The following is a 57,671-nucleotide window of genomic DNA, read 5'->3' on the forward strand; positions in this document are numbered from 1 at the left end:
CCCTTTTTTATGTTCAAAAACCTTTGTCTAGCAAGGGCTCTGGTTTATGCAAAATGCTCATTTAAAAAGGTAAGTTATATCGTCTTTTGCAAAACGATATAACTTACATTTCTAAAAGCGGGCATCAAACCCTTCCTCACGTCACACCCTTGACGATTAACGTCTAAGGTTAAAATCAACCCACAGCATGACCGAGTGCCTACAGTGATATAGGTACAGTAGACATTACCTGTTCAGTGATATTCCATTCTAAAGGTTGTAGTTATTCAAGACGGCCCCTAAAATACGAGCTTTGGCATGAGTTAATGTAGCGATCGCTTTTTGACCTTCCGCTCTTTTCACTTTGCCGCTGTTAACGAGCACCACCACACCGTCGCAAATAGCCGATAGCACTTGCGCATCAACCGCTTCTAGAATGGGCTGGCAATCAATCAGAACGACATCGTACTTTGCCTTCGCTTCGTTCAGAAGCGAGTTCATCGCTTTCGATGACAACATTTCCGAAGGGTTAAACGGCAATGCTCCTGCCGTAATCAGCGAAACATTCTCGATTTTCGTTTTTGCAACAGCTCCGTCAAAGCTTTGCTGACCGGATAAGATGTCTGTTAGACCGATACGATGTTCCGTTTGAAAGTAACGATGAAGTTCCGGCTTGCGAAGATTCGCATCAATGAGAAGTACATTTCTTTTCTCGAGGGCATACGTTACTGCAAGATTTGCGATCATCTCAGATTTGCTCGGGTCCTGCTTAACCGATGCTACCAACACTAACTTTACCGGTTCGTCCAGAGCGGCAAACCGAATGTTCGCTCCTAAGGACCTATACAATTCGGAAGCGGAAGAATCCGGGTTAACTTCAGTAATCAATGAATAATTACTACTGATTTGCGCTGGCATATGTATGCTCACCTACCGTTCGTGCAGCTGTTCTGCGATTTTTCACCTTATAGTCGCTTTCCTTCAGTTTCGGAAACACGTTCAATGTCGGAATCCCCAAATGTCTGGATACATCTTTCTCCGTCTTAATCGAATCGTCCAGGAATTCCAGCAGGAAAATGATACCTATGGAGAGCAGTACTCCTACAACAAGTGCAATAACTAGGTTCAAGCTTGGGTTTACATTGACAGGAGTCGGGTTAATCGGCATTCTCGCCTCACTGAGGATGGATACATTATCGACCTTCATAATAGTGGGGATCTGCTCTTTAAACACTGTAGCCACCGCATTTACTATTTTCGCAGCCCGCTCCGGGGAACTATCGCTTGCGACCAGCGTCATAACCTGTGAATCGGTTGAAGCAGTTACTGCAATTCTACCGCTCAGCTGCTCGGCGCTTAGCTTAAGATCGGGGAATTTCTCCACCACTTTATCCATGATTGCAGGTGTTCGGATCAGTTCTTTATAGGTACTTACGAGTCTTAAGCTTGTTTGCAAAGAGTTAATATCGATACTCGATACATTCTGTGACTCATTGGTTTTATTCACAATCAGCTTTATATTCGCTTGGTAAATTGGCGTTACCAGAATAAAGCTGTATATCCCTGCCGCCAATATCACTGTTAACGTTGCAGCAAAGACAATCCAGATCCGTCTCTTGATAATTTGGAGATAATCTTTTAACTCGAGTTCCATATCCAACCTCCGTAAAGTTGTGTAAACTTTTCCGACAACCAGTATTCATACTGCTCAATTCTACAATTGTCCGGTTATGTCGACTCCTTTCCCGATTAAGAAACATCACTTACCAATTTGATACACATTGTAACATCTATATCCTAAATTTAGGATACATTCTGTATTGTGTCAAGAGAAATTTTGAAAATCGCTTAATTCGTTTTCATTAGCGCTAGAAGAAAAAGGAACTTACCTTCCCGTTCGAGTTTGGCTCGTTCCTTTATTAAAATCGAATCTTCACCTTATATGTTAGATTTCGTTTGGTCATCGGTGTCAAATAGACATTTCAATAGTGTGTACTTATCCTGATTCGCAAGAGTGGTCAGGATGGTATCCGGTCGAAGCTCAAGCTCTAACAGCACCTTTTTTACATCAATTTCTATATTTTCCCTCTCCATGCGACACCTACCCTTTGTCTTATGCTACTACTTTATGATACATTTTGTATCTAGTCAAGATACGACCGGATGATTTACGAACTGACGCCTATATATCTTAGTGTCACAGAAGGTGCCGAATGATTAAAAATATCTTTCAGTTTGCCGACATCTTTAGTACGCAAATAATAATGATAACCAAACGTTTTGCGTAACGTATGGGTTCCAATGTCTTCCAAACCCGCTTGTTTGGCAGCCTGATTGAGAATTCTGTATACCCGAATTCGTTTGATCGGCTTTCCTGTTCTTTGGGAACGAAACAAGAAATCCTCATCCTGCATCCCTTGTATATATTCTGCAATGGCTTCGCGCAATTCCTCACTCAAGGGAAAACTTTTTTCTTTGCCTGTCTTCTCTTCCTGAAGAACAACGGTGGTTTTATTCTTAACGTGTTTAACTTGCAGCATTAATAAATCGTTCAAGTGCAGACCTGAAGTAATTCCGAATGTAAATAGAAGCCAATCTCTCATCGATTGGTTCATAAGAATAGCTTGAATTTCGTCTATTTTCTCCTTCTCCTTAATAGGCTGCACGATCTGCATTCCTTGCACCTCTTCATCATATTGAGAATTAAATTTCGGGTCGAACTTATTGATATCTCAGCATTTTGCTGAATGCCCCATTTGATTCATTGGTCAATTGTTGATATCCGCCTTGCTGGATAACCCTTCCATTCTCTAACACGATAACTTGATCTGCATTCCTAATCGTAGACAGTCGGTGTGCAATCACTATGATTGTCATCTTACCCTTTAACCGTTCAAGAGCATCTTGAACGATCGCTTCGTTCTCATGATCTAACGCGCTTGTCGCTTCGTCCAGAATCAGTATAGCCGGTTTTTTCAGCAGAGCTCTTGCAAGAACGATACGCTGCCTTTCACCGCCCGATAACCGAATTCCACGATCCCCAACAATCGTATCAAGTCCGTTAGGCAGTTTTTTAACGAATCCTTCCGATGCAGATGCTTTCAAGGCTTCCCACATTTGCTCGTCACTTGCATCCGGCTTCACAAGCTGCATATTCTCTCGAATACTGGTATGAAACAGAAATGGATCCTGGGATACAAAACCAATCATATTGCGGTAATCGGACATATTCATCTCGAATAGCGGAACTCCATTAATTAGGATCTGTCCTCGTTCCGGTTTAAGCAGTCCAATGAGAAGATCTATCAGCGTGCTCTTGCCTGCGCCTGAACTCCCGACAATAGCGGTCATTTGGTTCCCTAGAATACGCAAATTAATATTTTCAAGAGCGTAGGAAGTTAGGGTGCTGTCGTACTTATAGTACACTTGACGGCATTCCAGACTCTCTAGTTCCAAGCCGGAATTTACCGTATTCGGACTACTATCCCTACTTCCAAGCACCCAGTCTTTCGAATTTTCGCATTCCTTCAGCATTTCAAGTACGTTCTTGAAAGCTGGAATGGTCGTTTGGATTTGTTCCCAGCTTGCTTGGAAACCTGAAAAACTAGGCCACACTCTTGAAAAAATGATAACGATAATTGCAATTTGCCCAACTTCAGCGTGAAATAACGTAAGCGATACATACCCAAACACAGCGATCAGCATTGCGGATATGACCTTGTAAAACATTTGTGAAGTAGACTGTAATGTAACGAAATCTATATAATTGTGTTCCATTCTACGGCAAAGTTTCTGAAACCAATCCAGATGCTGATCTTCCAGCCGATTGCTCTTAATATCCTTCATGCCATTAAAGTGCTCTGTGATTCCACCCAAATATTCTTGCGATAACTTATTCGTTTTGCTGCCAAGTTTTTTCGCATCTTTAAGAAACCTCCGGGAGAAGAAAGCCAGCAATATCCCGCAGATCATAACAAATAATGTAAGCTTTATTGAAAGCCACATGGCAAAACAAATTTGAATTATTGAAAAAACAAGCGAGGTTCCAAGTCGGAGGGCTTGAGATGTGCCAATGCTTACATTAGCCAACTCGGTGGTCATCATGTGGTTGATGTCCGATTTCCTTTTTCTCACATACAAGCTCCAATTTGCATACAATAATGCTTCATAAGTTTCTATTCGTAATGTCCGGAAAAATGCTTGTTGAATGGTATTATTAATAATAATTTGATATCGTTGCAGCAATGCTTGACCCAAAACCAGAACCACATACGAAACTAGCAGGACTATCAATTGCCATGAAGCAGGAATGGTTGAAACGATTCCAGTCAGCCATGAAATCACAGGGATATCGCTGTTGTCCATATCAAACACTCCGGTAACGGACAGCATGGGCATGATCAAGTAAATGGAAATCCCCTCAAACATGGCGACTATAATCATCAATATGAAATTTAAGTATAGTTTAAAGCCGGAGATCGCATGGAACTTCTTAATATAGGGAAACAACAATGCCATCTTATAGCTCCTCTGCTTGGACGTGCCGCTTCCTTTTTCGCCAAACAATCAAAAACGGGCGCAATAAAAAATACAAAAAATGGAGACTTCGAGGCAAAGGTAATGTTGCGGCATCCCAAGAAGTCGGATGTAACCGGCTTAACCAAAATATCCATTTTTGTCTGGAGCTTTGAATGGCCGACAAATATTTCTGGTGCCGACGAATTTGGGAAGGCGTATGGTTCTCAGCTGCGAAGTTCACTTTATCTTGGATAAAACTTATTGCATCGTTTGCAAGTTGATTTGCCCGTTTGCTCATCAGCGTGCATAGCTCCGAAGGAATAGGCGTATGAAATAATCGGTTACATAAAATCAGCGACTGACCGACTAGTTTCGATTGTTCGTATTTGTTGCAGTTATGGACAATCTTCTCCCAATCCAACTGCTTTCGCAGAAGCTGTTCGATATCGGACAGCCACCGAAGACGAAACCATCCATGTCTTGCCCCATGGCACACCAAATATTGGAACAGGTCTTCCATTTGCGGATGATATAATGGAGTAGAGGTCAAAGAACTGGCAGCTCTCCGTTCCCAGAGTTCATCAAAACCCGGTTCATTACCCCAATCGGAACTAAGTCTCCAATGAAGTTCAATTTCAATTCGCTTTTCTTTATTAAAGTAGGAAATATGATGGTCTCTCCATTTCCTGCCGTAAAGAAGACGCATTTCCTGAGCTACCTGATAATTTTCCTTTAACAATAAATCCTCGACTTTTTCCAAGTCGCGAAACGGAACCCAGATATCCAAATCCTTAGAAGTTCTAAGCGACACATCACCATAAATGGAAGCCGCCAGAACCGGCCCCTTTAAGATCATGGACCGAATTCCATTGAGTTCCAGCATTTGATGAATTCGTTCCAATTCATTTGTTAAACGCAGCATATCAAAAGTATTTTTTACATACTCGCCTTTAAGTTTCCCGATAATTTCCTGCGGCGCCAAATCCTCTTTTTGTTTACTTAACAGTGAATAAACCAAGGGGCGAACACGATGGTGGCCGGCTAAATCAAAAAAAAGCCGCCAATCCAGGTTTGTGTAACGACTCAAAATTTGTCTGGGGAGATCTGGAGCGTTTGCGATGCCGAGAATTGACAGCAGCAGCTGCAACTCCGCCGAGAACGATACAGCATGTTTGCTATACGGATTGTCCATCCTTCGAACCCCTTGCATTCTTATATCCTTCTATTACCTTACCGAATATTGCTATAACGGTGAAACGATGCATTTCCTCCGCACCCGTGAGCGTAAACTCTCCACTGCGAAGCCAAGCATGTGCTATCATTTTTCCGGCCTCATCCTTGCCCGTACCTAAGTAAAGCGTACTCTCAATCCGACGCCGCTCCAGCATCTTCATTGCCGCCATAGCCATAACCAGACATTTGCTCTCCCACAATGTGTATCTGCTCATCAGCCGAACCGCCTGCGAGATCTGGATAATGGTTCGAACCTGGCTCGGATCCGCCGTCTGGGAGGTTTCCAACATCGATTCCCCAAGTGAAGGAGCAATTCGTGAGAACGGCATAGCTTTTCGAATTCGTGCCCAGCCCAAAGCTACAAACGCTTCAAACAGAAGCAGCTTCGTTCCCGGCTTCAGCTTCCAAAAACCGCTGATATGTCTCCATATGGCAACTGGCAGAGGCCGCTTACGAATTGACTGCGACTTCATCTCCAACATGAATGAGCTGCTCCTCTTGCAAATTGTTCAAAAATTTGAGTACTTGTTCACGGCATTCGACTTCCCCGATCTCGTACTCTTCCATGAGCGTAGAAATAAGCTGCCTTACGGAAACCGGGTTTTCAATCAAACTCCAGATTCTTCCTCCGACCCGGCCCAAATTGTAGTATTTACCACTTTGGACACTCATCATAACGATGCCGCCATCCATATTGCTGATCAAATTCCCTTTCGTTTGAACGACAGTCTGGTCTTTTACGTCTTCCCAAGTCTTCATCTGCTATCTGCCCCCCTATTGGACGACTTCTAAAGTGTTGGATACAAGCTGGTGCGCAGTAAATCCTTCAGATGGTCTCCGCAGCTGATAAAGGTTAATTTTGCTCAATATTTGAGCTGTCACTGTGAAGTGCCATTGGTTTGCACCCAAAAGAGGAATTAAAAAATTACGGTAGGTATGGTTCTGAAGCACCGGAAATCGTTCCAATCCAACCAGATGCTTTCGTTCAAGCTCGCCGTCTCCACGAATGAGTTCAAATATACCCGCCAATGGGACGCTGGAAAATTGAAAAGATGACGGCACCGGCACGGCGAACTTGGCGCCCTCTTCATACAACGGAACAAACCGTTCCGCTTCCATGCCGAGCCCTTCCAGACTCGAATGCCACAATTTCTGCTGAGGATACGAAGGAGTTACCATCGGTGTACCTTCGGATGACCACGATACAGGAATGATATCATCACTGATTAATGAATAGCCTTGACTTACAAATGCGGCAGCAAGCGTAGATTTGCCTGCCCCGGATTCTCCGACGAAAGCATACGCCTTCCCATTTATGACAACGGCGCTACCATGCAGCGGAAGAACTTTCCTTTGCAGCAATAACGCCCCCATACAGCTTCCAAGCACGTAGAGCCGTACTTGGGCGATATCGGATTTCGGCATAGGAGTCACGATGATCTGCTTCCCGCCCCGAACGCAATAAAGGGCAACGCGGGGAACGTGGAAATAGACGTCGCCATCAATCACCTTTACAAAGCCTTCTACATGATCTTGAATGCCGGTCAAGTCACCATATGTAATGTTTACGTCCGCTTGTAGATCCGGGGCATCGCTCACCAGCAGTTCAGGCAAAGCGATCTCGCTTGACAGCAGCAGTCCGAAACCTGCATAGACTGTTTTATTTATAGTGGAAATAATAAGCATCGCCTTCTATCCGATTAGCGTTCTGTTTCTGTTTTTTAAAAGCAGCCCTTAAACAATTTGTTCAATTGCATAAGGGCTGCTTCTTAAAGCCGATTTGGTTCCCATCAGATGATGGGGATTAGGAAGGAAATAAATTCTAGGAGTCGTAGATGTCGAGGTCGACAAGCTTACCGTTTACGTAAGTAAAGTCCACTTTCGATACACCTGTGCCAGCCATTGTTTGGCTAACTTCGAGAACTTCCAGAGCTGGTGCTTCCCATACTTTCTTTTCCATGCGCATTCACCTCCTTTCAAGCGTGTTTCTTGACAAACCGATATACGATGATGCTGCGCATCAAAAGACGTATATCGGGATCAAAAGCATGTTCAGGGCGGGGTACTCCGCCGATTCTAGCCATAGCTTCACGAATCGCCTTGATATCCAGCAACCCCATCACCGCCGAGTCGGCACACAAACGCTGAAGCTCGTCGACAAACTCGCCCCATGCAGGGAGCATGCGGTGGAGCCAATCCACCCCTTGTACCCCCCGCACCCGGGAATTAAGGCGCACGCGATCGGGCAAGTACCCTTTTGTCGCTCTCCGGACTAACGAGCGTCCGATACCGTTTTGAACATATTGTTCAATAGGGATCGACAGGCAGAAGCGCACGACACGCGGATCGCAGGTAGGGTCCCGCTCCCACAATGAATACCTCTGCGAAAGCTTGGTGCTGGACGTCCCTTGCATACTGATAACGGATAAACCAAGAAAGTGCCTTTCCCGTTCATCCAGAATACTCGTTGAACTTTCCGTTAACCCGACATCATAATCTCGGAGCCTATCGAACACCTTCGTCCTCTCGGCAAAATCCGGGTGAATCAGCGGCACGATATCCGCTTGGGAATCGGAGCGAGCCGTTGGACGCAGGACCGGAAACGCGTGCTTCAACACACGAGGAAGTAACCGCGAGCGCCGAACCCCCATATTGCGGCTGAACAAGGTAATTCCCTGGTAAAACTGTACCCAATGCATTCTTTTCAACAAAAACGCATAGTAATCAATCGCCGAGCCCCAAGAGATGGTATAGTTCCCCCTGGCCCCCGTCAACATAACGCCGATTTGCTGTTGTGCGGCTTGTTCGTGGAAGCCTTTGATCCAATAAGAATTCTCATAAAATTTGTAGGGCATCTCGAGAATATCAAGCCAATCATCAACTTCAGTTAGAGGATTCTTGCCGGCAAAACTCAAATATTGATCGCGTATATTGCCGACGTGCTCTACCGTCGACCGGATGTAAGGAGATTCATCCGCCACTTCCTTCTTGCCGGTCCAATCCTCAAAATCGGGGACAGGCACGAAGCTGAACGTATGAAGCTGCTTACCTTCATTTCTTAACGCCTGCGCCGCAAAACTTACAACAGCACCCGAATCCAGCCCGCCACTAAGCGTAGCACCTACTTCACGATGAGTGCGCAGCTTCGACTTTACAGCAATATCAAACACGTCTCGAAACGCCTCTTCGTACTCTTCGTTGCTATTCAGCCACAGCTTCTCCTCCGGCACCAGCGTACCATAGGATGAAACCGTCAACTTACCGTTTCGATATGTTAAGGAATGACCCGGCGGTAGCTGCTGGATACCTCGGTAGACGGTCGATGAAGTGTCGGTGCAATCGAGCATAGCGGGAATAGCAAGAAATTCCGCTAACCATGCATCGTTTAACCCTTTATTCACAGCGGGCAAGGCAAATAACGGCGTTATTGTCGTGCAGAAGGCCAGCCGCTGCCGGTCCCTATTGTAATAAAGTGTCCTATTGCCAACCAAGTCGCGAGCTCCGAAGAGCATACCGCGCTTCTGGTCCCAAATCATGAATGCAAAGTCCCCGACTAAAAACCTTGGCGCTCTCACTCCCCACTTCAAGTAAGCGCCCAGGATCAGCTCGCTGTCAGTAATCCGATCTCGCATCGAAGATTCAATCTGCAGCAGCTGAACCAGCTCCGCTCGATTGTCGATAATCGCATCGGCAGTAATCGCTACTTGATGGCGTTCTTCATAGAACGGCAATCGTTCGTTTACGGATTCCGGCGTAATCCACCGGGCATGGCATCCAAAGAATACCCGACCTAAGGACCACATTTGCGAATCGTCTGCCGGCTGTTGCCGAATAACATTCATGATCGATCGGCTTTCTTCTTCTATTCGAAGAAGTTCTTCGCTCTCGTATACCATGCCGACAATCGTACTCATCTGTCCCCCCCGAAGCTTGGCGAATTCGTCCATTTGCTTCGACAAAATCATCCTTGAATCCATATTAGGATACAATATGTATATTGTCAATACGTTTTGATACTATTTGTATCAATCAAATTGCTGACTATTGTATGCCTTCCGTTTCATAATCATTCCAACGGTTCGACAACAGCTTTCGTGAACAATTTCAAATCGGTTGTGTTAAACTTTAATTGATTTATTAGGGAGGAGATCAATAGATGGAGATCGAGCGTCCGAAGCTCATCATCACTATTCTAAGCGGAGTGATTGTCCTGGGCATCCTTGCGTTCAGCTTCGTCGCCCTCGCCATACAGCGGGACATAGATGAAAAGAACCGGATCATTGAACTGCAGCAAGTGAAAGTTGAGAAACTGTCGGAACAAGTGAATCTGCTAACCAAAGTGTCCTGGATCGGCATTCTTCAGCATCAAATCGAAAATAGCGTCAGATCGAATCATTTTGTAGTCCGCAAAATTACATTCGGGGGAGATACGTTCACCGGCAAGCTCTCCGCCACTTTGGAACTTGATTCAGGCAACTCGATGCCAGGCAAGTTAAGAGCCACGAACAATTTCGATATGACCGACCAAGAGCTGCTGCAGGAACTCAACCATATATTAGTCGCCACTTCAGAGCTATATGACAATTTCAAAGCGGAAAACACCGATTTTCCCTTATGGCCCACAGGAAATTATACGATCAAGATCGATGATGCCGTGATCGCTTCTTACGTTAACGGTGAGCTGACACTCGTTCGAGGGTAAGAAGCGACATTGATATTATTCGGCGCCTCATGGTATGATACATTTTGTATCTACAAAATGTATCTATACGAGGTGGTTCCTTTGACTTTCCGCATCGCTCTTGCCTTGATCTGGTGCGCTGTCATCGCTGTATTTACAAGCACATTCAATCTGGAGCTGCTGCTGCAGCACCGAATCGTACTATTTATATTTAACCCCCATCCGAATTTGGGGGATTTTTTCGTCATGTCCGACTTACGGAAGATTCATCCGGATTGGGTAACCGTCAAGATCGGGCACTTCATCGCTTTTGGAATTATGAATCTTCTTCTATATAATGTATTTAGGAAGAACGCTTACGCAATCGCCGGCTCTCTTCTGTTTGCGTTTGCTACGGAATGGATCCAGCTCTATTTTAACCGGGACGGTCGTTTCTATGACATTATCATTGATTTGTGCGGTATCGTTACTGCTTATGTCATTATCGGCATGTATCAGTTCGTTAGATCACGCACCGCATCCGGATTGTCCAGTTAAGGAGAAATGCTCATGAGCCCTGCAGCGGAACTGTTTGTGGTCTTGGCAGGATTACTCGCCGCAGGTCTGCTAGCCTACTTGCTGCTTATCTTACCCACCAAATGGCTGAAGGTCGAACGCGTTCGGTTACCGCTCGGCCTGCAAGTGAAGATTCTTCAGCTCAGCGATCTCCACATCGAAAAATTACGCATCCGCCCTGAGCGTATCGCTGCACTCATTCAATCGGAACACCCCGACATGGTCGTTGTGACCGGCGATTTTACACAGAAGAGCATCTACTTACCGAAGCTCCGGCCATATCTGCAAGTCCTTCAAGAAAGCAATGTGCCCGTTTATGCCGTGCTCGGCAATCACGACCATCACATGCGTAAGCTGCAGCCCTTGCTGCAGATGCTCCAGAAGCACGGTATCCGGGTGCTGCGCAACGAGAATGTCCGGTTGGACCGGTTTCAACTCATCGGAATAGATGATTTCGGCAGCGGAAAGAGCAGAATCGCTCCTTCGTTTGCCGGTGTAACCGATGACCTGACCCGCATTGTCATTACGCACGATCCTAACATTGCACCGAAAATAAGCAATCGCTACGACTATGTAATGGCCGGGCATCTCCATGGCAAACAATTCAATATTCCTTACTTTTTCAAGCTCCGTCCCATGGGCAAGCTTCCCGCAATGGGCATCTATAAAGGACTGCATCGAACGCCCTGGGGGACCATCTATATCTCCAAAGGACTTGGGCAAACCGGTATTAATATCCGTCTCTTCGTTCGCAGCGAAGCTACCGTTCATGAGCTGTAAAGTGACATGGAATACTTTTTATTTTCGTAAACGGCAGGATTTTGTCGGGGGATGGCCAAATAGATGGAAGATAACGTTTGCAGTCGAATTTTGAAGGAGGACATTCCATCCGATGAGCCCGAAGCTGAACGAACCGGACGCGGTCCTGAAGCCTGCCCCCCGCAGTCCTATGGCTTTGTTTCTGTCCCTGCCGATTATGTCATGGGCGTTGTATGACTTCGCCAATACAATCTTCACATCGAATATTGTTACAATCTTCTTTCCTTTCTATCTGCAGGATGTCATCGGCAAGAACGAGATTATGAACCAAATAGCCAGTACCTTCGTAACATACACAAACTCCATTTCGAGCTTCTTCCTCGTTCTTCTCGCCCCCCTGTTCGGCGCCTGGATCGACCGAACCGGCAAGAAAAAAGCGTATCTGATTCCGTTCACCTTACTGAGTATTATCAGCACCCTGCTCATGGGCGCCGCGGCGAACTGGTCGACAAGCATCGAATGGTTCGGGCTCAACGCCGGGTTGGCACTCGTCTTAATCGCTTTTATGTTCGCCAAATTTTTCTACAACTCCGGACTTATATTTTATGACGCTATGATTTCGGATATTGCCCGCGGCAAAGAAGTGGCTGTTGTGTCGGGCTTCGGCGTTGCTGTAGGCTATGTGGGGACATTAGTGGGGCTGTCGGTATATCCACTTGTTGGCGAAGGAGCTTACCACAATGCTTTCATTCCGACTGCATTACTTTTCCTGCTCTTCTTCCTCCCGATTTGGTTCTTCTACAAGGAGCGGCCGCAGCCCCAAGCACCGGCTCGTTCTGCCGTCCGCAAGCCGGCCTGGTGGAGCGGCTACGCCGATATTGTACAAACGTTCAAAGAGGCGCGGCGTTATAAGCAGATTTTCCTGTTCATGATCGCCTACTTCATGTTTAACGATGTCGTTGCAACGGCTATCGCTGTCATGTCCATTTATGCCAAGGCTATCGTCGGTTTCACTACAGGCCAGTTCATCCTGCTCTATTTGGCCTCGACCGTATCCAGCATCATCGGCTCGTTCGTGTTCGGCTATGTAGCCCGCACGCTCGGGGCGAAGCGTGCCGTCACCCTGGTCGCTTTCCTGCTGATCGTTGCTGTAACCCTTGCATCCTTAGCCTACCATCAGGCAATGTTCTGGGTGGCCGGCTCGTTATACGGCGTTGCCATGGGCGCTATGTGGGTAACGTCCCGCACGCTGATCGTCAACTTGACACCGCCGGAGAAACGCGGACAATTTTTCGGTCTGTTCGCCTTCTCGGGCAAAGTATCGTCAATCGTCGGTCCGACGATATACGGTACGATTACACTGCTGCTGGCTGAAACCGGCAACCTGGCTTCGCGCATCGCGCTCGGTTCGCTGGTTATCCTTGTGATCATCGGATTGCTGTTCCATGTCCGGGTCAAGGTTGAGCAGGATTATGCGTAGAGCAGAACCATAGTCCCCATTGATCGACTTTATTCCGAAAAAAAGCAGGCACCTCAAGCCCCGGACTTCCGGCCGGCCAAAGGTGCCTGTTCGTTCATAAATCTTCAGATCCGGCAACAGCGATAATCAACAAAGCGATGACTATAATATGAAGGAAGCTCAAAGCCAGCTGGAAACCAAGCCTGCAGCGCGGCCAGTCCGCCGTACGTGAAGCCATCAGCTTGTGTATAGGGGAAACGATCAGCCATGCAACCGCCATTCCTTCCAATAACCATAGGGATATGGTTATAAAGGCCGGTCTATTGTTAACTGGCGGGATGAGAACCCACGAGAACGCTTCTCCGAACATCGTCAGGATGATCAGCATCCAGGCCAGCAAATGGACGAAACCCGCTAATGCAATATTGTACCCCCAATGTCCGCTATTCATAGAGCGCCTTATCTATTATTGCCCTGCCGCCCGACCAAATCACCTTGTTCGTCCAAGGCGCTTCCGGACCGCTCCAGAACGGATCCTCCGGGGGGAGTCCAAGCGGGAGGAACACAGTCATGCATAAATACAAGCTGCCTGTCGAGATGTACGTTTCGCCGAGCTCCGGCTGCTCGCCGTACAAGCCGATCGTCAGCCAGCCGTCTTCATCAAAGGTGCCCGGCGCGCCAAGCGTCCGTTCGATCACGGCCGTTAACGCACACCGGACCGCTCCGGGCTCCAGGCCATCCGGCAGCTCGCAGCGCAGCGCCATCTGCGCCAGCGCCTGAAACGCACCGCAGCGGTAAGCGAGCGAGCGTCCGATGGCCGGGAACGACCCGTCCGGCGCGATCATCCGTTCCTGCACCGCCGCATACCGCCGCGCTCTTCTGCGGACGGGCTCCCGCATCCGTTCCCATTCCGGATACCGGTCGCCGAGCGCCTCTACGATATCGAGAAGCATTGGGTGGATGACAAAGCTATTATAATAGTCCCAATGAAAATCCGGCCCATCTCCGTACGCCCCATCGCCGGCGTACCACTGCTCGTGCTGGCGAAGCGCGTAATGACCCGCATCGGATCAAAGTGCTCTCCGAGAGCATCCAGAGCGGTTTCCACCATAGCCGAAAACAACAGCCAGTTGTTAAAGACCGGCCGAATCTGTCTCGTTGCTTTCAAGGCGGCTGCGACATTCGCTTGAACCCGCGGCTCCAGCTTGCGCGCCAATACTCCCGGCGCCCGCAGCAGCGCGTGAGCCAGGAATGCCGCATCCACAACCGGCTGTCCGCCGTGCCGGAAATTCATATAATCCGGCGATTCCGGATTCGTCCCCGCTTCGATCGCTTGTCTTGCCAGCTCCGCCAGACGCTCCCTTAGCTCGCCTTCGTGACCGCTCCTTGCGCCATACTCCAGCCACGGGGCAAGTCCAGCCAGCGTTCGCCCCAGCGCCTCCAGGTGTGTATACAAATGACGATCTTCCGTCACTCCGCGCACCGGCATTCGCTTCTTCAGCTCACCTGCCGCAAGCGCTTGCAAAACGGGCTCAGCGACACGTCTCACATAATCCAACCATAAGGCTCGATCGTTCACCTGCTGCACCTCCGCGTTTGGGTTTCCTGGGTTCCATCCACTCCATTACCAACTTAACACGCTAGCTCTGCTTGACACAATAACAAGTCTACCGCTTTCCATAGAAATATGTTTCCCATCATTTCAAATGGAATAGAAAAAAGCCTTGAATGTAAATCACATTCAAAGCTTTCCTTGGAATGCGGTCGGTGGGATTTGAACCCACACGGGTATACACCCGCCACCCCCTCAAGATGGTGTGTCTGCCGTTCCACCACGACCGCGTATGCAATTAGAGTGAGCCATGTAGGACTCGAACCTACGACACCCTGATTAAAAGTCAGGTGCTCTACCGACTGAGCTAATGGCTCGAACTTGATAAGAAAATGGTGACCCGTAGGGGATTCGAACCCCTGTTACCTCCGTGAAAGGGAGGTGTCTTAACCCCTTGACCAACGGGCCGTATTAAGTTGTCCCTTAAGGCGACAAATGTTATTATAGCGGATTATGTCGATGATAGCAAGCACTTTTTTCATCCTAGTGCTTTTGTCGCTCTCGCGGCAGCAATCAGCCTAATAACAAGCAAAAGCTGCACGCCGGGAGTACCCGGAGGGCAGCTTCCTTCAAAGTCATCGTACGGAGAGAGAGGGATTCGAACCCTCGCACCGCTTACGCAGTCTAACCCCTTAGCAGAGGGTCCCCTTGAGCCACTTGGGTATCTCTCCATGGTGTGAATGGCTCCCCGAACAGGACTCGAACCTGTGACAACTCGATTAACAGTCGAGTGCTCTACCGACTGAGCTATCGGGGAACGGTAACCTTATTCTATTCAGTTTTGGCGGTCAAGTCAAGAGTATACGTTTGTAATCTGCCCCTGCATTTGCCACACGAATATTTCCGTACATCGAGCTTCTTCTTGCGCATATATTCCGTACCGCAGCGCGTACAAACGAGCTTATACCGGTATGGCAGCCGTCTCGGCCCGCGGCCGTCCGCGTGAGGAATCGACTGACAGTAACGCGAACCGCCGACCTGTTGGAGCAGCTGCTTAAAGTCCGCGTCCCGGTGCCGGTATCCTCGTTTTAGAATGTGCAGATGATAATGACATAATTCGTGTTTGATAATCTTCTCGACTTCCTCGGGACCGAACGTCTCCAGCTGGGCAGGACTGATCTCGATATCATGCGACCCGGTAAAATACCGCCCTCCGGTCGTCCGCAGCCGCCGGTTGAATCTCGCCTTGTGACGGAAAGGAAGTCCAAACGACGACAGCGATACGCGCTCCACCCAGTCTTGCAGCTGCTGATCATCCATGGCTCGGGTCTTGCGCCTCCTTTTTGCTAAGCTTCTACTTGAATTATGCCATCCCTATGGGCTACACTGTCAAGTAATAAAGCAATGAAGCAGAGGAGTGCGCCCTACATGTCCAAATTTCATTATGCCATTCTTAAGCACGGTGCATCCGTCGAAGCGGTGGAGTTCCCTTCAACTCACCTGTATCAGCTCACGGCTTTGAATCAGCGTTTGCACAAGGAGCTTGCCAAGCTGACCGCCGAGAGCGTTCCGCAGCTGCCTGACGTCATTGCCGAATGCGAGAAGCTGGAGCCGGTCGGTACGCTGCTGCGGGTCATCCCCGGTCTCGAGTATGTGAACGAACTGGAGCGGACATTCGCCGCAGTGGAGGAAAAGTCGTACCCCCTCATCTCGCTCCTGACGGAAATTCGCGCACTGCAGGCTCAGCTGGAACAGTGGTACGAGGAAGAGCTCGAGGACGCATAATTTCGCCCGGCCAAGCACACGGAACTGGGCCTCCCCATATGCTGTTAGTAGTCAAGCAAAGAAGGGGATGGCCGCCATGCCGCAATGGCTGTGCAATCAGCTCATGCGGGCGTTCTACAACAAGAACCGCCGGCAAATACAGCTCTTGAACGACAGCTGGTTCTTCTACAGAACCCGGCTGACGTCCGATGAAAGCGATATGAACCCGAATCCGAACTCGAATTAAAGCGAACATACGCAGGAAAATCAATCGCAAAAAGCCCCAAACGCAAATGACGTTTAGGGCTTTTTGATTTAATCGGCTGACACGTTCCGTTCTCATATTACACAGCCCCGCGCTTTGCAGCCGTCCGGTAACCGAACCCGTCCCGTCAAACGAAGCTCAAGCGAATGTCCGAGGGTCTGCCTTACGCTCCGTCTACTTTGGCTTCTTCATCGTCAGACTAACCCGGCCCTTCTTCTCATCGACCCCGAGCACCCACACCGTGACCGTGTCGCCGACCGAAACGACATCCATCGGATGCTTGACGAACTTATCGCTCAGCTGCGAAATATGGACGAGACCGTCGTTCTTGATCCCGATGTCAACGAACGCGCCGAAGTCGATCACATTGCGCACCGTCCCCTTCAGCTCCATTCCCGGCTTCAGATCTTCCAGCTGCAGAACGTCCGAGCGGAAGATCGGCGCCTCCAGCTCCTCGCGCGGGTCCCGGCCGGGCCGCTGCAGGCTGTCGAGAATGTCTCGCAGCGTCGGTACCCCGACATTCAGCTTCACGGCCAGCTCCTCCGGCTCCAGCCTTCCCAGCTTCTCCTTCAGCTCCGCAGATCCGAGCTGGCTTAGCTCTAGCCGCAGCTCGCGGAACAGCTTGTCCACAACATCGTAAGACTCCGGATGAATCGGCGTATTATCCAGCGGATTTCGTCCGCCCGGGATGCGCAGGAAGCCGACGCACTGCTCGAATGTTTTCGCGCCGAGGCGCGGCACCTTCTGCAGCTGCTTGCGGTCGACGAATTCCCCATTTTCCTCGCGGTATTTAACAATGTTCTTCGCCGTCGTCGCGTTGACACCGGACACATACGACAATAACGACGGCGACGCCGTATTAAGGTCAACCCCTACATGGTTAACCGCCGACTCTACGACGACCTTCAGGCTCTCCTCCAGGCGCTTCTGCGCGACATCGTGCTGATACTGCCCGACTCCGACCGCCTTCGGCTCGATCTTGACAAGCTCCGCCAGCGGGTCCTGCAGACGCCGGGCGATCGAGATCGCACTCCGCTCGGCTACATCGAGTTCGGGAAACTCCTGCTGCGCCAGCTTCGAGGCCGAATAGACGGACGCCCCCGCCTCGCTGACGATCAAATACTGCAAAGAACGCTGTCCCTTGAGCTCAGCAATCAGCGCCGCCACGAACTGCTCCGTCTCCCGCGACGCCGTTCCGTTGCCGATAACGATCAGCTCGACGCCGTATTTGGCAATCAGCGCCTTGAACTTCGCTTTCGCTTCTTCCACCTTGTTGTTCGGCGGCGTCGGGTATGTTACTGCGATCTCCAGCATTTTCCCCGTCGGGTCGATCACCGCCAGCTTGCAGCCCGTCCGATACGCCGGGTCGACGCCGAGCACAACCTTGCCCTTCACAGGCGGCTGCAGCAGCAGATTCCGCAAATTTTCCGCGAAAATCTGAATCGCATGCTCCTCCGCCTTCTCCGTCAGCTCCCCGCGCACCTCCCGTTCAATGGAAGGCGCGATCAGCCGCTTGTACGAATCCTCGACGACAGCCAGCAGTTCACCGCGTACCACCGACTCCGGACGCACATACTGCTTCGCGATATACTCGTGAATCCGGGCCGGATCGACCTCCAGGCTTACCTTCAGCACCTCTTCCCGCTCCCCGCGGTTGATCGCCAGCACGCGATGAGGCGGCAGCCGCTTCACCGGCTCCTGATACGCATAATACATCTCATACACAGACTCGACCGACGCATCCTTCGCTGCGGTATGCAGCACCCCATGATCGTGCGTATGCCGGCGAACCCAGGCCCGCACCTTCGCATCGTCCGCAATTTGCTCGGCGATGATGTCCATGGCGCCTTGCACCGCTTCCTCTGCGCTCCCAACGCCCTTCTCAGCATTGATATACTTCGCCGCTTCGTCCTGCAGCGATCCGCGCCGGGGCTGCGACAGCATCCACTCCGCGAGCGGTTCCAGCCCCTTCTCCTTGGCAACGCTGGCGCGCGTCTTGCGCTTCTGCCGATACGGCCGGTACAGATCCTCGACCTCCTGCAGCTTCGTGGACAGCTCAATCGCACCCCGCAGCTCCTCCGACAGCTTGCCCTGCTCGTCGATCAGCCGAATAACCTCCAGCTTGCGGTCCTCCAGATTGCGCAAATACTGCAGCCTCTCTTCAATATCGCGAAGCTGCGTCTCATCCAGCTCTCCGGTCATCTCCTTGCGGTAGCGGGCGATGAATGGAACCGTATTGCCTTCATCCAGCAGCCCGACCGCTGTCTTCACCCGGCCGTGGGCAATGCCGAGCTCCCCGGCCAGCTGCTTCAGAATGCGCTCCCGAATACCCGCCGTCTGCTCCTCCGACAGCTCCATTCGTGCGGCCTTCAGCTCTTCCTTCGTTAAATTTTCCATATGTACGCGCAGCCTCCCAACAAATAACCCCTATAAAAAACTAAAAACGAGGATCTGCGACCCTCGCCCGTACACGATCTCTATTCAGAATTCTATCAAACCCACACTAATTTGCAAAGCCTCGTCGACCTTGCCCATCGTCTCTTCATCGAGATGGGTAATTTTGTCGGTCAGCCGCTGCTTATCGATCGTGCGGATCTGTTCGAGCAAAATGACGGAATCCCGGTCGAAGCCGTGAGTTTCCGCATCGATCTCGACATGCGTCGGCAGTTTCGCCTTCTGGATCTGGGCCGTAATGGCCGCAACGATCACGGTCGGACTAAAGCGGTTGCCGATGTCATTCTGGATGATTAGAACCGGACGGACGCCGCCCTGTTCAGACCCGACCACCGGGGACAGGTCTGCAAAAAATACATCGCCACGTTTGACAATCAACGATCACACCCCGCTCACTAAGCGATCCAGCGCCCGGTCAGCCTCCACCTCCGCGATGAAAGCTTCGGAAGCCATGTGCAGGTTGATTTTTGCCATCTCCATATAACCCCGCTGCATTGACTCCCGCAGGCTGCGCTTCTTGCGCTCCATCAGGTATAGCTTCATCGCTTGGCGGATAAACTCGCTCCGGTTGGAGTTTTCCTTCTCCACGATTCCGTCTACTTCCTGGAGCAAATGGTCCGGTAAACTAATCATGATCCTCTTCGTATTATGCACATTGCTCACCGCTTCTCGCACCCCCGTAAAACATGCAAACCGGTATTACCAGTATGACGCCTATCAAGCAATATTATACAGAAGCATATATATGCAGCTGATATATCGCTTATGTAACCGACTTGTGCAGATCTTCTGTATTTACTACTATTCGCCGCAGCGCCGTATATTCCTTCCCGAAAGGTTGCAAACTCTACATGGTAAATGTATGAAACACATGCCGCAGAAGCGGATTGATCCGTTGTACGACACGGCCCTCGCGGGTATACACGCGCGGCACGCGGTGCGAAATCATGCAAATAATCTCATAATTAATCGTCCCCAGCTGATCAGCTACTTCTTCTACCGTAATCGTGTGCCCGCCCTGCGTACCGATCAGCGTCACCTCGTCCCCCTGCGACACGTCCGGCACCTCACTGACATTCGCCATGCATTGATCCATACAGATCCGTCCGACGATCGGCACCTTGTGCCCCCGAATGAGCGCCTGCGCTTTACCGGAAAGCATCCGGGAAAACCCGTCGGCGTAGCCGATCGGCAGCGTCGCGATTTTCTCATCCGTCGTAGTGTAGTATTTCGTGCCGTAGCTGACACCCGAACCCGGCGGCAGCGTCTTCAGGTGCACAATCCCCGTCTTCAAGCTGAGCACCGGCTTCAGCTCAATCTTGCTGCGCGCCACCTCGTCCGACGGATACAGCCCATACATCGAGATACCGAGCCGAGCCATGTTGTACGTAAGCTCCGGCGTATCGATCGCCGCGGCGCTGTTGCCCGCATGAATATAACGAAAATGCACACCCTTGCTTTGAAAATGATTCACCACCCGCGTAAACTTCCGGTGCTGCTCGAGCGTATACGTTTTGTCGAGCTCATCGGCGTTGGCGTAGTGCGTAAACAAACCTTCCACTTCAATCCCCGGCATATGAAGCAGACGGTCGATATAGGCGATCGCCTCGTCTTCACGGTGCAAACCGAGCCGCCCCATCCCGCTGTCTATTTTCACATGCACCTTCAAGGCGGAGGCCTCTCCGGGCTGGGCCGGATGCAGCAGAGCCATCGCCTCCAGCACCTCGGGGCTGTAGACGTTGATCGTGATACCATGCCGGCGGGCGAGCTCTAGGCCCTCCGGCGGCGTGTAGCCCAGCGCAAGGATCGGCGCATCGATACCGGCCTGTCTGAGCTCCAGCGCCTCGTCGAGGAACGCTACGGCTAGATAATCGGCGCCCGAGCGGATCGCCTGCTTCGAAATTTCCACCGCACCGTGGCCGTAAGCGTCCGCTTTGACAACGGCGACAATCGCGATGTCTTCCGCAAGCGATTGACGGAACGCCTTGATGTTATGATCGAGAGCATCTAATGAAACCTCTATATATGTGGGTCGATAATAAGAATCCACGTGTCTTCACCATCCTGAGCCTGACTGAGCGACGTGCGGAAAACCGGCCGCGGAAACATGTTTATTTTCAGTAAAAAAGTGCACTTTCTCATGGTAACGGCGTCTCGTCGCCCTGTCAATGCATCGATTTTACCAGCTGTTGGGGTAAGCGGCGTATATCTCTGCGGAACATGGCGTCTCCAGCCCTTGTTGGCAGGAGTGCCCGTTTGGAAGCGAACAAGCCCGCATCTCCGGGAGACGCGGGCTTGCTCGCTTGAAAGCAGGTTACTTACCTAATTGACCTTGCACGGATTGAGCGATCTTGAACATTTCGTCATCCGGCAGATCCGCCGACGACAAGCGGTACTCCACGCCGTCATGCGTCCAGATCAGCGTCTTCTTCTGTTCGCCGGACAGTACCGCGATCGTATAGCCAAGGTCGACGATATCTCCAGGCACGAGATACGTCTCACGCGCCTCCGGCTTCAGCTCCATCAGCGTGTAGTTGTACTTGCCCGAGTAACGGAGCAGAAGCGCCTTCTCTTGACCGACCGTAATTTGCGAAATTTGCTGCTGCTTCACGCCAGCCGGCGTATGGGTCGGCGTAATGATGCCGAAGTCCAGCTCTTTAGCCTCCGCTGCCTGCTGCTGGCCGTTTGCGGCTGCTGTGCCGGAGCCCGTGCCTGCAGCTGTGCCGCTTGCACCTGCTGCAGTACCTGTCACAGTGCCCTTGTCTGCCGCCCCTGCGCCGGCCGCCGGCGTCGTACCCTGCGCCGTGCCCTGTGCCGCTGTACCGGTAGTACTTTGCGTCACTGTCGTCCCAGTGCTCGTTCCCGTAGCTGTGCCGCCTTTGTCCGTTGCACCTGGGGCAGCCGTCTGGCTCGCACCTGCCGCAGTACTGCTCGCGCTGCCCGACTTACCCGTGGCCGCCGTGTCATGTGAACCTGCCGCAGACTTCCCGGCATCCGCCGCACCGCCACCTGTACCTGCGGCTGTTTGGCTGTCACCGGCCTTCGCCGCGCCCTGCGTCTCCTGCTTCGCCGTCGGCATCGTGCCCGGCAGCGTCATGCTCGTCATATTGCGCTGCATGTCGAACGAATCACTGTCAAACTTCTTACTGAACTCAAAGTTCGAGAACTCCACTTCGACCAGCACATTCGCATTCGCATCCGATACCTTGACCTGCTTCGGAGCGAGATTTTTCTGGTCCAGCCAAATCTTCTGCCGCACCAGCGCACTGTTCTGATAGTTCGCGGCGACGTCAAACACATAAGCCCCGTTATCCTCCGTGAACTGCCGTTCCTTGTCTGCCAGTATGCTGTCGGCCAGCGACTGGTACAAATACACCTGACCTTGGTTTTCCGGCCAGTTGCTCTGGAAGCGGAAGCTCTTATTCAAATGCGGCGTCAGCACGAACACCCCGTCATTGTTACGAAGCACAATTTGCGTAATGTCCTGCTTCTCATTCGTCAGCTTAATGCGGTAAAAGCTCGGCTGCTGATACCACACCTCCACCGCGTACTCCTGCGGCTGCTGACCCGTGTGGAGCGTCATACGGCCTGTCCCTTGATAGCTGTCCAATTTTCCGACGACCTGATCCAATTCCTTGACCACCGCAGCGGCGTCCTTCTTGCCTCCGCACGCGGCCAGCACTAACGTTACCACCATGATTGCCGCAAGCACCAAGCTGATCCGGCGCATTTCCTCATCCCCTCACCAAAATGATATCAACTGATACCATACCTATGAGGGGACTTGGCCGATTATGCAGACTAGCCCCGGGTTGTACGACAAAACAACGAGGTCCCCCATTTTTCCTTCGCCTAATTTCCGGCAAAGAAAAAAGAAGCGTATGGATCTCTATGCACCACCGCTTCTTTCCAAGTCCCAATTCATTATTTCAAAAAGAACGCAACTGCCGCAATAATGATCCCCCACAGCACCGTACCGAAAATCACACCGAACACAACGCCGCGTCCTACCGCCATTTGGTCGTCACCGTAAGCGTCTTCATTTTCACGCATGGGCCAAACCTCCTCGCATTATCTGCTAGTTCCAGTATGGGTCCGAGTAATGAGAATTATTCAACGACTCTTCAGGAACTTTTCAGGAGTTTTTCAGACTCGCTTCAGCTTCAAGTCAGGAGATTTTCATATTCGTATGCGATGATAAGGCCGATTATGCTCGATTATACCATGAAAGAGGAGCGATAACCCTTGTCTCGCAACAATCAAATAATGCTGCAAGCTTCCCGTGGCGCAGCCGCTTGCGTCGTCCTTCTGTTCCACCTGTCCTCCATGTCTTACAAATACTTTCACTATAATTTATTCGGCTTGAACGGGTTGGATCGCTCGGGTGGAGTGGATTATTTTTTCGTCCTGACCGGATTTCTCATGTATTGGATTTATGGCGATCGCATCGGCAGCCGAATGGATATTCGATCCTACACCGCCAATCGTTTGCTTCGAATTTATCCTTTGCATGGACTGCTCACCTTGCTCGTCATACCGGTCTACTTCTTGATACCCGGATATGAGCTGGGCTTCGAAACGCAGCCGGATGCGATCTTCAAATCATTGCTGCTTATTCCTCAAGAGCACGGTCCGATTCTGGGCGTCGCTTGGTCGCTCAGTTACTTTGTCTTATTCTATGGCGTATTTGCTTTGCTAATGGCCATTAATCGCCGTTCAGCCACACTGCTCCTTTCCATCTGGGTATGTGTTATTGTCGCGAACGCGCTGCAGCTTCCGGTGATTGGACCCGTGATCCGGCAGCATTTCTACTTGAACTTTCTGTTCGACAGTACCAATCTGGAACTGCTTGCTGGCTGTGCCGCCGCCTATTGGCTAAAGCGCTCCCAACGAAGGGGCGATGCAATGAATAGTCCCTCATCACTTCTATGGTCCGGACTGATCGGCTTCCCGCTCCTCTGGATTTTAAAGCACTTTGGTATCATTTCGGTGTCCCAATATTTATGGTATTTGCCGCCGTCTCTCTGTGTGCTGATCGGCCTCGCGACCGGATCCTTTGCCTCAGGCCCGTTGCCACGCTGGACTATCCTGTTGAGCCGACTAGGGGATGCTTCCTACACGATCCTGCTTACCCACCTGCTCAGTATCTCCGTGCTCATGAAGCTGGCTCATGGTTTGAACCTGACTCAGGGGGTTTCGCCTCTCTGGGTTAACCTTATAATCCTAATTGCTGCCTTGTTCATCAGCTACCAGCTGCACCTGTGGGTGGAGAAGCCCTTGATGACTAGTCTCCGAACACTCCTGCCCACACCCCGCAAAGCCCATTCCCATTAATGCAAAAACCCTGGCCGCCATTTCGCTGGCAGTCAGGGTCTTAGTACGCATTCCGATTCCCAAATCCGTTCACAATTGTTTTCCAAATAATCTTAATATCGAACAAGAAGCTCCAATTTTCAATATAAAATAAATCATACCGAATCCGTTCCTCGATGGAGGTATCCCCGCGAAGTCCGTTGCTTTGCGCCCAACCGGTAATCCCCGGCCGGATATGATGCTTCACCATGTACTTCGGAATTTCTTCTTTAAACTGCTCGACGAAATACGGACGCTCCGGCCTCGGCCCAACTACGCTCATATGTCCGAACAGTACATTGAAAAATTGCGGCAGCTCATCGAGACTCGTCTTGCGCAGGAATGCCCCGAGCTTCGTGCGCCGCGGGTCGTTCTCGACCGTCCACTGCGTATCCGACATTCCCGCCGGCATCACCTTCATCGTCCGGAACTTATACATCATGAAGGTTCTTCGGTTAAGCCCCACGCGCTCCTGTTTAAAAATGACCGGCCCTTCCGGAGATGTCACCTTAATCGCGATCGCTGTCGCCACCATCACCGGTAACGTCACGAAAATCGCGGCAAGAGAAAATGTAATGTCGAACAGTCGTTTGAAGAAGCGGTTCCGGAATTCATCGAGCGGAATGTCCCGTACATTAATTAACGGCATTCCGGCAAAATTATCGAAGTAGGGGCGGGAGGGCAAGTAGTCGAAGAAATCGGGAATGATGAGCGTCTTCACACCGGCCTTCTCACACACGTTAATGATTTGACCGTATTTGCGATGAGCATCCAGGGGCAGCGCAATGATGACCTCGTCGACGATATGACGCTCCAGGATATTGTCTAAGTCGTCTATCTTCCCCAAGATCGTTTTCTCTTCGCCGCTCTGTAGCCCTACGACCTGCCGCGAGTCTTCGTCGTCCAGAAAACCGACAATCTCAAAGCCAAGCTCCGGATGGTGCAGCAAGTTATTCGCAAACCGCTGACCAAGCGTACCCGCTCCGAGAATGAGCACGAATTGTTTGTTGTAGCCCTTCTGACGAATCCGCCGCAAAGACGACTTCATTAGAAAACGGTAAAAGGTCGTGAACAGCAAGCTATTGACCAAAAACAAAATCAAATACGAACGAGAAACGTCAAGCTCTTTAAACACATACAGAACGCTAATAAGCAGCAGCAAAGATACGATATGGATTTGTACCAGGCGCAGTACTTCAAAAGCAAAGGACTTCTTCCGCTTACCCTGATAGAAGTTAACCGAGAAGCCTAGAAAAATACTTATCCCGCCATAAATAACACTCCAAAGCAAGTAATGCTTGAAGGGAAGAGGTGTTTCATAGTAGATCAGGCCGCTATCAAACTTCAACCACCATGACAGCAGGAAAGCAAGCTCGATACAGATGAAATCGATAAATGCGTACAATTGCGATAAAAAGCTTTGGCTTTGCCGGATCAAACTGATCTCCCCCCTCAGTGATCCTATATTATTAAAGCAGTCTTGCCTTTAGCCACTCAAACGAGAATTTAACGGCGATCCCCGCCACGACTGCCCAATTGACGATAGTTGGGTATTTTTTCCAGTAATGTTTTTTATGGAACATATACATCGCTCGATGAAACTCGTAAATCATCTTCGTTGGTTTGCTGCGCCAGCTGGCGCGTTTGTGATGCAGAATCGTCGTACGCGGGTAGTAATAAACCTCCCAGCCCGCTCTCTTAAAGCGGTAACACCAGTCGATATCGTCACCATACATCCAGAAGTCCTCGTCCATCATGCCGACCTGCCGAATCGTCTCCGCCCGAACGAGCATGAAAGCACCGACCAGCACATCTACAGGATATTCTTCGTCAGGACTCAAATACCCAAGCTGATATTGATTAAACTTCGGAACCTTCGGAAAAAGTTTGGAGAAGCCGAACGCATAGTAAAATGAAGCCGACGGCGTAGGAAATCCACGCTTGCACGCCTTATCCAACGAACCATCAGGCAAAATCACCTTACAACCGCTTGCGCCAACCTTCGGATGGTTCTCCATAAAATCCAGCATAATCTGCAGCGTATCCGTTTGTATTTCCGTGTCGGAGTTCAGAAGGAGCACATACCGCCCCTTCGCAATCCGCATGCCCTGATTGTTCGCCCGAGCGAAGCCGACATTCTCGGTATTGGCGATGAGTACGACTTGAGGGAACTCCGCGGCGATTTTCTCGACGGAATCGTCACGAGAGGCGTTATCTATTAATATGACCTCATAAGAATAAGATGTCTTTGAGGCATATACAGATCTCAACGCCTGCAGTGTCAGTTCCCGAGTATTGTAGTTTACGACAAGAATGCTCAAATCCACTTCCGCCACCACCGAATCTATAGCTTGAGCTTGCCGAAGCCTTCTCCAAAGTACAAATCTTTTGCCAGTTCGTTAGCCCGAAGGAAAGAGGCGTGTGTACCCGCATCCGTCCACCAGCTCTTCAAACGGTCAAAGCTAAGCTCACCGCGCTCAATATAAGTGTTGTTAACGTCTGTAATCTCCAATTCGCCTCGAGCCGAGGGTCTAAGTGTCTTGATGATATCGAACACTTGGGAGTCAAACATGTAAATACCCGTAACCGCATAAGTACTCTTAGGCTGCTTCGGCTTTTCCTCGATCGATACGATGCGGTCGCCAGCCAGCTCCGGAACACCGTATCTCTCCGGATCATGTACGTCCTTAATTAAAATTTTGGCGCCGCGGCCCTGCTCCTTAAAGTTGCTTACGTAGGGCGAGATATCATCTTCAAACACGTTGTCTCCAAGAATAACCACACAAGAATCGTCACCGACAAAATGTTCGGCAAGCCCCAGCGCCTGAGCAATCCCCCCGGCTTGATCCTGAACCTTATAGGTGAATGTAACGCCAAACTCGTGCCCGCTTCCCAGCAAATTAACGACATCTCCCATGTGCTCCTTGCCGGTGACGATCAGAATATCCTGAATATCCGCTTGCAGCATCTTATAGATGGCGTGAAAAATCATCGGATACTTTCCGACCGGGAGCAAATGCTTATTCGTTACCTTCGTCAACGGATACAGTCTGGAACCGGTACCGCCTGATAATATGATCCCTTTCACGCTGCATACCCCTTTATCGCAAGTACTCCTTACGGGTTAAATATTCCGTGAGAGCCGTTTTCCACTTAGGCATTTTGAATACCGCTTGCAGCTTCTCGTTATTCAGTACACTGTAAGCAGGCCGTTTTGCTTTCGTTACATAATTGGCGGCTGGTACGGGAGAGACCTCCGCGGGAATGCCGGCTTGACGCAAAATCTCTACCGCGAACTCATACCAACTGCAGGAGCCTGTCGAGCAGCAATGATATGTTCCATAGGCCTGTACGTCTTGATCGAGAAACGCCTTCATAGCCCGGGCAATATCCAGTGTATGCGTCGGGCTCATGATTTGGTCCGCAACTACACTGATCGGCTTCCCCTCTTGAGCGATGCGGATCATCGTTTCAACAAAATTGCCGCCTTTTCCGCTTGCTCCCGCCTTGCCAAACAAAGAAGACACCCGGAATATGAAATATTTGTCGTGATATGCTGCAACAGCTTGCTCTCCCGCAGCTTTCGATATGCCGTAGATGTTCAAGGCGCCGGTAGCGTCCGCCTCAAGATACGGTTCATCCTTTTGGCCAGAGAAAACATAGTCCGTACTTACATGGAACAAGAGCCTTCCTTGCCTATTGCATGCTTTTGCAAGCTCAGCTACGGCAATGGAATTCACCGTGAACGACTTGAGCGGATAATCTTCACATTCATCGGTACGGTGGTACGAACTGCAGTTGATCAGCACATCGAATGACTGCTGCTTCAGGAAATGCCCCACCATCTCGGGCCGTTCCATATCAAGCTCCTCCCGCCCTACGGGTACGACTTCATATCCCAAGTCGGTCAGAAACACTTCCTGCAAATCCTGGCCCAATTGGCCGCCCGCACCTAACAATAAGATTCGCTTCAAAGGAATCATCCTTTTAAATTTCTATAATACCGCCGTACTTCTCAACCTCTTTAATTATGCGATGCCATTTGATAAGGTCATTGTACCACTTCAAGGTAATCGTCTGTTCCAGAGAATCCAGCTGACCAGAGACTAGAGCATCGTAAATCTCAAGCGCTCCGTCCGCGGCCGTCCACTTGGCCTTCCAGCCTAACGCCCGCTCAATCTTGTCAAAACTGACGCGATAGGAACGATGATCGGGATCTCCATACCATTCGATCTTGACATCGATCGGGAGTGCTGCGGCGATCTCATCTGCGAGTGGCCCTAGCTGGTAATTATTTTTGTCCGAGCCGACGTTAAATATCTGACCGTTAATCACATCATGATCGGCCGTCAGCAGCTTCAGCATTACATCCGTTGTGTCTTGCACATGCAGCATAGGCCGCCACTGCGTTCCGTCGCGCATCAGTGGAATAACGCCATTCTTCCAAGCACCGAGCGTCATCCCATTGATCGCCAAATCGAACCGCATCCGCGGCGAATAACCATAAATCGTTGCTTGCCGCATAACGACAACCGTGAAGTTGTTATCTACAAGAGGAAGAATACCCTGTTCTGCTTTCTCGTTTGCTTTCGCATACGTCGTCAGCGGATTCGTAGGCGACTCTTCATCAACCGTCACACTTTTGTCTACGAAGCCGTAGATGCTGCAGGAGGAAGGCAAAATGTATCGGCGTACACCGCACTTCTTCGCCATATGAGCCGTTGTGACACGAGCAATATGATTGATCTGGTACGTTGCTTCCTGGAACAGCTCCCCGCTTGGATCGTTGGAAATTGCAACCAAGTCGATCACTGCATCGACACCCGCGAACAGTTCTTCCCGAATGCGCCGTGAATCTTCTTTGATAATCGTAAGATTTTCGTGCGACTCAAGCTTATCTTCACCGAAAAAGAATCGATCTAGCGCCTTAACTTTATAGCCTTGCTGAAGCAACTTGGGAACAAGCACACTGCCAATATAGCCCCCTGCACCGGTTACAAGCACAGTTTGTGTCATATTGATATCCCGCCTCTACTCAAAATTAATTTCCGCATCCTTCAGACGAGGCTGCTTCATATCTTTATCGGACAAAATCGGTTTGGCGGTCGGCCATTCAATGCCAAGGTCCGGGTCATTCCATAATATTCCTCTATCATTCTCAGGAGAATAATACTCGTCAACCTTATATAAAATTTGCGTATTAGGCACAAGAGTACAAACTCCGTGAGCAAACCCCTTAGGCACAAGAAGCTGTCGTTTGTTATCTTCACTCAATATAACGCCGATCCATTGTCCGAAAGTTGCGGAGCTCCTGCGAATATCAACGACTACGTCGTAAATCGCACCGGTAAGCACCCGTACCACTTTAGTTTGCGCCTTCGGATTCAGCTGGTAATGCAGCCCTCTGATCGTGCCTGGTTCAACCGAAAGAGACTGGTTGTCCTGCACAAAGTCATAATGCAATCCCAGTGCTGCAAATTTCTCTTTGTTATAGCTCTCCATGAAAAATCCGCGGTGATCACCGAATGCCTGCGGTTCAATGATAAAGACATCCTTTAGTTTCGTCTCAGTCAGCTTCAATTCGGTAAACCCCGTTTCTCTTCAATGTGATCGACGACATATTTCGCGAACGGTATCGAACAAGTAAACGCCGGAGATACCGCGTTCAGCACGTGCATCGATCTATTATCGCCTTCCAGCACGAAATCCTGCACCAGTTCAAGCGTTTCTTTATTCAGCAGTTGTGCGCGTATACCCGGCCGCAAAAATTGTCCAAATCCATCCTTATCGAGTTGTTTCACCATTTTTAATGATAACCCAATAAACACGGACTTGCTATACTTTTTCATTTCCTCGAAGGCCAAGCTGCGGAAATTAAACGAGTTGCGCAAGAATAGCTTGGATTCGTAATACAAGATTTGGACAAACTCGTTAAGTTTAAAGCGCTGGAAGCCCTGGTAATTCTCCCTCCAGAATGCAGGAATCGCTGTCGGACCGATCTTGATGCTGTTATCGACGGTTTTGGTAAAATGAACGCCGAGGAATGGATTTTTCAAATTCGGCACAGGATAAATATTAGTTATTATATCGGTCTTATTCTTTGCATATTTAAGATAAATTCCTTTGAACGGAATGATGGTATATTTCTTGCCATAACCGAATTGGTGTGCAATTTGATCGGCATAAAGGCCAGCAGCGTTGATGAAATAGTCACAGGTGAACGTGCCATTATTCGTATGAATTTCGTTTCCGTTATGTTTCAAATATTGAGTATTGTAAAAAATCTTGACGCCCTGCTGGGCAATCTCATCGCGAAAAGCCTTGCAAACCTCCACAGGGTCCACCGATGCTGTATTAGGGGAATACAGCGCTTTCTCGTATGTCTTCACGTTAGGATCAATTATGGCGAGTTCATCTTCCGTTTTCCAATGCAGCTCAACACCATTGCGATCGCCGCGGCGCTTCAGCTCCTCTAAACCTTGAAGCTCCTGTTCGTCAGTGGCCACAATCACTTTGCCACAGTAATTGATCCTAATGCCATGCTCTTCACAATATTTGCGCATGGCAAAATTACCGTCCCGAGTAAACTTTGCCTTCAAGCTATCCGCCGTGTAATAAAAACCAGCGTGCAGAACACCGCTGTTCCGTCCGCTGGAATGTTGCGCTATGTCGGATTCTTTTTCGAGAATGGCAATTTTACAGAAATGCTTCCTACTGATTAATTCTCGCGCAATTGTCAGAGAAATAACCCCAGCTCCAACAATTAAATAATCGTATTTATTTTCATTCATCATGTTATCACCGAAGGGGTCTAATTTTTGGAGACAGCATCATAATACAATAAAAGCCTAAAGTTCTGATGAGACCATGTTTAGAGAGCTTTTGTTTTATCATGCCTTTCAATCTGTTCATTCTGTTCATTTCAAATAATGAAGAGACGCAATTAAGTAATTCCTTCTGCTCATTGGTTAAACAATCTTCATAATCGCTAATAAATGCCTTTCCTTGATTAACAATTTTTTTGTTTGAAGCTATAGATTTGTTGATATTACGCATTTGTTTAAAAAAATAAAATAGGCTATATTTTTTTGCCCCTGTATCATTCTTACCATGCTGTCTATATAGAATTGTACTTTTATTGATAAATTTGATTTCCCCAAAGGCGGCAGCCATTAAACCTATCCACCAATCGTGCATAATCATATTTTCATTATAAGTACGAACAAGCTCCAATAATTTGCGGTTGATGAGTGCGGTACAACCTGTAATATTATTTTGAATAAGCAGCTGATTCAATGATTTTTTTTGAGGGTGGATATTTTGATATTGCCAAAATGATTCATTGATTATATTTAATTTTTCGTCAACAACTGTCAAATCTGTATGAACAAGAGTAGGCAAATCTGGATCCGAAACTTTCATTTCTTCTATTGTGGACTCAATTTTTTGAGGTAACCACACATCATCTTGATCACAGAACATAACATATTCAGCTTCAACATACTTCAGTAAAAAAAAGAAGCTTTTGGCAGGCTTCATATTGCATCCTGATTGTTCTTCAATAAATAAAACCTTTTCAGGATATTTGCTTTTAAAATTTTTTATCACTAAGCATGAAGCATCATTTGATCCGTCATCCCTTACCACAAGTCTCCAATTTGTGAAAGTTTGGGCTTCTAATGAATTTAACAATTCAGGAAGATATTTTTCACCATTATATATTGATAATAAAATATCAACTCTCATATTTTATCCTTTATTCGAATTTTTCTTAGCTTTATACTTACGTACTAAATTACCTAAATTCACATAAAAATTTGGAAGTCTTCTCTCAAATCCTTCTCTCCAGAAAGCATTTTTATAAGATTGAATGTATTTTTTAGGAGATAAAATTGTCAGCGGACTTGGCGGCTTTGCTATATATCTTCGTGAATAAACATCCCCAAAGCCTTCAGCATGGACGATATCCCCTAACTTAATAGCTTCTTCTTTAGTTGGAGACTGCAAAAGATTGTTCAATTGAGCCAAAGAGACTTCAGGTGTCACATTTGTGCTTATTGACAATTTTGTTTTTAAATTCACAAAATCTTGAACAAAATCGAGAGCTGCTTGTTGAATTTCATTAACTATCATTATTTTATTTTCATCTTTTTCTTGCTTATCCAGTACTGGCTCAATCGTACCATTATTGCTTTTTGTAAATTTAATCACACTACCATGCGGAGCTGAATACAACAATTCAAATATTTCAACGCACGTTTTAATTGCTTTTTCATTTTCTACCGGCTTTCCCAAATGACACAAATACGACTCAATTTTAATACCTTTATCCGAAATATTTTTCGCTTTTTCAAAAGTACCTAAATAAAAACCGGTTATTTTATTTTTATTGCTTATTATATTCAATAAATTTTGTAACGAAAGCTGCAGACTACCATGCCACCCAATGTCGACAATGGCAATATGTTCGTCTTCTTTTCCTACAAAATCGATTTGTTCCAAATATTTCAGAAGCAAATCTCTTTCTTCTTTTGCTACTTTTTTAATTTTTTGGTTAATATAATAAAACAGCTGTTCTAATTTATAATAATCAGTTCCGGTAATAATGAAATCATGGATGTCATTGAAACCAACCTCACGGATCTCATTTATAACATCTTGAGGATTGACTCCAATCCTTTTCACAAAGTCAGCAACTTTTAATCTGCTTGTTCCGCTTTTAAGAAAATCCATTGTATTTTGGTCAAGCTTAGTTATTGCTGCAATATTTAAAGCTCTTCTTGAAGCATACATATAATGTGATTTAATTGTTGTTTGATTTGCTACAAGGTCAAAAGCTTTTTTCATAATATATCCATCACGAGATAAAAAGTAAACCTTATTAAACTTATTATTTACATGATTAAATAGCCATTCAGTAAAACCATAATAAAGAATACCTACATACTGATATCCGAAACGATACCAAAAACTCGCCGCTTGATTTGAACGATTAGCATAAAGCTTTTTATTTATAAGGCCTAACATCATGCTAAATTCCAAATTATTGCTGAGATCTTTAGGTATTGTTCGATTATTTGCTGAAAAATATTCGGATGTTTTTTGATAATAGATCGAATCAATTCCACAATTTTTTGCCATCTCTACATCAGAATGATAGTTATCACCGATATGTAGTACTTCATTGGCTGAAACGCCGGTAGAGCTAATCATATGCTTAAAAAGTTCACTTGTTGATTTCGTTTTTTTCAATTCTGAGGATAAATAAATCTCCTCATAACTTGTATATCCATTTGATTCCAAGATATTCTTAATAACCTCTAATGATAAATACATGTCAGAAGTAAATACAACCCTTACATTTTGCTGCAGGCACTTTTGATAAAATGAATAAATATATTCATTTCTTGTACAAGTATGTATTTCAAAATCAATTTCCATTTGTTTCAGTAGTTGTACTTCTTCATCATCAATTTTTAATGTAAGTTTCAACTCATCATATATTTCGTCTAACGTTACTTCAGTTAATTTTTTGGAGTTCCAAACTTTATTTCTTGCAGAGGACTCCGCTTGAATTCTTACATCCTTAAAGTTCCCAACGATCTTCAATACTTCATCTTTCCTAGACAATGCTTCAAATACATCACTTGGTTCAGCAAAGTAACGTAAGATAACAGTATCAAATATATCAAATGAAACAATTTTGTATTTGTTTAAGTTGATATTTCGAAACTCATTCATATCGAATACAATTCCCCTTTAGGGTTTTAATATTTTTCTTACAAGTTTATTATTTTTAATTTTTTCGACAGCTTTTTCCAATGGTGAAATTTGTGCATGAACAACTTCAAAGCTCTTTGCAATATTCACCAAAAACCCTAAGCCAACTTTATTTTGTTCTAAATCTTTTCTTAAATAATCGTTTCTGAGGAAAGTATCATAATATAGGTGCTTATTATTTCCGCCAAAAACTGAATTGCTATAATCGCCATGTTGAAGTGTTACCCTGTGATGATAGTATGCCAATTGCTCATGTATCACGTCTATATTGTATTTTTCGATGAATCTTAGATGGAAATCCCAGTCACCTAATACAGGTAAATCTTCACGGTAAAGCCCAATTTCATCTATAACTTCTCTCTTAAACACAAACGATATAGGAGGAAATACGTTCCCCGCTGCCATTCTGTATAATGTCACTGAATTTATCCAAGTGTTATAAGGCTCTTTGAAATCGATTATGACAGTATCATTTTCGATTCTTTCGATAATTCTTGTACTATGTGTTATTACTCCTTTAACATTTTTACTTTTCTCTACATTGGTCAAGTGGTTGACAGTTCTTTCAAGAAATGTGGGATGCCATGAATCATCATCGTCATGGATGACAATATAGTCACTTTCAACTTTCTTAATCCCAATATTGGATGCTGCCTCCATTCCAACCGACTCAGGATTGTGAATGGTAATGATTTTCCCTTCAGTATTGTATTTATTTACTAATTCGTTTACCGCATTAGGTTCACCGCCATCGTTGACAATGACCATTACCCAATTTTCATGAGTTTGTCTCGTTACACTTTCTAATGCTCTCTTTAATAAGATATTTCTGTTTTTTGTTCTTGTAATTACAGCAACTTTATTACTCATTTTTTATTTTCCTTTCTTTTTGTCCATATTTTTTCAAATACCTTTTTCAATAATGGTGTATTGATACTTTCTTGATACTTTTTCCACCATATACTTGTTTGCTCTGTTTGCCATTCCAAATCTCGTGCTGCCTCTTGATATTTTGACCACCAATAATCCGTTTGCTCTTTTTGCCAATCTCTATCCATACTATTACTTTGAGCAATTGTCCACCAATGATCTGTTTGTTCTCTTTGCCACGCAATGTCTTTTTTATGTTCTTCGGCAATATTCCACCAGTAATCCGTTTGTTCCTGTTGCCATTGAAGATCAGCTAAAGATTTTTGCGCTATTTGCCACCAATGATCCGTTTGTTCTTTTTGCCATTGAAGATCAACTAATGATTTTTGCGCTATTTGCCACCAATGATCCGTTTGTTCTTTTTGCCATTGAAAATCAGCTAATGATTTTTGCGCTATTTCCCACCAATAATGAGTTTGTTGTTTTTGCCATTCTAAATCATGTTTATTTTTTTCAGCAGAAACCCACCATAAATCAGTTTGTTCTTTTTGCCAGCGGTTGTTTAACAATATTTCTTTATTTATATAATCATCTTTATATGAAAATGTTGTTTTAGATTTGTTGTTACGGCCTATCATGACTTTATCCTGAGTTTCGGATTTGTAGAATAATACACTAATTTTATTAATCCATGCTTTACGCTCTTCAATTGCCTTGCTGTAGTCTGTTATAGTTGGTTGAATAATAAATTCATCTAAAGATAAAGGGTTGCCAAGCCCCGCTTTTTTCTGAACATAATAAGGATTTAATGATACGAGGTAACATGGAATACGTAGAAAGTTTAAAAATAATGTTGTGTGATAGGAAGAGCTTAATCCAAGGACCCCTCTTATTGTGTTAAAAGCTTGCTTTGAGGGGTTGGAATTCTCATTATATTCCAATGCCAATTTTGCTATATCGACCACCACATATTCGTGAAACGGGAAATCATCTTCCATTTCAGCAATGGACTCTAAAGTGTCTTTCACTGAAAATCGTTGATCCTCGTATGCATGGAGCACTTTGATGGTATGTGTCGGATATTTCTCGATCACTCTTCCAATATTATCGAGCAATGTTTGTTTGGCCGCTTTAAATTCGGAACCAACAGTATAAGAAGATGTGTTCATATGAAGAAAAATAGTATTAGGTTTTTCATCCGAACTATTGTTATGGTAAGACGCGATATCGAGAAAAACCTCTGTTGTATCGTCAAAACTGTATTGTAAATCTACACTATTTATTTTACTTTTTAATAGCTCAAGTGAGTTTTGGTCCCTGGTTCCTACTATTGTAGGTTGGTATATATGGAAATGGTCAACAAGCTTATCAATAAATTTATTATCTAACTGCTGCCCTGAAATCACATAGCTTTTTATGTCGAAATAACCAAACAAACCTGATACAATATCCAGATATAATTGCCCCCAGTTTTGGTTAAGAATACCGCCACCGTATAGATGCAAATTATTAATGTTATCCGATTCAATAACTTCCGTTAGACCTGGTAAAGACGCTTCTTCATAATTGTTTTTGGAAATGAAAACAATTCCATTCACACCAAACCAACGTTTGATCTTTTCGACGTAACTTTCATCATAGATACATTCTAATTCACAAATAATAATCGGTTCTAGACCCGTCTTTTCTTTATGAAACTTGATAGCGCCTTTTAATTGTAAAATATCGCCAAAGTTACTATAACCTAAATAACCTCCAAGTAACAAAACCTTTGAGTTTCCATTGTTGAGAATTCGGTTAGATTCTTCATCTGAGAATAGTAATATCTCATGTCGCATTAACCTCAACCTCAAATTCTTGTTGAAATTTAAACCACATAGGTCTTTCGATGTCTGCAATCACTTTAAATACCGCGGCAGTTTCATCTGTATACAGAAGAATATGGTCGCTTCGATCCCATTGCGATACTTGATCCATTCTTAGTGTTACAGAATAGGATTGTCCGCCTCTTAATATCATTCTGCTGCGGAAAGATACATGGACACTTTGCCCCTTGTTTACTTTCATACTCTTCCTGAACTTGTTAAATATACTTTCGCCAGTTAGCTCGATTCCATATTGATCTGTAATGAGGAACCCGATACTGAAATTATCTATCGAAGTCAATGCCGTAACTTTAATATCAATTGTAAATTCCTCACTTTGTTCAAGTGACTCGACAGGTAAACCTTCAGAATTTCGAATAATAACATGCTCAACACGAACGGCCTCATTACTCTTAATATCATTGGTGGCATGTTCCAAAGTTTGCATCTGCTCAGTTGTCGTTTCGATTTCCTCGTTATTAGTTTGCTTTATATCATCAAAAATCAACCTATTGTGTTCCAAATAAATTTCATTCAAGTAGGCATTCGATACTTTGGACGCATCATCAATAAGGCGAACTTTCCCATTTTCTAACCATATTCCCGTCTTACAGAGACTTCTAATTGCTTCAGGAGAATGGCTCACAAAAAACAAGGTTACCCCTGATTTAACCATGTTCTTGATTTTGACAATGCATTTGTGTTGAAAAAGCGCATCGCCAACGGATAAAGCTTCGTCGACAATTAGAATGTCCGGGTCTGAATGAACCGCAACAGAAAATGCCAGTCTGACGAACATTCCACTGGAATATGTCTTTACTGGCTGATCAATAAATTCTCCTATGTCTGCAAAGTTTAATATTTCGCCCATACGTTCGTCGATTTTTTTCTTAGATAAGCCGAGAATGCTTCCGTTTAGATAAACATTCTCTCTGCCAGTAAACTCAGGATTAAAACCGCTGCCTAGTTCAAGTAATGCAGCGATCCTTCCATTGACCACTACTTCGCCAGATGTTGGCCTTAAGATGCCGGCAATAATCTGTAGTATTGTACTCTTACCAGATCCATTTCGACCAATTAATCCGATAGTTTCTCCTTTTTTCACATCAAAAGAAACATTATCGAGAGCCCAATAATCTTTATGATAATTATTTTTATTAAGGAAAGTTTGTTTTAACCGATCAATAGGCTTTTCAAACATATGAAACGATTTTGACAAGTTTCTTACTGAAATCGCCAATTCAGAGGACATCTGCGAACCCCTTCCTTGTTTTTTTGAACCACATCAAGCCCCCGAGGCATATGACGAGACTAATGAATAGACCAATAATGAAAAAATTCCAGTCTGGAAGCTGACCCCAAACCATTATTTTTCTCATATCTTCAACAACATAACTTATAGGATTTAAATAATACAGTGTTTGAATTCCTTTATTAGGGATGCTGCTAATAGAATAAAATATTGGGCTCAAAAACATAAGTGCTTGTAATGCTAAACCAATAATGTGGTTGATATCCCTTATATAAACACCGAGGGCGGAAAAAAACCAACTTAATCCCAAAGATAGCAGAATCAATGGCAAAATGACTAAAGGTAAAAAAACCACTGTAACGTGCAAGCTATGCTGAATCAACATTAGACTCAATAATAAAATGACAGCATTTATTAAAAAATGAAATAAAGCAGACAAAACTGAAACTATTGAAATAATTTCCAAAGGGAACACTACTTTTTTTACATAATTTGAATTGTTTAATATTAACGTAGGTGCCCTACTTACAATTTCGGAAAAAATGTTATATGCGATAATACCACTAAATAGTAGTAAAGCAAATTCTAATTGTCCAGTGGTTTGATTTTCCCACTTAGCTTTGAAGATTACACTAAAAACAAATGTATAAATCACCATCATGACGATTGGTATTATAAATGACCATACGATGCCTAGATATGACCCCCTGTATCTACTTGAAATCTCTCGTTTAGTCAATTGAGCGATTAATTCTCGATTATTCCAAAAAAGAGCTATGTTTCGTTTTATCATTTCCATATTCCTCACATAGTTTTTTTAGCTAGCATGTATTTATCAATAACCGCCGCTTGCCATTAACATGAATAGCCTTCCCCTCGCCCATATGATAGAATATTGTCGAATCGATACGAGAGGGAGAACAAGAAACAATGAGTACAAAAACTAATGTCTACGCGGCGGGACGAAAGAGCGAGATGTCCGCAACTGTCGAGAAAAGCTCGATCATTTTCTGGATATTGAATGTTTTCGTAGTTGCATTTCTATTTTGGGCGCCGTTCCAGAGAGGACTGTTTAACGGCGGGAACTATGAGTTCGAACGGCCGATTTATAGCAGCTTGGTATGGACGGCAATTATTTTATTCCTGTCGGCTCTACTTTCCTTCTTCATCTATCGCATTCGCGATCAGAAGGATGTTTTAACAGCTCTTGTGCTTTTCATGCCGCTTTCATACACCGTCTCTCTGACTACAGCGGCTTCTAGCTTACTTGCTGCGAACATGGTGCTCATACAACTGTTGTATGCCACCTTCTTCATCTTAGGCGTTTTTCTTACAAAAAACAAGCTTGGCACGTCGATTGTTGTCGGGAGCATACTAGCGTCCGGCTATATCGTAGTATTGTTCGGTTTGCTCTATTGGCTCGGAAATAAGGAGTTTATCGATGCGATCGTCGGCTGGTTTGCGTATATGGATCCGGCGACAAATGATTACCGCGACGCAGTTATGACCGACTCAAACGGTCTTCGTCTGACCGCTGTGTTTCAATATGCAAACTCTTACGCCGCATTCCTAATTGCCTTTATGCTAGCTGCTCTGTTTTATATTGTGAAAGCCCGCAAATGGCACACAGCACTTCCCCATGCTCTGATGGTGGTGCCGATTATTGTTTCATTCTGGCTTACTCTGTCCCGCGGCGCTTTGGTCATTGTACCGGCAGTGTTCTTGGTCATGCTGTTCTTTATGTCGATTAAGCGTCAAATCATTTCCATCCTGAATCTTGTTCTTGGCTTCGGAGCCTCTCTCTTGATTCTAAGTAAAGTGACCGAGGTTGGTACACAGTTGCAAAAACAGCCTAGCGGCGCTTTATCCTGGGAAGGCTGGTCGGCTTTGTTAATCGCTTCCATAGTGTTCGCTGCGTTTGCCATCGCTATACAGCTGTTCCTAGAACCGCTCCTTGAACGGTCTACCGGGCGTTTCAACGCTCGCAAGTCGGCACCGTTCATTCTGCCGGTAATTGCAGTCGTAGCTGCTGCTCTAGGCGCTGTTCTGCTTTTAGGCGATACTCCTGTTCGTAATATGCTCCCGGAGAACATTAAGTTCCGTTTGGCGAATATCAACTTCGAACAGAACTCCGTATTGGAACGGGTGACATTTTATAACGATGCGATGAAGCTGTTTAAGGACTATCCGATTATTGGCGCCGGCGGCGGCGGCTGGGCCGCACTTTACGAGAAATATCAAAACAACCCATACACGAGCCGGCAGGCGCACAACTTCCTTCTGCAATATTTGGTTGAAACAGGTTTACTCGGTTTACTGTCGTTTGTCGGATTTGTGGCTGCCATCTTCTGGTTCTATATCCGCAGCTTCATCCGCAGCACGGCTGAACAGCGGGATCAATATTTCTTGTTCTTTATTGTCGCTGTTGCTCTGCTTGCACACAGCTTAATCGACTTTGATATGAGCTATGTATATTTGGGCGCACTTGTGTTCTTAAGTCTCGGCGGTATTCTAGGCGGTACGGATTCGCAGCCGATTCGTATCCGTACCGACTCGCTCGTTCTGCACAAAGCGTTCCCAAGCTTGCTGCTACTTCTTTCTGTCGTCATGTTTATTTTCTCGGCTCGACTTCTTGGTGCGGATTCTGATTATCGCCAGTCGCTTGAGATTATTAAGACAAACAAGAATTACAACGATATCGTCCGCCCGCTTGATTCTGCGATCAATCAACATCCGAATCATCCAGATTACGTACTGACAGGTCAGCTCAGCAAGATCGGTTTGCTCGTACAGGTATATAATCAAACGAAAGACGAGAAATTCATGACGGAGGCGCAGACGCTTCTGGACAATTTGGCGAAGGCTGAGCCGCATAACCGGTCAGTCGTTCTACAACGGATCAACTTCTTGCAGATGCAAAATAAGCTCCCGGAAGCATTGGATCTGATGACGAAAGAACTGCCGAACTTCCCGTGGTATATCGACATGTACGAGAATCAGATGGCCATGAGCGTTGATTTGGCTAATCAGAGCCGTGCGCAAAATAATTTGCAAGCCGCGGACAAATATTTGAGTCTGGCTCTCGATTCCTATAGTACGGTTCTCAAGCAAATTGAACACTTGAAGACATTGCCGAAAGGTCAGCTTCAAGGTCGTCCGTTTGACGTAACGCCTACTATCGCTATGCTGATCGGTCAGGTTCACTATGCAAGAGGCGATTTTGCGGCGGCAGCTGCTTTGATGAAGCCTTACGTAACCGATAATATGGATGATGAAGTAAACCGTACCCTCGTTCGATGGTTTGTGGCCTCCCTTCAGAAGCAAGGCCAAAACGACCAAAGTCTATATGACAAGTTAATAGCGAAGGACCCGAACGAGAAGAACGTCATCGCTTCGATCCTCGTGTCCAATACTCAGATAAAGTAATCAACGGGTTGCAAAATAATCAATGGCACCACAGGGAGTGTGGTGCCATTTTCGCGTTTGGGACGAAATCGGCGATGGTTTAATCGATCAGGCATTCGAACCGAAGCGGCCGCTCAGCAAGGCTGCTTTTGGGAATTAAGATGGACCAGGAGTCCGGCACATTGAGGTGTCGGACACTTTTACGTAGAATTCGTCTTACTTGTCAGGTCTCTGACTAGTGTAATTGCGTACCCTTTTATCGCTTGAGCTAAATACCGAACCCACGCATAAGCGGAAAAATAAACTGTACAACACTAAGTCCAATACGGAACCAGCTGCCCAATCCGCCGAACAAGCTCCCGCCTCCGGCTGCTTGCGCTGCTGTACCCCCGCCCTGGCCGCCTCCGTTTCGGAGCCCTCCTAATCCACCGAGTAATGCCCCTAATCCACCGAGTGCGGCAATTTGCGCTTTAGCTTCGTGAGGACGTGGTGACACTTTGCGCTCGCCGCGCTGTCCATGCAGGACGAGCTCGTTATTTTCGATGGCAGAGACGTAACCTCCAATAACACTCCCATCCTTGAGCACAATACATACCGGCATTCCGATGTAGCGGCGGTATTCTTCTGAATTTGGTTTGTGATGTTCCAAAAATTCACGTCCTCTCATCAAATCAAGCGTATATCCAGCATATGAACAAGCTAGTTCCATGGCTTGTGCTGCTGTACTGCAGATCCAAACTTTGATATTTCTTTATCTCCAAGAACGCTTGACACCTCTCCCAAACGCTGGTAGTATAGGGAACAATAGTTCTTATCCGACTTGCTTACGAGGAAGCACCCGTAAGAAATGGCTGAAAGTCAGCCTTTTCTTGCCGGGTGTTTTTTTGCGTTTCAATCGGGTCGGATAAGAGCATAAATCAAGGAGGTTTGAAGAGTATGTGGAATCGATTGGTGAGCAAGGTACTGTTGGTGGTGACGGTTTTCGTTTTAACGGCAGCTTCGTCCGTGAGTGCGGCATCGGTGGAGATGAGCAAGACGACGCAAGCTGGATTTGACAAGATGGTGGCATCTGCAGATTCTTCGTTAGCCTCGAGAATATCTCAGCAGTATCAGGATTTGCTTATGCTGCAGCAGCAAAATGATCAATGGGATGAGAAGTTGACTGTTATCAACAAGGAAAATGCGGCTCAGCTCTCTCAGTTTAGCAAAGATTTGAAGCAGCTGGATGCCGATAAACAGGCACGACTCGAAAATGAATACAAACAAGCAAAGGAGCGCTACCAGCCTTTGTTTGATTCGTACACTGCTGTAAACAAACAGATTACTTTCGCTCGATGGCTCAAAGGGAAAGAGGCTGTTGAGCTGCTTCGCGCTCAAGCGGCTGCATTGAAAATTCCGGTTCAATTAGCTCGGCAAGACATTAAGAACAAGTTGGACGCATGGAACGCTGCCAAGAAGGCAACATCTCAAGTGGCCGCAAAAGTCAAACAGACGATCGCAGAGACGAAGCCGCTGCAGGATCAGATCAAAGCAAAGAAGAAGTCGATTACAAGTTTGAATAGCCAGGTTAAGACAGCATGGAAGCCCTTTTCACCGGCAGTCAAGAAAGGGGATACGACTGCGACTTTAAGTTCTTTGTCGGGGGTTGTTTCGTTAACCCGGCAAAAAAATGTACAAAAAGAAGGTATTTATGCTTTGGAAATTGGGATTCGGGATATTTTGCAGCGGGCGAAGGCGCAGATGAAATAAACAGAAACCTTTGCAAGCGAAATATTTCGCAATAATAAATTATATTGTTTACAATCTCGATGCATGTTATGATGAATTCACCATCTTCAAGTGGCGTAAGGAGCTGACTAAATGAATGACCGTCAGTTGTTAGAATTAGTGTTGGAAAAAGTTTCAGGTATAGATGCCAAAGTAGACAGGCTGGAGACGCGGTTCGATGTGCTGGAGACACGGTTTGATGGGCTTGAGGAGCGATTCGATCGCCTAGAAGTTAGGGTAGAACGAATTGAGACGGATGTCTCACACCTCAAACAAGCGGTAGCCGAACTGGACTCCGATGTTAAAGAGTTAAAGACGGATGTGGCCGAGATTAAATCGGACGTAGCTGTTATGAAGACGGATATCGCGGGGCTTAAGTCGGATGTGGCTGTTATGAAGACGGATGTGGCTGAGCTTAAATCGGACGTGGCTGTTTTGAAAACGGACGTAGCGGACCTCAAAGGTAACGAGAAAATCTTCCTGCAAATGTGGAGCGAGCATGAATTTGCGATTCGCGATCTAAAGCAAGGCTCTCTATAACTTTCATAACATATATGAAAAAACACCCCGCGAAATCGCGGGGTGTTCGTTTTATACCGGGATCCGGCTTATTAGAAGCCGCCCATACCGCCCATGCCGCCCATATCAGGCATTGCAGGACCTTTTTCCTTCTCTGGCTTGTCGGCGATAACTGCTTCTGTTGTCAGGAACATAGCAGCTACGGATGCAGCGTTCTGCAGCGCAGTACGCGTTACCTTCGCAGGGTCAACGATGCCGGCTTCGAACATGTTTACCCACTCGCCGGTTGCAGCGTTGTAGCCTGTGCCAACGGATTCTTTCTTCAGGCGCTCAACGATTACGGAGCCTTCTTGACCTGCGTTGGAAGCGATGATGCGGATCGGCTCTTCCAGGGAGCGAAGAACGATGTTCACACCAGTCTTCTCGTCGCCTTCAGCTTGAACAGCTGCTACAGCGTTGTATACGTTCACGAGTGCCGTACCGCCACCGGAAACGATACCTTCTTCTACCGCAGCGCGAGTAGCGTTCAGGGCGTCTTCGATGCGCAGCTTGCGCTCTTTCAGTTCGGTTTCGGTTGCAGCGCCTACTTTGATAACGGCTACGCCGCCAGCAAGCTTGGCAAGACGCTCTTGAAGCTTCTCTTTGTCGAAGTCGGAAGTTGTTTCTTCCAGCTGCGAACGGATTTGAGCGATGCGAACGCCGATGTCGGCTTTGTCGCCAGCGCCGTCAACGATGATCGTGTTTTCTTTGGATACGCGAACTTGGCGAGCGGAGCCGAGCTGCTCGATGCGAGTCGACTTGAGCTCAAGACCGAGTTCCTCCGTAATCACTTGGCCGCCTGTCAGGGCAGCAATATCGCCCAGCATAGCTTTGCGGCGGTCGCCGAAGCCAGGAGCTTTAACAGCTACGCAAGTGAATGTGCCGCGCAGACGGTTAACGATCAGGGTTGCTTGTGCTTCGCCTTCTACGTCTTCTGCGATGATCAGCAGCTGCTTGCCGGATTGTACGACTTTCTCCAGGACAGGCAGGATCTCTTGGATGTTGGAGATTTTCTTGTCCGTGATCAGGATGTACGGGTTGTCCAGAACAGCGATCATTTTGTCGGTGTCAGTGATCATATACGGCGAGATGTAGCCGCGGTCGAACTGCATACCTTCAACGACTTCGAGGTCCGTTGTGAAGCCTTTGGACTCTTCTACGGTAATAACGCCGTCGTTGCCGACCTTCTCCATTGCTTCGGCGATCAGCTGGCCGACTTCTTCGTCAGCAGCAGAGATAGCCGCAACTTGAGCGATCGATTGCTTGCCTTCGATAGGCTTCGCGATGTTTTTCAGCTCGTCAACTGCAGCTTTAACCGCTTTGTCGATACCTTTGCGAACGACCATCGGGTTTGCGCCTGCAGTAACGTTCTTCAGGCCTTCGCGGATCATAGCTTGTGCCAGTACAGTTGCAGTTGTCGTACCGTCGCCTGCTACGTCGTTGGTCTTCGTTGCAACTTCTTTAACGAGCTGAGCGCCCATGTTCTCGAATGCGTCTTCGAGCTCGATTTCCTTCGCGATTGTAACACCGTCGTTTGTGATCAGCGGGGAGCCGAATTTTTTCTCCAGAACGACGTTGCGGCCTTTAGGACCGAGGGTTACTTTCACAGCGTTAGCCAGGGCGTCAACACCACGCAGCATCGAGCGGCGTGCGTCTTCGCTGAACTTGATTTCTTTTGCCATGTTCAAGAACCTCCTAATAGAAAATGGTTACGTATTCTTGGTTGAGCTTTAAGTAAATGCGATGTATGTGCACCGCTAAATTAGGCTAATACGGCGAGGATATCGCTCTCACGCAGGATGAGCAGCTCGCGTCCTTCGTACTTCACTTCAGTCCCTGCATATTTGGAGAAAATGATCCGGTCGCCTTCCTTCACTTCCAGCGGAACGCGGACTCCGTCCTTCAGCGCGCCGGCGCCGACAGCTACGACTTTGCCTTCTTGCGGCTTCTCTTTCGCCGTATCCGGCAGCACGATGCCGCTTGCTGTTGTCTCCTCTTTTGCAATGGCTTCAATGACTACGCGATCACCCAACGGTTTGATCATGAGAAAATTAGCCTCCTTTAGATTGGTGGGATGTAGTGGTTTAGATTTATTAGCACTCGTAAGTGGTTAGTGCTAACAACACTTTTTATGATACTCAGATTTGGGCGCGAATGCAAGGGGGTTTACATATTTTTTAGGTTGACTGGGGATATAGGCCCTTGCTTGCCACACCTTCAACAGTGTATCCATGCGCAGGGGAATTATTCCAGTTATTTGGAGTCTATTTCATGAAGGTATTCGGCTATCTATGGAGTAAACGGTAAGCACGATGTCTTTGGGTTCATACGGGGTTAGTTTATTGGGCAGCGACTTTCTTCCGAGTACGGCACCAAGAAGCTGTTGCAGCTGCTGCTGACACATACGTGGTCAGTTCTCCACATCGTCGTAGGCAAATCATAATATTCTCCACCCCTCGATGATTAGGTGGTTCTGTCTGAACAGATTGCTTGCGAACTGCCTGCGGCTCGCGTCGCGGCATGCAAGTTGTCCCCGTCGATTTCTATGTCAATAATTAACGGTGGCAAAATATATGCGAAGTCCAAATAGCGTGTCGAATTGAGGGATCAGCTTGTCGAAGCTGCCGAGTGCCGGGATCATGTACTTGCCTTAAGTAGAGCGGCTCTGCATGACCATGCCCCTCCTTAACTGCCTCAAACTTTCCCCGGTTCTTTAGCGGCAATGACTTTGAAACCAGTTTGTATAGTCGATCTTGAAGTTCATAGTTGACACACTCCCGTCAGAATGCAGAAAAACAAAAAGCCGCCAGCCCTAAAGTAAGGGTAAGCGGCGTGTGCCTCACGACTTAGTCGATATTCTACATCGGAATGGGTATTATTTAAGTGTTTCATTTGGATGGAGCTTTCGTTTGCCTTTTCATGGTTCGCATTGCGTCAGTAGACCGGCTTACGCGAGCTGTAAAGGCCATTTGGGACGTTGCAGGCCGCAAAGTAACAACGGCTGTTTGCAACCGCCGTCGTGGCCGCTATAGTTCGTACCGTTCAAGCGGACAATGAATTTGTGGCAGTTTGACGGCAATAAAAAAAACCGACACCCAGCCAGAAGCTGCATGCCGGTCGAACATTTCCTTATTTCTCCCCATACTCCGCTTCCCAGGCCAAATCCTGCTCCAGCTGCTTGCGATACACCCTGCGCGACAGCAGAACGGAAAATTCGTAGAGCAGTATCGTCGGAATGAACACGATGATGGCCGATAACAGGTCCGGTGGGGTAATAATGGCGGCGATAATGACGAGAAGCATGTACGCCCAACGGCGCAGCTTGACGAGCCGATCCGGGTTGAGGATACGGATTTTCGTCAAGAACATGACGATGATCGGCAGCTCGAAAATGAGCGAGACGGGCAGGATGATGTTAAACATGAAGCCGAAATATTGCGCCATACCGTACGTCTCGGTGATGCCTACACTGGTCGAGATACCACTCCCGAAGAAGAAGGCCATCGGAAAAACGACGAAGTAAGCAAAGGCAATGCCGACGAGAAACAAGACGACAGCGCCAGGGATGTACATGAGCGTCGCGCGCTGCTCGATCGGCCGCAGTCCCGGCTTCACGAAGGCCCACAGGTGGTACAATGCGACCGGCAGCACGAGCAGCAGGCCGATGAGAAGGCCGAAATTCATATAGATGCGTATCGGCTCCCACGGAGAGAAGGCGTGCAGCTCCATTCCGGCTGCGGGCGGCTGCTTCGATAAGAACAGAATGACCCGCTGGGCAAAAAACAAGCCGCCGCACATGCCGACGACGAGCGCAATTAATACCCATATTAATCGCTTGCGTAGCTCTTGAAGATGCTCGACCAGCGTTTGTTGATCTTGGTCCATATGCATATTCCTCTCTATTCGGGAAGCCGGCGCGGATCGGCCGGCCGGCGGCGGGTACGTTCGGGCGGCGAGGCAGCCGCTTCCCCATGCTCGGACGGGTCATCCGATGACGACAGCCCGGTTGGGCTAGCTGCTGCCGAATGCTCCGAACTCGAAGCCGTTGGAGTCCGCTCGGATAACGGGGTTAGTACGGAAGAAGCCTCGGCCCTCAGCGACGCAGCTACAGAAGCACGCTCGGATGACAATGACGCCCCTCCAGTATCGTGAGCCGCCGAATTCAGCTCCGCCAAAAAATCCGCGCCAAACAGCCCGGCATCATGCTCAGCTTCTGGCTGTGCTGCCGCCATATCCGCAGGCGCAGTCGTCGGCGCCGGCTTCCGGGCCGCAGCGTTGTCCGCTCTGCGCTGTTCCGGGTCACGCGTGAGCTCCACCATAAACGTGCCGGCCATGGTACGCGCCTCACGGACGAAACGCCCCACCTTGCGGCCGACCTCAGGCATTCGCTCCGGTCCGAACAATAGTAACGCAGCGAGGGCGATCAGCACAAACTCCGATATTCCGATATTGCCCAGCATGGCGTCTCGCCCCCTTCCCTCTTCAAAAATTACTTGCCGAGCAATCCGCCGTAGCCCAGCTCGACGATGTCACGCCGCGTCACCCGCTCACCGGCGCAAACGAGCGGCAGCAGCGCGTCGAACGACGTATACGGGTCGTGCATGACGCAGCCCGGCAGCCCCATGATCGGCGTGTCGCCATGATACGCCATCATGAGCATGGAGCCCGGTAGCATCGGCGTGCCGTAGCTGACGACTTCCGCTCCGCTGAGCCGGATCGCCCCCGGCGTCCGGTCGTCAGGATCGACGGACATCCCGCCGGTCACCAGCACCAAGTCCACACCTGCTTCCAGGAAACGCCGAATTTCCCCAACGATAAATTCGCTTTCGTCCGGTGCGAACCGCTGCTCGACGACGACGCTCCCGAGCGCTTCGACTTTCGCCCTCACGGCCGGTCCGAATTTATCGGCGATACGTCCTTTGTACACCTCGCCGCCGGTTGTCACAACGCCGACTTGAAGCTTGCGGAAAGGCTTGACCCGAAACGGCGCCTCCCCACCGTGTGCGGCCCGGTACTCGGCAGCGAGCCGCTCCACCTCGGCGATCCTCTCCTCCGCAACGACAAGCGGAATGACGCGCGTACCGGCCAGCGAGCGCCCTGGCTCGGCAACGGTATTCGTCCGCACTGTGGACAGCACAACCTGCTCCAGCGAGTTTACGGCGTCGACAAAATTCCGGTCCACGAGCGCCAGACCGTGAGCGGCAGCCTTCAGCGACACTTTCCCTTCATGCGCTTCCGTCAGCGTAACGCCTGTGCCCGCAACCGCAGCGGCCATACGCGCAGCCGCCTCGTCTTCATGCAGGTAGCCTTCCGCCAGCTCCAGCGTGTAAATATGCTCCTTGCCGATGCTGAGCAAAGCCGGAATGTCTTCCGCCTGCACGACATGGCCCTTCTTAAACAGCCGTCCTTTGAATTCCCCAGGCAATATTTGGGTCAAATCATGTGCCAGCACGAGTCCGACCGCATCCTCGACGGCGACTTCGCGCAGCATGGAGCCTACCGCCGGATCGGCCTTCAGCTTCAGCCCTTCGGCATCTGTCAAACCGCGCCCTTCGGCAAGGCTCATCCGTGATCGCCCTCCCGGCCGGTCAGGATGCCTAGCGCGTGAGGGAGCTGGTCCATGATGACGGCGAGATTTTCGTGCACACCCTTCGGGCTTCCCGGCAAATTAATGATCAGGGTTCGTCCGCGGATGCCGGAGACGGCTCGCGACAGCATCGCTTGCGGCGTCTTCTGCATCGCGCCCGCCCGCATCGCTTCGGCGAAGCCCGGAGCCAGCCTGTCCACAACGGCGAGCGTCGCTTCCGGCGTCACATCCCGCATCGCAAGCCCCGTTCCCCCAGTCGTCAAAATCAAGTCCGCGCTGTAATAGTCGGTCATCTCGATGAGCGCGGCCATAATCTCGTCCTTCTCGTCGGGTACGACTCGATATTCGATGATTTCCCCATTCATCTCTTCTTCCACCAGCTCGCGAATCACCTGGGCGCTCGTGTCTTCACGCTCGCCGCGGGAGCCTCTGTCGCTGGCCGTTAGAATCGCTACCTTCCATCGCACGCAGGCTCACCTCTCCTTTTACTTATCACTGTATCAGATTTTGCCGACTAAAGTGTATCGTTTCTGTGAAAATCTCCGCTTTTGCCGCCGGTCTTCGCCACGAGCACCGTAGGGCCGAGCTCCATCGCTTTGTCGACGGCTTTGCACATGTCGTACACGGTGAGAGCCGCCGCGGACACCGCCGTGAGCGCCTCCATCTCGACGCCGGTCGGGCCGGTTGTTTTCACGGTTGCTTCAATATATAAACGCCGTTCGCCATCGTCGGAGAACTGCACATCCACCCCGCTGATCGGAATCGGATGGCACATCGGGATCAGATCAGCCGTTCGCTTCGCCCCCATTATGCCTGCGATTTGCGCTACGGCGAGCACATCGCCCTTGGCCATTCGTCCCTGCCTGATCAGCTCGAGCGTGCCGGGCTCCATCGTGACCGTCGTCCGCGCCGTAGCGGCCCGCTTCGTCTCCGCCTTATCGGTGATATCGACCATCCGGGCACGGCCCTGCTCATTGAAATGCGTTAACGGCGATTCGCCCATCGTTATCCATTCCCTTCTTTGCGCTTCAGCCGGATCGATTCCGTTACAATTTCATCCACGCGAAAATCATGCCAACCGAGCGGTACCCGCTCGACCACCTGCACTTGAAACGCCGCAGCAAGGCAGTAGGGCCGTACGAGTCCAAGCGGTTCAAAACGCTGCATAAAACGGTCATAGAAGCCGCCTCCGTACCCGAGCCGCCCGAACTCCCGATCGAAGCCGAGACCCGGCACGAGGATGAGCCCGATTTGGCCAAGATCGGCCAGCTCCGGCTGCGTCGCCTTCGGCTCGCGGATGCCCCAAGGCCCCGTCTCCGCAGCCAGATCGGCCAGCGAGGTAACGCTGTAGAGGCTCATCGTCTTTCTCTCGCGGTCCGTCCTCGACAGCACAACCGGCACGCCGCGCGTCAAGCACCAATCCATAACCGGCGTCACGTCGACCTCGGTGCGGATCGGCATATAAGTAAACAGAGCTTGGCCTGTCGGGGTTCCGGTCCCATCCAGCAGGTGCTCCTGGCATACGGCAAGGGTCGCGGCGTTAATCGCACGCTCCTTCGCTTCCCGCTCGGGGCCCGTGATGGCTCCGCGTTTCGCCTCTAGGGCGCGGCGAAGCTCGATTTTTTGTTCGCGTACGTTCATAGGCGGCCTCTTTGTTCGATGTTGTGATGATTTAGGATTCATTTTACCATATGGAGGGGGGGAAGAGGAAACGCCTTCGCTCAGCCGCGCAGGTAGTGTATACTTAGGGATTGACGGGACGTTGATCAGGAGGGTCTTTATGCTGCTTCAGGTAAGCAATGTGAGCAAATATTACGGTGCCACGGCGGTGCTGTCCAATATTCATCTTCAACTGGAGGCTCGGGAGCGGATCGGGCTGGTGGGCGTGAACGGCGCCGGCAAGTCGACGCTGCTGCAAATTATTGCGGGCGAGCTTTCTTACGATAGCGGGGAAATTTTTAAGGCGAAGGAGACGCGGATCGGCTATTTGCGCCAGCACAGCGGACTCCGGCTCGATCGGACGATCGGGGAGGAAGTGCGCGAGGTGTTCGCGGAGCTGCACGAGGTCGAGCGGGAGCTGCGGCAGCTGGAGGAGCAAATGGCCGACCCGCAGGTGCATGCCGATGAGAAGCGGTACGAAGCGATTCTGGCTCGTTATGCGGCAAAGCAGGAATGGTTCCGCGAGCGCGGCGGGTATCAGGTGGAATCGACGATTCGCAGCGTTCTGCATGGGATGGGGTTCGGGGATATGGCGCTCGATACGCCGGTAGCAGGGCTTAGCGGCGGCCAGAAGACGCGTCTGGCAATGGTGAAGCTGCTGCTCGAGGCACCGGACGTGCTGCTGCTGGACGAGCCGACGAACCATCTCGATATTCCGACGCTAACGTGGCTGGAAGGGTACCTGCGCGGGTATCCCGGGGCGATCCTCGTCGTGTCGCACGACCGCTTCTTCCTCGATGCGCTGGTAACGGCGATTTACGAAATCGAAAGGACCTCGGCCAAACGGTACACCGGCAATTACTCGCGATTCGTTGAGCTGAAGGCGGCCGAATACGAAATTCAGCTGAAGCACTACGAGAAGCAGCAGGAAGAGATTGCGCGGATGGAGGATTTTGTTCAGCGGAACATCGCCCGGGCGACGACGACGAAGCGGGCGCAGAGCCGGCGCAAGGCGCTGGAGAAGATGGATCGGCTCGACAAGCCGCTTGGCGATTTGAAGCGGGCGAGCTTCTCGTTCGAGATCGAGCAGCAGACGGGCAAAGAGGTGCTGAAGGCGTCAGGCCTGACGGTTTCCTATGCGCCAGGGCCGGGGCATGAGCTGCTGCGCGGCGTATCGTTCGAGCTGCGGCGCGGCGTGGCGGCGGCGCTCATCGGGCCGAACGGGATCGGCAAATCGACGCTGCTCAAGACGCTGACCGGGCAGCTGCAGCCGGACCGCGGCGTCATCGAATGGGGCTCGAATGTGCGGCTCGGGTATTACGATCAGGAGCAAAAAGGGTTGAATCCGGCGAATACGGTCCTGGAAGAAGTATGGGGGGCGTATCCGCATTTGGAGGAGGCGCGGATCCGGACCGTCCTGGGTAACTTTTTGTTCAGCGGCGAGGATGTGTTCAAGAAGGTCGCGTCGCTGAGCGGCGGCGAGAAGGCGCGGGTATCTCTGGCAAAGCTGATGCTGCTGAAGGCGAACGTGCTCGTGCTCGACGAGCCGACGAACCATCTGGATTTGTATTCGAAGGAAGTACTGGAGTCGGCGCTGCTCGACTATGAGGGTACGCTGTTGTTCATTTCGCATGACCGCTATTTTCTCAATAAAATGGCGGAAACGATGCTGGAGCTGCGGGCGGACGGCGTTGATGTGTACTTGGGCAACTACGACGATTATGTCGAGAAGAAGGCGGAGCTGGCCGCGATCGAGGAAGAGCGGCGCGCGGCCGGCGGAGGCGGTGCGCCGGGCGCTGGCGGGCGCGGCGCGGACGGCCGGCCGGGCGGCGGTGCCGGGACCGCCGGCGCAGCGGCGGCGGGTGCGGGCGGGAGTTCGGCGGCCGGCGGCGCCGAGCCTGCGGCGAGCGGCAGCGCGCGGGAGCAGGACAAGGCGGCGAAGCGCGAGGAGCGCAGCCGGCAGCGCCGGCTGGAGCAGCTCGAGCGCGACATCGCCGCCTGGGAGGCCGAGCAGAGCGAGCTTGAGCTCGCCCTGGCCGACCCTGCGGTGTACAACGACTATGTGCTCGTGCAGGAGAAGAACGCCGCGATTGAAGCCCTGAAAGCAAAGCTGGCGACGGCTTACGAAGAATGGGAGCAGCTGCTCGGTTGAGCGGCTGTTTTTGTTTTTTTGGGGAAATTGCGCTGGCAGGGGATGTCGGTCAGTAATTTATGCATAGCTGTTTGCAACTTGAGCCGGGATAGCGGTTTTGGCCGCTATGGCTGGGCTTTTGGTGCAGATAGCGAAGTTGGAGGCCTGCAGCCGCCTTTGGCTGTTAGCCGCGAGTGGTTGCGCAAGTCGTGGGTTAGAACGGCGGTTTCGGCCGTTATGGCTGGCAATTAACGGATGAGAGCATCTTAGGGGTCAGTTGGCCTATTTGACCGTTATATTGAAGTAGTTACGCTAGTCGTGGGCTGTAGCTATAGTTGCGGCCCTTTCAACGGGGCGTAAGTTAAGATGGGTTCCGGCTACCCATTGGGCCGGTTAGACGGGAGCGGTCACTCAAGTCGTAAGCTGGAGCGCGTTGTATAGTACGTGATAAGCCGTTGCAGCGGATGGCACCATAGGATTCCAGCGGCTTATTAATTCGTCTGCCGGGGATTTATGCACGTACCCTAACCTAAGAATGTTGGCAACAATTTGCCGGTATACGTATCGATTGTGGAGAACTTAATAGCAATCCATCTCTCACGTGGATAACCTGGAGTTATCCCCAATCATATCCACAGCAGTCACATCGTTCTGCAAGCGTTATCCACCGCTCCACAGGCGACGTTCACTACTTGTTCACATTGTTGTCCACATTATCCACATTTTTCTGTGAAAAAGTTGTTAGCATTTCCACACGCCCCCTCCCCCTACTGCCGCTTGCTTTTGCAATACATATCCCCAATATACACAGGGGGTGTGGATAAACATACCCACACCCCTTGTGAACAACTTATATTGCTTCCGATACCGTATTTCCGGCTGCATCCGGCACCTCTTCGCCGCATGCGCGAAGCGCTTGATTGCAGGCGGACAAAAACGCTTTAGCCGTCGCCATCAGCACATCGCAATCCACAGCCGAGCTCTTGTAAATCGAGTCGCCTACGCGTACGGTCACATCAGCCTCGCCCTGTGCCCGTTCGCCGGCAGACAACGCATGAAGCTCCATATCCTCAAACTCCACATCGAGCGGGATTGCCTGCTTGATACATGCCGTAAGCGCCTCGATTGGGCCTTCGCCCGTCGCGGAATAAGCGTACTCCTTCCCGGCAAAGGCATCCCAAATCGTAATCGAAGCGACGCGAATGCGGCCGGACGAGCTGACCACCTGGATGTCGCGTAACGTGAACCGGTCAATCGAGCTTTCCGTCGTTTCGCCGATCAACCGGATGAACTCGTCGTCGGTGACGATTTTTTGCGCATCGGCCGTTTCCTTAAATCTCGCATACAATTTTTCCAGCTCCGCCTCGTCCAGCGCCACACCGTATTGGAGAGCCCGGTGCTTCAGTGCGTGCCGCCCGGAGTGCTTGCCGAGAATGATCATACTGCGCGGGATGCCAAGCCGCTCCGGATCCATGATTTCATACGTGCTGCGGTTCTTGAGCAAACCGTCCTGATGAATGCCGGCCTCGTGCTGGAACGCATTGCGGCCGACGACCGGCTTGTTGAAAGCGATCGGCATGTGCATCGTCCGGCTGACCAGCTTCGACGTCGCATAAATTTCCTCCGGCCGAATCCCGGTTTCCACGCCGAGCGCTTCCCCGCGCGTCTCGATCGCCATCGCCAGCTCCTCCAGCGACGTGTTGCCGGCCCGTTCGCCGACCCCGTTGACCGTTACCTCCACATAGCTCACGCCGGCTTGAATCGCCGCCAAGGAATTCGCTACCGCAAGGCCCAGGTCGTTGTGGCAATGCGCGCTGTACTCGACGGTATCGCCGCCCCGCACCATTTGGCGTACCCGGCGGAACAGGCGGCCGTACTCTTCCGGCATCGCGTAGCCGACCGTATCCGGAATGTTGATAATCGTCGCGCCCTCGGCAATAACCGCCTCCACAACTTCGAACAGGAACTCTTCCCCCGTCCGGGTCGCGTCCATCGGCGAATATTCGATCCGGTCAACGAACTGCTTGGCGTACGCCACCATGCTGCGCGCGAGCTCGACGACCTGCTGCCGCGATTTGCGGAGCTGAAAGTCGATGTGGATGTCCGATGACGACAAGAACAGGTGCAAGCGGCGGAACGGTGCATCGGCCGTCGCTTTAACTGCCGCATCGATATCCCCCTTCACGGCGCGGGCAAAGCCGCAAATTTCCACTCCCTGCAGCTCCCGGGAAATAGCCTGCACGGCGGCAAAATCCCCCGGGCTCGATATCGGGAACCCCGGCTCGATCACATCGACGCCGAGACGGACCAGCTGCCGGGCGATTCGGATTTTCTCTTCAGGCGTCAAGCTTCCGCCCGGAGCCTGCTCTCCGTCGCGCAGCGTCGTGTCGAACAAGTGAATGCGGCGTTTTGGCGTCTGGATCGTTGTTTCATTAGTCATATCGGATTCCTCCTCGAAGATCTTCTTCATGTAAAATGCAAACCAAAAAGCCCGCCGCCCCGCAACGGTGTTCCGTTGCAGAGACGGCGGGCTGCAATGTCCCGACGCGGTACCACTCTGCTTGACGCCATACCCGGCGTCCGCTCAAAGCCCGATAACGGGGGCGAACCGTTGAGACCTACTGTGCCCTTGGCAGCTTGCGGCCGCGAAGCTGCGTAGCGGTTCGATCCCACCGCTCCCAAGCGAGTTCGGAGGCTCCTTCGTCTGCGTCGCACCGGCCCGCAGCTCTCTGGGCGAAGGAAACCGTCCTACTACTCTTGTTCATTGCGGCATAATTTCGTAATGGTTAACGTGAAATATTCTTTCTTTCCGACAGGAATCAAAAAAGCCCGTCGTCTCCATAAGAGACGACAGGCTGTGCCCGCGCGGTACCACTCTTGTTGGTCAGGCTGCCTTGCCGGCAATACCCGAACCCTCTCGAACCCGATCACGGAGGCTACCCGTTCCTGCGTACGCATCCGAGCATCCCGGAAAGATGCCGGCTTCCGCAAAACCGCTCCCGGGCGAGCTTCAGAAACCGCCTGCGTCTGCGTCGCACCGACCCGCAGCTCTCTTTACGCGCTGGCTTCTTACTGTTCCCGTTCTTAGCGTTTGATCCATTTGTTGTTGTGATTATAGTATGCGCGGAAGCGATTGTCAATACACGAATGTTCTATAAATACCCCGCAGCACATCCGCCTACCACTTCTCCAGGCTCAGCAGCGGCTCCGCCTTCAAATCCAGCTCGGCGAATTCCCGCTTGTTCCACTTCAGGAATGCGGCGGCCGCGATCATCGCCGCATTGTCCGTGCATAGGCTGAGCGGCGGTACGATCAGCGGCAGGCCGATCTCCTCGCAGCGGGCGGCGAGCGCCGCGCGCAAGCCCCGGTTGGCGGCGACACCGCCGGCCAAGATGAGCTGCTTCGCGCCGAACTCGGCGGCTGCGCGCATCGCTTTCGTAACGAGCACGTCGATGACCGAGTTCTGAAAGCCCAGCGACAGCTGCGCCGACTGCAGCGCTTCGCCGCGCATGCGGGACTGGTTGACGACGTTCAGCATGGCGGACTTCAGTCCGCTGAAGCTGAAGTCGTACGAGTCTCCCTCCAGCCATGCACGCGGCAGCTCGATTTCGTGCTCGGCCTCGTGGGCGAGCCGGTCGATATGCGGGCCGCCGGGATACGGCAGGTTCAGGGCGCGCGCGACTTTGTCGTAAGCTTCGCCGACAGCGTCGTCGCGGGTTTGTCCGATAATGCGGAACTTGCCTTCCGACTCCAAATAAACAAGCTCGGTATGCCCGCCAGATACGACCAGAGCGACTGCCGGGTACTCTAACGGCTGGACGAGCTGATTGGCATAAATATGTCCCGCTATATGATGGACGCCGATGAGCGGCAGCTCGAGCGCAAACGCCAGCGCCTTGGCGGCGGCGACGCCGACAAGCAGCGCACCGACGAGGCCCGGGCCGTTCGTGACGGCAATCGCTGATAACTCCTCCAGCCGTACGTCCGCCTGCTCCAGCGCTTCCTGGAGCATCCACGTAATGGACTCTACGTGCTGGCGCGAAGCAATCTCAGGGACGACGCCGCCATACCGGCGGTGCGTCTCCACCTGCGAGGAGACGACGTTCGAGCGGATGCGGGTACCGTTCTCCACGATCGCAACGGACGTCTCGTCGCAGCTAGTTTCAATCGCCAAAATATAAACCGGTTGTTCGATCATGCTTGCGAGCTCCTTTGCGACCGGGGCA

54 protein-coding genes, 5 tRNA genes, 1 pseudogene and 2 other annotated features (1 of these 62 running past the window's edge) are annotated in these 57,671 nt (G+C 49.4%); of the genes and pseudogenes, 11 read left to right on the top strand and 49 right to left on the bottom strand.

Annotation, left to right across the window (positions count from 1 at the left end):
- Positions 1-249: 249 nt before the first annotated feature.
- From ACFFK0_RS12225 to ACFFK0_RS12270, 10 genes are all read right to left on the bottom strand, one after another.
- A complete protein-coding gene (locus ACFFK0_RS12225; RefSeq protein ID WP_377470490.1) occupies positions 250-897 on the bottom strand; it encodes a CpsD/CapB family tyrosine-protein kinase in 648 nt (215 codons plus the stop codon).
- Complete coding sequence (locus tag ACFFK0_RS12230) at positions 878-1,633, bottom strand: YveK family protein (RefSeq protein WP_377470491.1); 756 nt, start codon at positions 1,631-1,633, stop codon at positions 878-880. Before ACFFK0_RS12230 ends, ACFFK0_RS12225 begins: the two co-directional genes overlap by 20 nt.
- 514 nt (positions 1,634-2,147) lie before the next feature.
- Positions 2,148-2,654 (bottom strand): tyrosine-type recombinase/integrase, encoded by a 507-nt coding sequence (locus tag ACFFK0_RS12235; protein ID WP_377470492.1) that lies wholly within the window; start codon positions 2,652-2,654, stop codon positions 2,148-2,150.
- Positions 2,655-2,700: 46 nt separating this feature from the next.
- Positions 2,701-4,497 (bottom strand): ABC transporter ATP-binding protein, encoded by a 1,797-nt coding sequence (locus tag ACFFK0_RS12240; RefSeq protein ID WP_377470494.1) that lies wholly within the window; start codon positions 4,495-4,497, stop codon positions 2,701-2,703.
- 1 nt (position 4,498) lies between these two features.
- A complete protein-coding gene (locus tag ACFFK0_RS12245) occupies positions 4,499-5,689 on the bottom strand; it encodes a nucleotidyltransferase domain-containing protein (RefSeq protein ID WP_377470496.1) in 1,191 nt (396 codons plus the stop codon).
- Positions 5,673-6,203 carry a lasso peptide biosynthesis B2 protein gene (locus ACFFK0_RS12250; protein WP_377470589.1) on the bottom strand — a complete coding sequence of 177 codons (531 nt, stop codon included), beginning with the start codon at positions 6,201-6,203 and terminating at the stop codon, positions 5,673-5,675. Before ACFFK0_RS12250 ends, ACFFK0_RS12245 begins: the two co-directional genes overlap by 17 nt.
- Positions 6,181-6,489 carry a lasso peptide biosynthesis PqqD family chaperone gene (locus ACFFK0_RS12255; RefSeq protein ID WP_377470497.1) on the bottom strand — a complete coding sequence of 103 codons (309 nt, stop codon included), beginning with the start codon at positions 6,487-6,489 and terminating at the stop codon, positions 6,181-6,183. Before ACFFK0_RS12255 ends, ACFFK0_RS12250 begins: the two co-directional genes overlap by 23 nt.
- A 15-nt stretch (positions 6,490-6,504) precedes the next feature.
- Complete coding sequence (locus tag ACFFK0_RS12260; protein ID WP_377470499.1) at positions 6,505-7,416, bottom strand: aldolase; 912 nt, start codon at positions 7,414-7,416, stop codon at positions 6,505-6,507.
- 136 nt (positions 7,417-7,552) lie between these two features.
- Positions 7,553-7,690 carry a paeninodin family lasso peptide gene (locus ACFFK0_RS12265; RefSeq protein ID WP_377470500.1) on the bottom strand — a complete coding sequence of 46 codons (138 nt, stop codon included), beginning with the start codon at positions 7,688-7,690 and terminating at the stop codon, positions 7,553-7,555.
- 16 nt (positions 7,691-7,706) lie between these two features.
- Entirely contained in the window at positions 7,707-9,644 is a 1,938-nt protein-coding gene (locus ACFFK0_RS12270) for an asparagine synthase-related protein (RefSeq protein ID WP_377470501.1), read from the bottom strand.
- Between the two features lie 242 nt (positions 9,645-9,886).
- On the opposite strand from ACFFK0_RS12270, the gene ACFFK0_RS12275 reads away from it, so the two are divergent.
- From ACFFK0_RS12275 to ACFFK0_RS12290, 4 genes are all read left to right on the top strand, one after another.
- A complete protein-coding gene (locus tag ACFFK0_RS12275; protein ID WP_377470503.1) occupies positions 9,887-10,432 on the top strand; it encodes a hypothetical protein in 546 nt (181 codons plus the stop codon).
- Between the two features lie 81 nt (positions 10,433-10,513).
- A complete protein-coding gene (locus ACFFK0_RS12280; protein ID WP_377470505.1) occupies positions 10,514-10,948 on the top strand; it encodes a VanZ family protein in 435 nt (144 codons plus the stop codon).
- Positions 10,949-10,960: 12 nt separating this feature from the next.
- The gene (locus ACFFK0_RS12285) at positions 10,961-11,746 is read left to right on the top strand and encodes a metallophosphoesterase (protein WP_377470506.1); all 786 of its coding nucleotides are present in this window, start codon (positions 10,961-10,963) and stop codon (positions 11,744-11,746) included.
- A 112-nt stretch (positions 11,747-11,858) separates the two neighbouring features.
- Positions 11,859-13,205, top strand: a complete 1,347-nt coding sequence (locus ACFFK0_RS12290) for an MFS transporter (protein ID WP_377470507.1) — start codon at positions 11,859-11,861, stop codon at positions 13,203-13,205.
- A gap of 94 nt (positions 13,206-13,299) precedes the next feature.
- Here the strand turns inward: ACFFK0_RS12290 and ACFFK0_RS12295 are convergent, their stop codons facing one another.
- The 8 genes and pseudogenes from ACFFK0_RS12295 to ACFFK0_RS12330 all read right to left on the bottom strand — a co-directional run bounded on the left by ACFFK0_RS12295 (position 13,300) and on the right by ACFFK0_RS12330 (position 16,056).
- The gene (locus ACFFK0_RS12295; RefSeq protein ID WP_377470508.1) at positions 13,300-13,635 is read right to left on the bottom strand and encodes a hypothetical protein; all 336 of its coding nucleotides are present in this window, start codon (positions 13,633-13,635) and stop codon (positions 13,300-13,302) included.
- A pseudogene (locus ACFFK0_RS12300) lies at positions 13,628-14,772 on the bottom strand (DUF2264 domain-containing protein). The gene ACFFK0_RS12295 and the pseudogene ACFFK0_RS12300 overlap by 8 nt, the downstream one beginning before the upstream one ends.
- A gap of 171 nt (positions 14,773-14,943) precedes the next feature.
- Positions 14,944-15,026, bottom strand: a tRNA-Leu gene (locus tag ACFFK0_RS12305).
- Positions 15,027-15,040: 14 nt separating this feature from the next.
- Positions 15,041-15,113, bottom strand: a tRNA-Lys gene (locus ACFFK0_RS12310).
- Between the two features lie 16 nt (positions 15,114-15,129).
- Positions 15,130-15,204 (bottom strand) — tRNA-Glu (locus ACFFK0_RS12315).
- Between the two features lie 175 nt (positions 15,205-15,379).
- A tRNA-Ser gene (locus ACFFK0_RS12320) sits at positions 15,380-15,467 on the bottom strand.
- Between the two features lie 10 nt (positions 15,468-15,477).
- Positions 15,478-15,553, bottom strand: a tRNA-Asn gene (locus ACFFK0_RS12325).
- A gap of 14 nt (positions 15,554-15,567) precedes the next feature.
- Positions 15,568-16,056, bottom strand: coding sequence for a SprT family protein (locus ACFFK0_RS12330; RefSeq protein ID WP_377470509.1), 489 nt, complete (start codon positions 16,054-16,056; stop codon positions 15,568-15,570).
- Between the two features lie 108 nt (positions 16,057-16,164).
- On the opposite strand from ACFFK0_RS12330, the gene ACFFK0_RS12335 reads away from it, so the two are divergent.
- On the top strand, positions 16,165-16,521 hold the full coding sequence (locus ACFFK0_RS12335) for a hydrolase/acyltransferase (protein WP_377470510.1): 357 nt from the start codon (positions 16,165-16,167) through the stop codon (positions 16,519-16,521).
- A gap of 76 nt (positions 16,522-16,597) precedes the next feature.
- On the top strand, positions 16,598-16,747 hold the full coding sequence (gene cmpA, locus ACFFK0_RS12340) for a cortex morphogenetic protein CmpA (RefSeq protein WP_377470512.1): 150 nt from the start codon (positions 16,598-16,600) through the stop codon (positions 16,745-16,747).
- Between the two features lie 192 nt (positions 16,748-16,939).
- Here the strand turns inward: cmpA and ACFFK0_RS12345 are convergent, their stop codons facing one another.
- From ACFFK0_RS12345 to ACFFK0_RS12370, 6 genes are all read right to left on the bottom strand, one after another.
- Complete coding sequence (locus tag ACFFK0_RS12345) at positions 16,940-19,123, bottom strand: Tex family protein (protein WP_377470590.1); 2,184 nt, start codon at positions 19,121-19,123, stop codon at positions 16,940-16,942.
- 123 nt (positions 19,124-19,246) lie between these two features.
- Positions 19,247-19,597: a type II toxin-antitoxin system PemK/MazF family toxin gene (locus ACFFK0_RS12350; protein ID WP_377470513.1), complete on the bottom strand. Its 351-nt coding sequence runs from the start codon at positions 19,595-19,597 to the stop codon at positions 19,247-19,249.
- 3 nt (positions 19,598-19,600) lie between these two features.
- Complete coding sequence (locus ACFFK0_RS12355) at positions 19,601-19,882, bottom strand: CopG family ribbon-helix-helix protein (RefSeq protein ID WP_377470514.1); 282 nt, start codon at positions 19,880-19,882, stop codon at positions 19,601-19,603.
- A 184-nt stretch (positions 19,883-20,066) separates the two neighbouring features.
- Positions 20,067-21,269, bottom strand: a complete 1,203-nt coding sequence (gene alr, locus ACFFK0_RS12360; protein ID WP_377470515.1) for an alanine racemase — start codon at positions 21,267-21,269, stop codon at positions 20,067-20,069.
- Between the two features lie 264 nt (positions 21,270-21,533).
- Positions 21,534-22,949, bottom strand: coding sequence for an outer membrane lipoprotein-sorting protein (locus tag ACFFK0_RS12365; RefSeq protein ID WP_377470516.1), 1,416 nt, complete (start codon positions 22,947-22,949; stop codon positions 21,534-21,536).
- A 194-nt stretch (positions 22,950-23,143) separates the two neighbouring features.
- Positions 23,144-23,272, bottom strand: a complete 129-nt coding sequence (locus ACFFK0_RS12370) for a hypothetical protein (RefSeq protein WP_377470517.1) — start codon at positions 23,270-23,272, stop codon at positions 23,144-23,146.
- 192 nt (positions 23,273-23,464) lie between these two features.
- Between ACFFK0_RS12370 and ACFFK0_RS12375 the strand changes: the two genes are divergently transcribed.
- Complete coding sequence (locus ACFFK0_RS12375; protein WP_377470519.1) at positions 23,465-24,553, top strand: acyltransferase family protein; 1,089 nt, start codon at positions 23,465-23,467, stop codon at positions 24,551-24,553.
- A gap of 40 nt (positions 24,554-24,593) precedes the next feature.
- Here ACFFK0_RS12375 and ACFFK0_RS12380 read toward each other — a convergent pair whose 3' ends face one another.
- The 13 genes from ACFFK0_RS12380 to ACFFK0_RS12440 are packed head-to-tail and all read right to left on the bottom strand — an operon-like array spanning position 24,594 to position 39,131.
- Positions 24,594-26,009 (bottom strand): undecaprenyl-phosphate glucose phosphotransferase, encoded by a 1,416-nt coding sequence (locus ACFFK0_RS12380; protein WP_377470520.1) that lies wholly within the window; start codon positions 26,007-26,009, stop codon positions 24,594-24,596.
- Positions 26,010-26,040: 31 nt separating this feature from the next.
- The gene (locus ACFFK0_RS12385) at positions 26,041-26,898 is read right to left on the bottom strand and encodes a glycosyltransferase family 2 protein (protein ID WP_377470521.1); all 858 of its coding nucleotides are present in this window, start codon (positions 26,896-26,898) and stop codon (positions 26,041-26,043) included.
- A gap of 17 nt (positions 26,899-26,915) precedes the next feature.
- A complete protein-coding gene (locus ACFFK0_RS12390) occupies positions 26,916-27,659 on the bottom strand; it encodes a sugar phosphate nucleotidyltransferase (protein WP_377470522.1) in 744 nt (247 codons plus the stop codon).
- 13 nt (positions 27,660-27,672) lie between these two features.
- Positions 27,673-28,545, bottom strand: a complete 873-nt coding sequence (gene rfbD, locus ACFFK0_RS12395) for a dTDP-4-dehydrorhamnose reductase (RefSeq protein ID WP_377470523.1) — start codon at positions 28,543-28,545, stop codon at positions 27,673-27,675.
- A gap of 13 nt (positions 28,546-28,558) precedes the next feature.
- Positions 28,559-29,587 carry an NAD-dependent epimerase/dehydratase family protein gene (locus ACFFK0_RS12400; RefSeq protein ID WP_377470524.1) on the bottom strand — a complete coding sequence of 343 codons (1,029 nt, stop codon included), beginning with the start codon at positions 29,585-29,587 and terminating at the stop codon, positions 28,559-28,561.
- 15 nt (positions 29,588-29,602) lie between these two features.
- A complete protein-coding gene (gene rfbC, locus ACFFK0_RS12405; protein WP_377470526.1) occupies positions 29,603-30,151 on the bottom strand; it encodes a dTDP-4-dehydrorhamnose 3,5-epimerase in 549 nt (182 codons plus the stop codon).
- Entirely contained in the window at positions 30,148-31,365 is a 1,218-nt protein-coding gene (lhgD, locus tag ACFFK0_RS12410; RefSeq protein ID WP_377470528.1) for an L-2-hydroxyglutarate dehydrogenase, read from the bottom strand. The genes rfbC and lhgD overlap by 4 nt, the downstream gene beginning before the upstream one ends.
- A 4-nt stretch (positions 31,366-31,369) precedes the next feature.
- Positions 31,370-32,317 carry a glycosyltransferase family 2 protein gene (locus tag ACFFK0_RS12415; RefSeq protein WP_377470529.1) on the bottom strand — a complete coding sequence of 316 codons (948 nt, stop codon included), beginning with the start codon at positions 32,315-32,317 and terminating at the stop codon, positions 31,370-31,372.
- A 3-nt stretch (positions 32,318-32,320) separates the two neighbouring features.
- Positions 32,321-34,312: an HAD family hydrolase gene (locus tag ACFFK0_RS12420; RefSeq protein WP_377470530.1), complete on the bottom strand. Its 1,992-nt coding sequence runs from the start codon at positions 34,310-34,312 to the stop codon at positions 32,321-32,323.
- Between the two features lie 18 nt (positions 34,313-34,330).
- Entirely contained in the window at positions 34,331-35,221 is an 891-nt protein-coding gene (locus ACFFK0_RS12425; protein ID WP_377470531.1) for a glycosyltransferase family 2 protein, read from the bottom strand.
- Positions 35,218-37,059: a hypothetical protein gene (locus tag ACFFK0_RS12430; RefSeq protein ID WP_377470532.1), complete on the bottom strand. Its 1,842-nt coding sequence runs from the start codon at positions 37,057-37,059 to the stop codon at positions 35,218-35,220. Before ACFFK0_RS12430 ends, ACFFK0_RS12425 begins: the two co-directional genes overlap by 4 nt.
- Positions 37,049-38,338 carry an ABC transporter ATP-binding protein gene (locus ACFFK0_RS12435; protein ID WP_377470534.1) on the bottom strand — a complete coding sequence of 430 codons (1,290 nt, stop codon included), beginning with the start codon at positions 38,336-38,338 and terminating at the stop codon, positions 37,049-37,051. Before ACFFK0_RS12435 ends, ACFFK0_RS12430 begins: the two co-directional genes overlap by 11 nt.
- Positions 38,328-39,131 carry an ABC transporter permease gene (locus ACFFK0_RS12440; RefSeq protein ID WP_377470535.1) on the bottom strand — a complete coding sequence of 268 codons (804 nt, stop codon included), beginning with the start codon at positions 39,129-39,131 and terminating at the stop codon, positions 38,328-38,330. The genes ACFFK0_RS12435 and ACFFK0_RS12440 overlap by 11 nt, the downstream gene beginning before the upstream one ends.
- Before the next feature lie 137 nt (positions 39,132-39,268).
- Between ACFFK0_RS12440 and ACFFK0_RS12445 the strand changes: the two genes are divergently transcribed.
- Positions 39,269-41,764: an O-antigen ligase family protein gene (locus tag ACFFK0_RS12445; RefSeq protein WP_377470536.1), complete on the top strand. Its 2,496-nt coding sequence runs from the start codon at positions 39,269-39,271 to the stop codon at positions 41,762-41,764.
- A gap of 247 nt (positions 41,765-42,011) precedes the next feature.
- Here ACFFK0_RS12445 and ACFFK0_RS12450 read toward each other — a convergent pair whose 3' ends face one another.
- The gene (locus ACFFK0_RS12450; protein ID WP_377470538.1) at positions 42,012-42,452 is read right to left on the bottom strand and encodes a hypothetical protein; all 441 of its coding nucleotides are present in this window, start codon (positions 42,450-42,452) and stop codon (positions 42,012-42,014) included.
- Positions 42,453-42,679: 227 nt separating this feature from the next.
- Between ACFFK0_RS12450 and ACFFK0_RS12455 the strand changes: the two genes are divergently transcribed.
- On the top strand, positions 42,680-43,492 hold the full coding sequence (locus ACFFK0_RS12455) for a hypothetical protein (RefSeq protein WP_377470539.1): 813 nt from the start codon (positions 42,680-42,682) through the stop codon (positions 43,490-43,492).
- Between the two features lie 111 nt (positions 43,493-43,603).
- Positions 43,604-44,050, top strand: coding sequence for a hypothetical protein (locus ACFFK0_RS12460; protein ID WP_377470540.1), 447 nt, complete (start codon positions 43,604-43,606; stop codon positions 44,048-44,050).
- A gap of 71 nt (positions 44,051-44,121) precedes the next feature.
- Here ACFFK0_RS12460 and groL read toward each other — a convergent pair whose 3' ends face one another.
- The 8 genes from groL to ACFFK0_RS12500 form a co-directional block, all read right to left on the bottom strand.
- Positions 44,122-45,750, bottom strand: a complete 1,629-nt coding sequence (gene groL / locus ACFFK0_RS12465) for a chaperonin GroEL (protein ID WP_377470541.1) — start codon at positions 45,748-45,750, stop codon at positions 44,122-44,124.
- Between the two features lie 80 nt (positions 45,751-45,830).
- Positions 45,831-46,112 (bottom strand): co-chaperone GroES, encoded by a 282-nt coding sequence (groES, locus tag ACFFK0_RS12470; RefSeq protein ID WP_041050586.1) that lies wholly within the window; start codon positions 46,110-46,112, stop codon positions 45,831-45,833.
- Positions 46,113-47,197: 1,085 nt separating this feature from the next.
- Positions 47,198-47,959 carry a twin-arginine translocase subunit TatC gene (gene tatC / locus ACFFK0_RS12475; protein WP_377470543.1) on the bottom strand — a complete coding sequence of 254 codons (762 nt, stop codon included), beginning with the start codon at positions 47,957-47,959 and terminating at the stop codon, positions 47,198-47,200.
- Between the two features lie 8 nt (positions 47,960-47,967).
- On the bottom strand, positions 47,968-48,528 hold the full coding sequence (locus ACFFK0_RS12480; protein WP_377470544.1) for a Sec-independent protein translocase subunit TatA/TatB: 561 nt from the start codon (positions 48,526-48,528) through the stop codon (positions 47,968-47,970).
- 29 nt (positions 48,529-48,557) lie between these two features.
- Positions 48,558-49,559: a molybdopterin-binding protein gene (locus ACFFK0_RS12485; RefSeq protein WP_377470592.1), complete on the bottom strand. Its 1,002-nt coding sequence runs from the start codon at positions 49,557-49,559 to the stop codon at positions 48,558-48,560.
- 71 nt (positions 49,560-49,630) lie between these two features.
- Complete coding sequence (mog, locus tag ACFFK0_RS12490) at positions 49,631-50,122, bottom strand: molybdopterin adenylyltransferase (RefSeq protein ID WP_377470545.1); 492 nt, start codon at positions 50,120-50,122, stop codon at positions 49,631-49,633.
- A gap of 47 nt (positions 50,123-50,169) precedes the next feature.
- Positions 50,170-50,658, bottom strand: a complete 489-nt coding sequence (gene moaC, locus ACFFK0_RS12495; protein ID WP_377470546.1) for a cyclic pyranopterin monophosphate synthase MoaC — start codon at positions 50,656-50,658, stop codon at positions 50,170-50,172.
- 2 nt (positions 50,659-50,660) lie between these two features.
- Positions 50,661-51,296 (bottom strand): 5-formyltetrahydrofolate cyclo-ligase, encoded by a 636-nt coding sequence (locus ACFFK0_RS12500; RefSeq protein ID WP_377470547.1) that lies wholly within the window; start codon positions 51,294-51,296, stop codon positions 50,661-50,663.
- 139 nt (positions 51,297-51,435) lie between these two features.
- Between ACFFK0_RS12500 and ACFFK0_RS12505 the strand changes: the two genes are divergently transcribed.
- Positions 51,436-53,466, top strand: coding sequence for an ABC-F family ATP-binding cassette domain-containing protein (locus tag ACFFK0_RS12505; RefSeq protein ID WP_377470549.1), 2,031 nt, complete (start codon positions 51,436-51,438; stop codon positions 53,464-53,466).
- Between the two features lie 829 nt (positions 53,467-54,295).
- Here ACFFK0_RS12505 and ACFFK0_RS12510 read toward each other — a convergent pair.
- The 3 genes from ACFFK0_RS12510 to rimI all read right to left on the bottom strand — a co-directional run.
- Entirely contained in the window at positions 54,296-55,885 is a 1,590-nt protein-coding gene (locus tag ACFFK0_RS12510) for a 2-isopropylmalate synthase (protein WP_377470550.1), read from the bottom strand.
- Between the two features lie 76 nt (positions 55,886-55,961).
- Positions 55,962-56,219 (bottom strand) — a binding site (T-box leader).
- Positions 56,220-56,285: 66 nt separating this feature from the next.
- Positions 56,286-56,540, bottom strand: a binding site (T-box leader).
- 83 nt (positions 56,541-56,623) lie between these two features.
- Positions 56,624-57,643: a tRNA (adenosine(37)-N6)-threonylcarbamoyltransferase complex transferase subunit TsaD gene (gene tsaD, locus ACFFK0_RS12515; RefSeq protein ID WP_377470551.1), complete on the bottom strand. Its 1,020-nt coding sequence runs from the start codon at positions 57,641-57,643 to the stop codon at positions 56,624-56,626.
- On the bottom strand, positions 57,640-57,671 hold the 3' portion of the coding sequence (rimI, locus tag ACFFK0_RS12520) for a ribosomal protein S18-alanine N-acetyltransferase (protein WP_377470593.1). The gene runs 430 nt beyond the window's last position; the window shows 32 of its 462 coding nt (coding positions 431-462); the start codon falls outside the window, past its right edge — the gene reads right to left on this strand; its stop codon occupies positions 57,640-57,642. The genes tsaD and rimI overlap by 4 nt, the downstream gene beginning before the upstream one ends.

This window comes from Paenibacillus chartarius (genome assembly GCF_042432825.1).
GTDB lineage: Bacteria > Bacillota > Bacilli > Paenibacillales > NBRC-103111 > Gordoniibacillus > Gordoniibacillus chartarius.

What these genes read in the sequence shown, in the direction of transcription:
- ACFFK0_RS12335 (WP_377470510.1), top strand. Translation starts at nt 16,165, where the DNA reads ATGTCCAAATTTCATTATGCCATTCTTAAGCACGGTGCATCCGTCGAA.
- ACFFK0_RS12265 (WP_377470500.1), bottom strand. Translation starts at nt 7,690, where the DNA reads ATGGAAAAGAAAGTATGGGAAGCACCAGCTCTGGAAGTTCTCGAAGTT.
- ACFFK0_RS12255 (WP_377470497.1), bottom strand. Translation starts at nt 6,489, where the DNA reads ATGAAGACTTGGGAAGACGTAAAAGACCAGACTGTCGTTCAAACGAAA.
- ACFFK0_RS12500 (WP_377470547.1), bottom strand. Translation starts at nt 51,296, where the DNA reads ATGAACGTACGCGAACAAAAAATCGAGCTTCGCCGCGCCCTAGAGGCG.
- tsaD (WP_377470551.1), bottom strand. Translation starts at nt 57,643, where the DNA reads ATGATCGAACAACCGGTTTATATTTTGGCGATTGAAACTAGCTGCGAC.
- ACFFK0_RS12250 (WP_377470589.1), bottom strand. Translation starts at nt 6,203, where the DNA reads ATGAAGTCGCAGTCAATTCGTAAGCGGCCTCTGCCAGTTGCCATATGG.
- ACFFK0_RS12480 (WP_377470544.1), bottom strand. Translation starts at nt 48,528, where the DNA reads ATGCTGGGCAATATCGGAATATCGGAGTTTGTGCTGATCGCCCTCGCT.
- ACFFK0_RS12345 (WP_377470590.1), bottom strand. Translation starts at nt 19,123, where the DNA reads ATGGAGCTGTCGGAGGAGCAGACGGCGGGTATTCGGGAGCGCATTCTG.
- ACFFK0_RS12505 (WP_377470549.1), top strand. Translation starts at nt 51,436, where the DNA reads ATGCTGCTTCAGGTAAGCAATGTGAGCAAATATTACGGTGCCACGGCG.
- lhgD (WP_377470528.1), bottom strand. Translation starts at nt 31,365, where the DNA reads ATGATGAATGAAAATAAATACGATTATTTAATTGTTGGAGCTGGGGTT.
- ACFFK0_RS12235 (WP_377470492.1), bottom strand. Translation starts at nt 2,654, where the DNA reads ATGCAGATCGTGCAGCCTATTAAGGAGAAGGAGAAAATAGACGAAATT.
- ACFFK0_RS12285 (WP_377470506.1), top strand. Translation starts at nt 10,961, where the DNA reads ATGAGCCCTGCAGCGGAACTGTTTGTGGTCTTGGCAGGATTACTCGCC.
- ACFFK0_RS12420 (WP_377470530.1), bottom strand. Translation starts at nt 34,312, where the DNA reads ATGAATGAGTTTCGAAATATCAACTTAAACAAATACAAAATTGTTTCA.
- ACFFK0_RS12330 (WP_377470509.1), bottom strand. Translation starts at nt 16,056, where the DNA reads ATGGATGATCAGCAGCTGCAAGACTGGGTGGAGCGCGTATCGCTGTCG.
- groES (WP_041050586.1), bottom strand. Translation starts at nt 46,112, where the DNA reads ATGATCAAACCGTTGGGTGATCGCGTAGTCATTGAAGCCATTGCAAAA.
- ACFFK0_RS12430 (WP_377470532.1), bottom strand. Translation starts at nt 37,059, where the DNA reads ATGCGACATGAGATATTACTATTCTCAGATGAAGAATCTAACCGAATT.
- ACFFK0_RS12400 (WP_377470524.1), bottom strand. Translation starts at nt 29,587, where the DNA reads ATGACACAAACTGTGCTTGTAACCGGTGCAGGGGGCTATATTGGCAGT.
- ACFFK0_RS12225 (WP_377470490.1), bottom strand. Translation starts at nt 897, where the DNA reads ATGCCAGCGCAAATCAGTAGTAATTATTCATTGATTACTGAAGTTAAC.
- ACFFK0_RS12455 (WP_377470539.1), top strand. Translation starts at nt 42,680, where the DNA reads ATGTGGAATCGATTGGTGAGCAAGGTACTGTTGGTGGTGACGGTTTTC.
- ACFFK0_RS12270 (WP_377470501.1), bottom strand. Translation starts at nt 9,644, where the DNA reads ATGAGTACGATTGTCGGCATGGTATACGAGAGCGAAGAACTTCTTCGA.
- ACFFK0_RS12485 (WP_377470592.1), bottom strand. Translation starts at nt 49,559, where the DNA reads ATGCTGCGCGAAGTCGCCGTCGAGGATGCGGTCGGACTCGTGCTGGCA.
- cmpA (WP_377470512.1), top strand. Translation starts at nt 16,598, where the DNA reads ATGCCGCAATGGCTGTGCAATCAGCTCATGCGGGCGTTCTACAACAAG.
- ACFFK0_RS12240 (WP_377470494.1), bottom strand. Translation starts at nt 4,497, where the DNA reads ATGGCATTGTTGTTTCCCTATATTAAGAAGTTCCATGCGATCTCCGGC.
- ACFFK0_RS12450 (WP_377470538.1), bottom strand. Translation starts at nt 42,452, where the DNA reads ATGGAACTAGCTTGTTCATATGCTGGATATACGCTTGATTTGATGAGA.
- ACFFK0_RS12365 (WP_377470516.1), bottom strand. Translation starts at nt 22,949, where the DNA reads ATGCGCCGGATCAGCTTGGTGCTTGCGGCAATCATGGTGGTAACGTTA.
- ACFFK0_RS12290 (WP_377470507.1), top strand. Translation starts at nt 11,859, where the DNA reads ATGAGCCCGAAGCTGAACGAACCGGACGCGGTCCTGAAGCCTGCCCCC.
- groL (WP_377470541.1), bottom strand. Translation starts at nt 45,750, where the DNA reads ATGGCAAAAGAAATCAAGTTCAGCGAAGACGCACGCCGCTCGATGCTG.
- ACFFK0_RS12510 (WP_377470550.1), bottom strand. Translation starts at nt 55,885, where the DNA reads ATGACTAATGAAACAACGATCCAGACGCCAAAACGCCGCATTCACTTG.
- ACFFK0_RS12435 (WP_377470534.1), bottom strand. Translation starts at nt 38,338, where the DNA reads ATGTCCTCTGAATTGGCGATTTCAGTAAGAAACTTGTCAAAATCGTTT.
- tatC (WP_377470543.1), bottom strand. Translation starts at nt 47,959, where the DNA reads ATGCATATGGACCAAGATCAACAAACGCTGGTCGAGCATCTTCAAGAG.
- ACFFK0_RS12425 (WP_377470531.1), bottom strand. Translation starts at nt 35,221, where the DNA reads ATGAGTAATAAAGTTGCTGTAATTACAAGAACAAAAAACAGAAATATC.
- ACFFK0_RS12440 (WP_377470535.1), bottom strand. Translation starts at nt 39,131, where the DNA reads ATGATAAAACGAAACATAGCTCTTTTTTGGAATAATCGAGAATTAATC.
- ACFFK0_RS12460 (WP_377470540.1), top strand. Translation starts at nt 43,604, where the DNA reads ATGAATGACCGTCAGTTGTTAGAATTAGTGTTGGAAAAAGTTTCAGGT.
- ACFFK0_RS12260 (WP_377470499.1), bottom strand. Translation starts at nt 7,416, where the DNA reads ATGCTTATTATTTCCACTATAAATAAAACAGTCTATGCAGGTTTCGGA.
- ACFFK0_RS12370 (WP_377470517.1), bottom strand. Translation starts at nt 23,272, where the DNA reads ATGCGTGAAAATGAAGACGCTTACGGTGACGACCAAATGGCGGTAGGA.
- ACFFK0_RS12275 (WP_377470503.1), top strand. Translation starts at nt 9,887, where the DNA reads ATGGAGATCGAGCGTCCGAAGCTCATCATCACTATTCTAAGCGGAGTG.
- ACFFK0_RS12230 (WP_377470491.1), bottom strand. Translation starts at nt 1,633, where the DNA reads ATGGAACTCGAGTTAAAAGATTATCTCCAAATTATCAAGAGACGGATC.
- ACFFK0_RS12295 (WP_377470508.1), bottom strand. Translation starts at nt 13,635, where the DNA reads ATGAATAGCGGACATTGGGGGTACAATATTGCATTAGCGGGTTTCGTC.
- ACFFK0_RS12245 (WP_377470496.1), bottom strand. Translation starts at nt 5,689, where the DNA reads ATGGACAATCCGTATAGCAAACATGCTGTATCGTTCTCGGCGGAGTTG.
- ACFFK0_RS12445 (WP_377470536.1), top strand. Translation starts at nt 39,269, where the DNA reads ATGAGTACAAAAACTAATGTCTACGCGGCGGGACGAAAGAGCGAGATG.
- moaC (WP_377470546.1), bottom strand. Translation starts at nt 50,658, where the DNA reads ATGGGCGAATCGCCGTTAACGCATTTCAATGAGCAGGGCCGTGCCCGG.
- ACFFK0_RS12415 (WP_377470529.1), bottom strand. Translation starts at nt 32,317, where the DNA reads ATGAGAGTTGATATTTTATTATCAATATATAATGGTGAAAAATATCTT.